This window comes from uncultured Paracoccus sp. (genome assembly GCF_947496875.1).
Classification (GTDB): Bacteria; Pseudomonadota; Alphaproteobacteria; order Rhodobacterales; family Rhodobacteraceae; genus Paracoccus.
Genome location: NZ_CANMEH010000008.1, coordinates 55928 through 112764, shown reverse-complemented (window position 1 = coordinate 112764; position 56837 = coordinate 55928). Strand labels below are relative to the sequence as shown.

General features: G+C 68.8%; 47 protein-coding genes (2 of these 47 running past the window's edge). 24 read left to right on the top strand and 23 right to left on the bottom strand.

Annotated features, from left to right (window positions below):
- Together Q0938_RS11515 and Q0938_RS11510 are read right to left on the bottom strand one after the other, a co-directional pair.
- Positions 1-1258, bottom strand: partial view of an autotransporter assembly complex family protein gene (locus Q0938_RS11515; protein ID WP_299362341.1) — the 5' portion only. 689 nt of this gene lie to the left of the window's left edge; only the first 1258 of its 1947 coding nucleotides appear in the window; it begins with the start codon at positions 1256-1258; the stop codon falls past the left edge of the window.
- A gap of 99 nt (positions 1259-1357) precedes the next feature.
- A complete protein-coding gene (locus Q0938_RS11510; protein ID WP_299362338.1) occupies positions 1358-2257 on the bottom strand; it encodes a glucokinase in 900 nt (299 codons plus the stop codon).
- Between the two features lie 140 nt (positions 2258-2397).
- Between Q0938_RS11510 and Q0938_RS11505 the strand changes: the two genes are divergently transcribed.
- From Q0938_RS11505 to Q0938_RS11495, 3 genes are all read left to right on the top strand, one after another.
- Entirely contained in the window at positions 2398-2826 is a 429-nt protein-coding gene (locus Q0938_RS11505; protein WP_299362335.1) for a hypothetical protein, read from the top strand.
- Between the two features lie 97 nt (positions 2827-2923).
- Entirely contained in the window at positions 2924-4324 is a 1401-nt protein-coding gene (gene ahcY, locus Q0938_RS11500) for an adenosylhomocysteinase (protein WP_299362332.1), read from the top strand.
- A gap of 1 nt (position 4325) precedes the next feature.
- Positions 4326-4715: a YbaN family protein gene (locus tag Q0938_RS11495; RefSeq protein WP_299362330.1), complete on the top strand. Its 390-nt coding sequence runs from the start codon at positions 4326-4328 to the stop codon at positions 4713-4715.
- Positions 4716-4726: 11 nt separating this feature from the next.
- Here the strand turns inward: Q0938_RS11495 and Q0938_RS11490 are convergent, their stop codons facing one another.
- Positions 4727-5350, bottom strand: a complete 624-nt coding sequence (locus Q0938_RS11490) for an enoyl-CoA hydratase/isomerase family protein (RefSeq protein ID WP_299362328.1) — start codon at positions 5348-5350, stop codon at positions 4727-4729.
- A gap of 83 nt (positions 5351-5433) precedes the next feature.
- Between Q0938_RS11490 and Q0938_RS11485 the strand changes: the two genes are divergently transcribed.
- The 4 genes from Q0938_RS11485 (at position 5434) to Q0938_RS11470 (ending at position 10053) form a co-directional block, all read left to right on the top strand.
- Complete coding sequence (locus Q0938_RS11485; protein WP_299362325.1) at positions 5434-7296, top strand: DUF2125 domain-containing protein; 1863 nt, start codon at positions 5434-5436, stop codon at positions 7294-7296.
- Between the two features lie 66 nt (positions 7297-7362).
- Positions 7363-8718 (top strand): TldD/PmbA family protein, encoded by a 1356-nt coding sequence (locus tag Q0938_RS11480; protein ID WP_299362323.1) that lies wholly within the window; start codon positions 7363-7365, stop codon positions 8716-8718.
- Positions 8705-9511 carry a 3'(2'),5'-bisphosphate nucleotidase CysQ gene (locus Q0938_RS11475; protein WP_299362321.1) on the top strand — a complete coding sequence of 269 codons (807 nt, stop codon included), beginning with the start codon at positions 8705-8707 and terminating at the stop codon, positions 9509-9511. Before Q0938_RS11480 ends, Q0938_RS11475 begins: the two co-directional genes overlap by 14 nt.
- Complete coding sequence (locus Q0938_RS11470; RefSeq protein ID WP_299362319.1) at positions 9508-10053, top strand: flavin reductase family protein; 546 nt, start codon at positions 9508-9510, stop codon at positions 10051-10053. The genes Q0938_RS11475 and Q0938_RS11470 overlap by 4 nt, the downstream gene beginning before the upstream one ends.
- Positions 10054-10068: 15 nt before the next feature.
- Here Q0938_RS11470 and Q0938_RS11465 read toward each other — a convergent pair whose 3' ends face one another.
- Genes Q0938_RS11465 through Q0938_RS11450 form a run of 4 tightly spaced genes read right to left on the bottom strand, consistent with a single transcriptional unit; the run spans position 10069 to position 14634 of the window.
- Positions 10069-10818 carry an ABC-type transport auxiliary lipoprotein family protein gene (locus tag Q0938_RS11465; RefSeq protein WP_299362317.1) on the bottom strand — a complete coding sequence of 250 codons (750 nt, stop codon included), beginning with the start codon at positions 10816-10818 and terminating at the stop codon, positions 10069-10071.
- 2 nt (positions 10819-10820) lie between these two features.
- Positions 10821-13205 (bottom strand): MlaD family protein, encoded by a 2385-nt coding sequence (locus tag Q0938_RS11460; RefSeq protein WP_299362314.1) that lies wholly within the window; start codon positions 13203-13205, stop codon positions 10821-10823.
- A complete protein-coding gene (locus tag Q0938_RS11455; RefSeq protein WP_299362311.1) occupies positions 13202-13897 on the bottom strand; it encodes a paraquat-inducible protein A in 696 nt (231 codons plus the stop codon). Before Q0938_RS11455 ends, Q0938_RS11460 begins: the two co-directional genes overlap by 4 nt.
- Positions 13894-14634: a paraquat-inducible protein A gene (locus Q0938_RS11450; protein WP_299362309.1), complete on the bottom strand. Its 741-nt coding sequence runs from the start codon at positions 14632-14634 to the stop codon at positions 13894-13896. Before Q0938_RS11450 ends, Q0938_RS11455 begins: the two co-directional genes overlap by 4 nt.
- Positions 14635-14746: 112 nt before the next feature.
- Here Q0938_RS11450 and Q0938_RS11445 point away from each other — a divergent pair, with 112 nt between their 5' ends.
- Entirely contained in the window at positions 14747-16357 is a 1611-nt protein-coding gene (locus Q0938_RS11445; RefSeq protein ID WP_299362307.1) for a GMC family oxidoreductase N-terminal domain-containing protein, read from the top strand.
- A 172-nt stretch (positions 16358-16529) separates the two neighbouring features.
- Here the strand turns inward: Q0938_RS11445 and Q0938_RS11440 are convergent, their stop codons facing one another.
- Positions 16530-25097 carry a glucoamylase family protein gene (locus Q0938_RS11440; RefSeq protein WP_299362304.1) on the bottom strand — a complete coding sequence of 2856 codons (8568 nt, stop codon included), beginning with the start codon at positions 25095-25097 and terminating at the stop codon, positions 16530-16532.
- A gap of 199 nt (positions 25098-25296) precedes the next feature.
- On the opposite strand from Q0938_RS11440, the gene Q0938_RS11435 reads away from it, so the two are divergent.
- Positions 25297-26934 carry an alpha-D-glucose phosphate-specific phosphoglucomutase gene (locus Q0938_RS11435; RefSeq protein WP_299362301.1) on the top strand — a complete coding sequence of 546 codons (1638 nt, stop codon included), beginning with the start codon at positions 25297-25299 and terminating at the stop codon, positions 26932-26934.
- Positions 26935-26976: 42 nt separating this feature from the next.
- Here Q0938_RS11435 and Q0938_RS11430 read toward each other — a convergent pair whose 3' ends face one another.
- The gene (locus Q0938_RS11430) at positions 26977-27492 is read right to left on the bottom strand and encodes a winged helix DNA-binding protein (RefSeq protein ID WP_299362298.1); all 516 of its coding nucleotides are present in this window, start codon (positions 27490-27492) and stop codon (positions 26977-26979) included.
- Positions 27493-27546: 54 nt separating this feature from the next.
- Positions 27547-27861 (bottom strand): succinate dehydrogenase assembly factor 2, encoded by a 315-nt coding sequence (locus Q0938_RS11425; RefSeq protein ID WP_299362295.1) that lies wholly within the window; start codon positions 27859-27861, stop codon positions 27547-27549.
- 100 nt (positions 27862-27961) lie between these two features.
- On the opposite strand from Q0938_RS11425, the gene Q0938_RS11420 reads away from it, so the two are divergent.
- Both Q0938_RS11420 and Q0938_RS11415 read left to right on the top strand, forming a co-directional pair.
- Entirely contained in the window at positions 27962-29164 is a 1203-nt protein-coding gene (locus tag Q0938_RS11420; RefSeq protein ID WP_299362293.1) for a pyridoxal phosphate-dependent aminotransferase, read from the top strand.
- A 65-nt stretch (positions 29165-29229) separates the two neighbouring features.
- Entirely contained in the window at positions 29230-29616 is a 387-nt protein-coding gene (locus tag Q0938_RS11415) for a host attachment family protein (RefSeq protein ID WP_299362291.1), read from the top strand.
- A 27-nt stretch (positions 29617-29643) separates the two neighbouring features.
- Here the strand turns inward: Q0938_RS11415 and Q0938_RS11410 are convergent, their stop codons facing one another.
- From Q0938_RS11410 to Q0938_RS11380, 7 genes are all read right to left on the bottom strand, one after another.
- Positions 29644-30396 carry a DUF1045 domain-containing protein gene (locus Q0938_RS11410; RefSeq protein ID WP_299362289.1) on the bottom strand — a complete coding sequence of 251 codons (753 nt, stop codon included), beginning with the start codon at positions 30394-30396 and terminating at the stop codon, positions 29644-29646.
- Between the two features lie 123 nt (positions 30397-30519).
- On the bottom strand, positions 30520-31359 hold the full coding sequence (locus Q0938_RS11405) for an NAD(P)-dependent oxidoreductase (protein WP_299362286.1): 840 nt from the start codon (positions 31357-31359) through the stop codon (positions 30520-30522).
- Positions 31356-32186: a glycosyltransferase gene (locus Q0938_RS11400; RefSeq protein ID WP_299362498.1), complete on the bottom strand. Its 831-nt coding sequence runs from the start codon at positions 32184-32186 to the stop codon at positions 31356-31358. Before Q0938_RS11400 ends, Q0938_RS11405 begins: the two co-directional genes overlap by 4 nt.
- Before the next feature lie 5 nt (positions 32187-32191).
- Complete coding sequence (locus tag Q0938_RS11395) at positions 32192-33406, bottom strand: NAD-dependent epimerase/dehydratase family protein (protein WP_299362283.1); 1215 nt, start codon at positions 33404-33406, stop codon at positions 32192-32194.
- Between the two features lie 120 nt (positions 33407-33526).
- The gene (locus tag Q0938_RS11390) at positions 33527-34954 is read right to left on the bottom strand and encodes a UdgX family uracil-DNA binding protein (protein WP_299362280.1); all 1428 of its coding nucleotides are present in this window, start codon (positions 34952-34954) and stop codon (positions 33527-33529) included.
- Positions 34954-36186 (bottom strand): putative DNA modification/repair radical SAM protein, encoded by a 1233-nt coding sequence (locus Q0938_RS11385; RefSeq protein ID WP_299362278.1) that lies wholly within the window; start codon positions 36184-36186, stop codon positions 34954-34956. The genes Q0938_RS11390 and Q0938_RS11385 overlap by 1 nt, the downstream gene beginning before the upstream one ends.
- Positions 36187-36273: 87 nt before the next feature.
- Positions 36274-36702: a VOC family protein gene (locus Q0938_RS11380; RefSeq protein WP_299362275.1), complete on the bottom strand. Its 429-nt coding sequence runs from the start codon at positions 36700-36702 to the stop codon at positions 36274-36276.
- Between the two features lie 254 nt (positions 36703-36956).
- Here Q0938_RS11380 and thyX point away from each other — a divergent pair, with 254 nt between their 5' ends.
- The 4 genes from thyX to Q0938_RS11360 all read left to right on the top strand — a co-directional run bounded on the left by thyX (position 36957) and on the right by Q0938_RS11360 (position 40229).
- On the top strand, positions 36957-37880 hold the full coding sequence (gene thyX, locus Q0938_RS11375) for an FAD-dependent thymidylate synthase (RefSeq protein WP_299362272.1): 924 nt from the start codon (positions 36957-36959) through the stop codon (positions 37878-37880).
- On the top strand, positions 37873-39039 hold the full coding sequence (locus Q0938_RS11370; RefSeq protein ID WP_299362269.1) for a hypothetical protein: 1167 nt from the start codon (positions 37873-37875) through the stop codon (positions 39037-39039). The genes thyX and Q0938_RS11370 overlap by 8 nt, the downstream gene beginning before the upstream one ends.
- Before the next feature lie 202 nt (positions 39040-39241).
- On the top strand, positions 39242-39706 hold the full coding sequence (locus Q0938_RS11365; protein WP_299362267.1) for a nuclear transport factor 2 family protein: 465 nt from the start codon (positions 39242-39244) through the stop codon (positions 39704-39706).
- Positions 39707-39806: 100 nt separating this feature from the next.
- Positions 39807-40229 (top strand): hypothetical protein, encoded by a 423-nt coding sequence (locus Q0938_RS11360; protein WP_299362266.1) that lies wholly within the window; start codon positions 39807-39809, stop codon positions 40227-40229.
- A gap of 39 nt (positions 40230-40268) precedes the next feature.
- Here the strand turns inward: Q0938_RS11360 and Q0938_RS11355 are convergent, their stop codons facing one another.
- The gene (locus Q0938_RS11355) at positions 40269-41099 is read right to left on the bottom strand and encodes a hypothetical protein (RefSeq protein ID WP_299362264.1); all 831 of its coding nucleotides are present in this window, start codon (positions 41097-41099) and stop codon (positions 40269-40271) included.
- A gap of 401 nt (positions 41100-41500) precedes the next feature.
- Here Q0938_RS11355 and Q0938_RS11350 point away from each other — a divergent pair, with 401 nt between their 5' ends.
- The 3 genes from Q0938_RS11350 to Q0938_RS11340 are packed head-to-tail and all read left to right on the top strand — an operon-like array spanning position 41501 to position 45728.
- On the top strand, positions 41501-42805 hold the full coding sequence (locus tag Q0938_RS11350; protein ID WP_299362262.1) for an NCS2 family permease: 1305 nt from the start codon (positions 41501-41503) through the stop codon (positions 42803-42805).
- Between the two features lie 18 nt (positions 42806-42823).
- The gene (locus Q0938_RS11345; protein WP_299362260.1) at positions 42824-44314 is read left to right on the top strand and encodes a nucleobase:cation symporter-2 family protein; all 1491 of its coding nucleotides are present in this window, start codon (positions 42824-42826) and stop codon (positions 44312-44314) included.
- Positions 44304-45728, top strand: a complete 1425-nt coding sequence (locus Q0938_RS11340) for an 8-oxoguanine deaminase (protein ID WP_299362258.1) — start codon at positions 44304-44306, stop codon at positions 45726-45728. Before Q0938_RS11345 ends, Q0938_RS11340 begins: the two co-directional genes overlap by 11 nt.
- 22 nt (positions 45729-45750) lie before the next feature.
- On the opposite strand, the gene Q0938_RS11335 is transcribed toward Q0938_RS11340, so the two are convergent.
- Positions 45751-46242: an ureidoglycolate lyase gene (locus Q0938_RS11335; protein WP_299362256.1), complete on the bottom strand. Its 492-nt coding sequence runs from the start codon at positions 46240-46242 to the stop codon at positions 45751-45753.
- Between the two features lie 64 nt (positions 46243-46306).
- Positions 46307-46546 (bottom strand): DUF3072 domain-containing protein, encoded by a 240-nt coding sequence (locus Q0938_RS11330; RefSeq protein WP_299362253.1) that lies wholly within the window; start codon positions 46544-46546, stop codon positions 46307-46309.
- A gap of 183 nt (positions 46547-46729) precedes the next feature.
- On the opposite strand from Q0938_RS11330, the gene uraH reads away from it, so the two are divergent.
- Both uraH and Q0938_RS11320 read left to right on the top strand, forming a co-directional pair.
- The gene (uraH, locus tag Q0938_RS11325) at positions 46730-47083 is read left to right on the top strand and encodes a hydroxyisourate hydrolase (RefSeq protein ID WP_299362250.1); all 354 of its coding nucleotides are present in this window, start codon (positions 46730-46732) and stop codon (positions 47081-47083) included.
- Positions 47080-48330, top strand: a complete 1251-nt coding sequence (locus Q0938_RS11320; RefSeq protein WP_299362495.1) for a urate hydroxylase PuuD — start codon at positions 47080-47082, stop codon at positions 48328-48330. The genes uraH and Q0938_RS11320 overlap by 4 nt, the downstream gene beginning before the upstream one ends.
- A 39-nt stretch (positions 48331-48369) precedes the next feature.
- On the opposite strand, the gene Q0938_RS11315 is transcribed toward Q0938_RS11320, so the two are convergent.
- Positions 48370-49263 (bottom strand): LysR family transcriptional regulator, encoded by an 894-nt coding sequence (locus Q0938_RS11315; RefSeq protein ID WP_299362247.1) that lies wholly within the window; start codon positions 49261-49263, stop codon positions 48370-48372.
- A gap of 106 nt (positions 49264-49369) precedes the next feature.
- On the opposite strand from Q0938_RS11315, the gene xdhA reads away from it, so the two are divergent.
- From xdhA to guaD, 4 genes are read left to right on the top strand one after another with little or no spacing between them, the layout of a single operon-like run.
- Positions 49370-50812 carry a xanthine dehydrogenase small subunit gene (gene xdhA, locus Q0938_RS11310; RefSeq protein ID WP_299362244.1) on the top strand — a complete coding sequence of 481 codons (1443 nt, stop codon included), beginning with the start codon at positions 49370-49372 and terminating at the stop codon, positions 50810-50812.
- A 1-nt stretch (position 50813) separates the two neighbouring features.
- Positions 50814-53192 carry a xanthine dehydrogenase molybdopterin binding subunit gene (gene xdhB, locus Q0938_RS11305; RefSeq protein WP_299362241.1) on the top strand — a complete coding sequence of 793 codons (2379 nt, stop codon included), beginning with the start codon at positions 50814-50816 and terminating at the stop codon, positions 53190-53192.
- Positions 53189-53950 carry a xanthine dehydrogenase accessory protein XdhC gene (gene xdhC / locus Q0938_RS11300; RefSeq protein ID WP_299362239.1) on the top strand — a complete coding sequence of 254 codons (762 nt, stop codon included), beginning with the start codon at positions 53189-53191 and terminating at the stop codon, positions 53948-53950. Before xdhB ends, xdhC begins: the two co-directional genes overlap by 4 nt.
- 11 nt (positions 53951-53961) lie before the next feature.
- Positions 53962-55257 carry a guanine deaminase gene (gene guaD / locus Q0938_RS11295; RefSeq protein WP_299362236.1) on the top strand — a complete coding sequence of 432 codons (1296 nt, stop codon included), beginning with the start codon at positions 53962-53964 and terminating at the stop codon, positions 55255-55257.
- Here guaD and Q0938_RS11290 read toward each other — a convergent pair.
- Both Q0938_RS11290 and puuE read right to left on the bottom strand, forming a co-directional pair.
- The gene (locus Q0938_RS11290) at positions 55254-56246 is read right to left on the bottom strand and encodes a bifunctional allantoicase/(S)-ureidoglycine aminohydrolase (protein WP_299362233.1); all 993 of its coding nucleotides are present in this window, start codon (positions 56244-56246) and stop codon (positions 55254-55256) included. The two genes, guaD and Q0938_RS11290, sit on opposite strands and share 4 nt — an antisense overlap.
- Positions 56243-56837: the 3' end of an allantoinase PuuE gene (gene puuE / locus Q0938_RS11285; RefSeq protein WP_299362230.1), read on the bottom strand. It continues 812 nt past the right edge of the window; the window shows 595 of its 1407 coding nt (coding positions 813-1407); the start codon falls outside the window, past its right edge; the stop codon is at positions 56243-56245. Before puuE ends, Q0938_RS11290 begins: the two co-directional genes overlap by 4 nt.

Below are 56837 nucleotides of genomic sequence, written 5' to 3'. Positions count from 1 at the left end.
CGCTGGGCTGGTATCGGAAGCCCAGACCCAGAACACCCAGGTCCTGGTCGTAGTCTTCTTCTCGCAGGCGCTCGGCGCCCGCCTCGACATAGGCGGTGGTGTCCGCATTGGGCGTCGCCGGCCGCTCGACCCTCACCCACACGCGGCTGTCGCGGCCCGACAGGCCGGAGCCGATGTCGCCCACCTCGGCATCGACCCGCAGCCGCTCGCCCCCGCCCAGCAGGTTGCGATGCATCCAGTAGCCCGAGACGCGGGCGCCATCGACGGAGCTGATCTCGAACCCCGCGCCGACTCGGCGGGGCTTCTGCTCGACCACCGTCAGGTTGACGTCCAGCGTGTCGTCGGGGCCGAGGAAATCGGCCTCTTCCAGGGTGATGGCGGAAAAGACGCCGGCACGGCGCAGGCGCCGGCGCACGGTTTCCAGCTCGTCGGGGTCGAAGACCTCGCCGGACGGGAATCCGGCGATCTTGCGAAGCCGGCGCGGGTCCATGCGCTGGTTGCCCGCAATCGTCAGCGTGCCGAACCGGACGGCCGGGCCGGGCGTCAGGGCGATGCGGCTGTCCACCGTCGCGGTCGGGTGGTCGGCGGTGATCGCCGTCGCCGCAACCTCGGCCTTGGCATGGCCCTGCTGCCGCCATCCCTCGACCCCGGCGCGGGCGGCCCGCCGCATGGTGGAGGTTTCCGCGACCTCGCCCGCGGCATAGTCCGTGGGCAGATCGGTTTGTGGCGCCACGGGTGCGATCTGCGCCCGGCTGTAGCGGAAGGCCGGGCCGGGATCGACATTCACCACGACCTGACGCACCACCGCGGGCGCATCCAGCGGCGCGATGGTTGCGGCCTCGACCCCGTCCAGGCGGATGTCGATCACCACGCTGTAATGGCCGTTGTCGTATAACGTGCCCAGGATCCGCGCATAATCGGCCCGGGCGGCAGCCAGGATGTCCTGGCCGGTCACCCGACCCTCCTGCAGCGCGCCGGTCAGCAGGGAGGTGTTGCGGATGGCCCGTTCCAGCCCCCCGTCGTCCCCTGCCACGCGAAACTGCAGATCGACCGGCGAGTTGGTGCCCGGTCTGCCCCCGAACAGGCTCGAAAACGGCGACGAGATCGGCGCCAGGGATCCGGCGGACTGGGCTGGTGCCATCAGGGGTGCCGCGATCAATGCGGCCACAAGCCCCGTGCCCCACAGGACGGCGGCCGAATTGTCGGACTGCCCCTGTCGGCCGGCGCGACGCCGCCCGTGCCCCCGGTTGATGTGCATCGCTGCCTGCCCGCTCGCTTCGGTCTTGTTGTTGCAACCAGTGTTGCAGCACAGCGGACCGAAATCCAGACGCGCGAGGGGGCGGGGATCACATTTCGGTCAGCTTGGCCAGTCTGCCAGCATCGCCATGCAGCCGCGCAAGGGCGCCAGATCGTCGACGATCTCGATCACCGGCATGCACCCCAGATGTTCCCTGAGACTGTCCGGCAGGGCAGGGTGGCCCAGCACCTCATCGAAGCCTGCAAGAAACGGCGTTCGATCCGACACCATCGCCCGTGCCGCGCTGCCGGTCAGCCACAGCCCCCGGTCCGGCCAGTGCCGCAGCGCCAGATCGGCACAGACCATCCCGAACAGCCGCGCGGCGAGGCGTCGGGCGATGTCTTCATCCTGCCCGCGGCTGCCCAGTTCGCGGATCAGGCGGGCGAGCCCCGGACCGGAAATCAGGTGCTCGATGACCAGAACGGCGTCGGCCGAACGCCCGAGTTCCGCCTTCAGTATCGTCGCGATGCCCGCCGGCAGCGCTGCGTAGCCGGTCTCAGATTCCAGCACGATCGACCGCCCATCGACCTGCCGGACGGCACACACGTTAAACCCGGTTCCGACATTCACCACCAGCGCCTGACCGTTCCCCGGCGCGACGGGCCGGCCCGGGCGGATCATGCCGATGCCATCGCCGGACAGCGCAGGCAGCGCCCGCCCGGTTGCCGCGAGGTCGTTGATCAGCCGGACCTCGGTACCGAGGTCGCGTGACAACTCGACCTCGCTCAGGGTCAGGGCGCGGTTGGTCAGGTGGGCAACGCCGCCGATGACCGGCCCCGCGACGGACAACACCGCCCGCTGTGGCGGTTCGCCGGCTTGGGCGGCAAAGCTCCGGATGATGTCGACCAGCTTGGCTTGATCAAGACTGCCGCGGACGCTTTCGGTGTCGACAAGACGCGACTCCCTGACCAGCCCCAGTCGCAGGTTGGTACCGCCCAGATCGGCAACAAGGTCAGTCACGTGGGTTCACCAAGACCACGGGGCATCACGAAAGCCTTACCCGGCTTCAGACCGGTTCGGACATGCGGCCGGAACCTGGTCACCCCCGGCGAGTTTATCCTTGACAAGACCAACAAGATTTTTTGCCGAGGTTTACCGTTATGTGTTTTGCCCGCCAAGTCGCAGCGTTCCTGACCGCCACCGCCGTTCTGTTTCCAGTAACTGCCGCGCAGTCCGCTGTCGAGCCGCCCGTAAACCAGCCGCTCGTCAAGGCCTGGTCGGCCGTCAGCGGGATGAGCGCGCAGCAGGTGGTGGACCTCGCAACGACGCTGCCAGCCGGGGTCGACGATGCCGGAACGCCGTGGTGCGACGCGACCGCCGAGGTCACCGGCACCTTGCAGGGCGAGTTCGGCGAGACGCTGGTGGCACACAACAATGACGGACTCCATCTCTGGGGTTCGGAGCAGATGGGGACCTGGACGATGGTGCTGGCCCGTCCGGACCGGACCAGCTGCGTCGTGGCCTCTGGCATCGGCTATACGGGCGATGCCAGCCCTGTCGCGATCTTCAGTACCGCAGGGTTGATCTGAATCCCGCACCGTCTCGCCCCTCCGATCGGGTCCGGTGATTGCGTCCGGACGCCGGCTGTGACATGCGGACGCGGGTTATCTACAGGCACAGGGTTCCATGCAGACCGAAACCGCTTCGATCATCCGTGACATCAGCCTGGCCGAATTCGGCCGCAAGGAAATCGACATCGCGGAGACCGAGATGCCGGGCCTGATGGCCCTGCGCGAGGAATTCGGCGCCGAGCGCCCGCTGGCAGGCGCCAGGATCGCCGGGTCGCTGCACATGACGATCCAGACAGCGGTGCTGATCGAGACGCTGGTGGCCCTGGGCGCGGACGTGCGCTGGGCGTCGTGCAACATCTATTCCACCCAGGACCACGCCGCCGCGGCCATTGCAGCCACGGGCGTGCCGGTCTTTGCCATCAAGGGCGAGACGCTGGCGGATTACTGGGCCTATACCGACCGGATCTTCCAGTTCGGGGACGGCACTGCCAACATGATCCTGGACGACGGCGGCGATGCGACGCTGTACGTCCTGCTGGGCGCCCGGGTCGAGGCCGGCGAGAACGAGCTGATCGCCGCGCCCCAGTCCGACGAGGAACAGGCGCTGTTCGCGCAGATTCGCAAGCGGATCACCGAGACGCCCGGCTGGTTCGCCCGTCAGCGCGACGCGCTGCGCGGGGTCAGCGAGGAAACCACCACCGGCGTCCACCGCCTGTACGACCTGCACAGGCAGGGTCTGCTGCCGTTCCCGGCGATCAACGTGAACGACAGCGTCACCAAATCCAAGTTCGACAACAAGTACGGCTGCAAGGAATCGCTGGTCGACGGCATTCGCCGCGCGACCGACACGATGATGGCCGGCAAGGTCGCCGTGGTCTGCGGCTATGGCGACGTCGGCAAGGGATCGGCCGCGTCGCTGCGCGGGGCCGGCGCGCGGGTCAAGGTGACCGAGGTCGATCCGATCTGCGCGCTGCAGGCCGCGATGGACGGGTTCGAGGTCGTTCGCCTGGAAGACGTGACCGCCAGCGCCGACATCTTCGTCACCACCACCGGAAACCGGGACGTCATCTGCGTCGAGCACATGCGCGAGATGAAGGACATGGCGATCGTCGGCAATATCGGCCATTTCGACAACGAGATTCAGGTGGCTGCGCTGCGCAACCACAAATGGACGAACATCAAGGATCAGGTCGACATGATCGAGATGCCGTCCGGCAACCGCATCATCCTGCTGTCCCAGGGCCGTCTGCTGAACCTCGGCAACGCCACCGGTCACCCCAGCTTTGTCATGTCGGCCAGCTTCACCAACCAGGTTCTGGCGCAGATCGAGTTGTGGACCAAGGGCGACGACTATCCGCCGGGGGTCTACATCCTGCCCAAGCATCTGGACGAAAAGGTGGCGCGCCTGCATCTGGACCGGATCGGCGTCCGCCTGACGGAGCTGCGTCCCGAGCAGGCCGACTATATCGGCGTGCCGGTGAACGGGCCCTTCAAGTCGGAACATTATCGCTACTGAGATGCGGGTATTCTGGGGAAGCGTCGGGATCCTGGCCGTTGTGCTGGCGTTGACGGGGGCGGTACTGCCGATCCTGCCCACCGTGCCGTTCCTGCTGCTGGCGGCCTTTGCCTTCGACCGGTCCTCGCCCCGGTTCCATGGCCTGCTCATGGCGCATCCGGTCTTCGGACGTCAGATCCGCGAATGGCGGGAGCACGGCGCCATCGCATCGCGGGTCAAGGTCCTTGCCATCGGGGGCATGGCCGTGGGGCTGGGGGTCAGCGCCTTCGTCCTGCCCGTTCCGCTCTGGCTCGCACAGGTCACCGTCCTGACGCTGGTCGCGCTGTTCATCGCGACCAGGCCCGTGCCGCCGCCCTCCGGCCTGAGGGCCGAACCGCGTATGCGCGGCTGATCGGGTGCAGTTCAGCGCCGGCCGATCATCTCCTTGATGCGCTGGACATGGTCGCGACCGGCTCCCAGCACGTCACGGCACAGGTCGCGCGCGATATCCAGCAGCGCGGCGGGCTCGGCGATCCGGTCGATCAGACCCCAGGCCAGCGCCTCGTCCGCGTCGATCCGCTGCCCGGCCATCAGGATCATCGCCGCCCGCGCCGGGCCGACCAGTGCCACCAGCCGTTCCGGGTCGGACGGCTGCGGCAGGAATCCCAGCTTCATCACGGGATAGAAGAACCGGGCCGTGGGCACGGCGACCCGCAGATCACAGGCCAGCACCATGCCGAAGGCCCCGCCGACGACCGTGCCGTTCAGTGCCGCGATGGTCAGCACCGGCAGTTCCGCGATGGTGCCGGACAGCCGTTCCCATTCGTCCGACGTGGCCAGTCCCGCCCGCGCCGCGTCCAGATCGGCGCCCGCGGAAAACACCGGACCGCGTCCGGTCAGGATCAACGCGCGCGCATCCGACCGGCCGACCGTGGCCGCTGCGGTGGTCAACGAATCCAGCATCTCGGCGGTCAGGGCGTTGGCCTTGTCCGCGCGGTCGAGCGTGAGCGTCACCACCCCGCTGCCCTGATCGTCAACCTGAATCATTCATCTGTCCTTGGAGCCACCGGCCCCCTGTGCGACAAGGGCGCAAACGCCGCGCTGCGATGCCATATCTGAAAGGAAAAGGCATGTCCTTCCGTACGAAGAGTTCCCTGCTTGCCCTGCTGGCCACCACCGCGCCGGCCGTTGCTGACGTGACCCCTGTCGAAGTGTGGCAGAACTGGCTGTCCTATTACAAGGCGAACGGCTACGCGGTCACCGAAGGCGCGCGGGAAGAGGCGGGCGACACGCTGACCATCCGCGACGCCGTGTTCGCCAACACGATGCACGACGGCGATGTGACCATCACCATCCCCCAGGTGACATTGCAGGCCACCGGCGACGGTCAGGTCCGCACCACATTCTCAGACAGCGCGAGCGGAACCTTCACCGGACCCTATCACGACTCGGACGACGATGAGGCGGATGACGACGGGTCCGAGGCCGACGACACGGGTGCTGACGCCGAGACCGCCGACAGGGTCGCACCTGAAACCGGCGACACCGTCGAGGCCGAAGCCGGCGCGGACCAGACCGGCGACACGGCGGCCGCGGACGCGACCGCGGCCGACCAGCCGGGCGATGCCGGCCAGACGGTCGAGGTCAAGTTCACTGCAGAGATGCCGGGCGCCGAGGTCCTGTCATCCGGCAGTGCGGGCGACATCACTCACGACAGCCGCGTCCCCGCGCTGACCCTGAAGATCGATCAGGTCGTCTCGCCCGAGCAGACCATGGATGATCTGCTGACCATCACCGTGGCCGATCTTGCCTATCGCCAACACGTGGCCGAGGGCGATCTGACCAGCATGGACTTCGACATGACCGCAGGTCGTGCCGAGGCGATCCTGAAGGCGGCCGGCAAGGATGATGACGGCGAGGATTTCAGCGCCGACGGCACGCTGTCGGTCGCCTCGCTGACCGCCGCCGGGCGCGCCGCCCTGCCGGCGGACCCGAACGGCGATGCCGACATGCCCGCAGCGTTGCGCGCTGGTCTGGATGTCCAGGCGGACATTGCACTGGGTCCGCTGACGCTGGATTTCACGGCAACCGATGCGGGCGAGGATGGTGCGCCCGTTCCGGTGTCGATGGACGCCGAGGTGGAGGGAATCTCGGTCAAGGTCGGGCTGTCGTCGGGCGGGCTGAACTATCAGCTGGACAGCGACGGGTCCCGTGTCCGCGCGACCTCTCCCGAAATGCAGGTTCCGTTCAGCTATGCCACCGACAGTTCCGGCATGGTGGTGCAACTGCCGGTTTCCCCGGCGGATCAGCCGCAGCCGTTCAAGCTCGCCTATTCGGTCGCCGGTCTGACCGTCGGCGACGAGATCTGGGCGATGTTCGACCCTGACGGCAAGCTGCCCCGCGATCCGGGCAACCTCGACATCGACCTGACCGGGATGGCGCGGGTCACCGCCGACCTGCTGGGGGACATGGACGCCCGGCACGGCGCGGCGGATGAGGCCGCCACCGGCGCGGCTGCGGACGCGGCCGGCGCCGGCCAGCCCTCAGCAGCGGACGCCGCGAATGCGCAGGCTACGGCGGATGGTGCGGATGGTGCCGGGTCGGCGAGCACCGGGACGGCGTCCGACGATGCTGCGCCCGACAGCCCCGATGACGACGAGGACATGCCGTTCGAGCCGGTGCAGATCACCCTCAACCAGTTCGCCCTGGACGCGCTGGGGGCCCGGATCACCGCCGACGGCAGCATGGCCGCGCCCGAGGGCGGCAGCCTCGAAACCCCGGTCGGCACGATCAACGTCCGGTACGAAGGCGTGAACGGCCTGATCGACACGCTGACCGAGATGGGCTTCGTCAAGCAGGAGGACGTCACCGGACTGCGCCTGATGCTGGCCATGTTCGCCAAGCCTGCGCCCGAGGGCGGCGACGTGTTGACCACCGAACTGGAGGGCAGGGAAGACGGAACGGTCTTTGCCAACGGCCAGCAGGTGAAGTGAGCCCCGGCGCAGCATGCAAACGGGGATCGGGCAGCAGCCCGGCCCCGCTTTCCCCAAGAGGTGCCGATGATCCCCGATGACGTCGATTTCCCGGCGCTGACCGCAGCCCTGCTGGATGCGGCCCGGTCCGCCGGCGCGCAAGACGCCGATGCCGTTGCGGTCAGCGCCTCGTCGCTGTCGGTCGAGGTGCGGGACGGGGCGCTGGAACATGCCGATCGTGCCGACGGCACCGAGCTGGGCCTGCGGGTGCTGGTGGGCGGCCGGCAGGCCTGCGTTGCGGCCAGCGATCTGTCGCCTGACACGATACGCGACATGGCCGAGCGCGCCGTCGCCATGGCCCGGGAGGCGCCGGTCGACGATGCGCTCGCGCTTGCGCCCGCGGATGCGCTGGCGCGGCCGGGTGCGGATGACCCGCTGCAGCTGGTGGATACCGATGCCGCTCCGTTGCCGGCCGCGCTGCAGGACATCGCGCTGCGCGCCGAGGCTGCTGCCGCGGGTGTCGCGGGCGTCCGGGTGGTCGACAGCGCCAACGCCTCGTATTCCGCCCGCAGGCTCTATCTGGCGACCTCCAACGGCTTTTCCGCTGGCTATGGTCGAACCTCGCATTCCGTGTCGGTCGTGGCCATCACCGGCGAGGGCACGGGGATGGAGCGCGACTGGGCCGCCGAGGCCCGCGTCTGGGCCGAGGACATGCCCACGGCCGAGGAACTCGGGCGGCTGGCCGGCGAACGCACCGTCGCCCGCCGGGGCGCGCGCAAGCCGCCCACCGGGGCGTTTCCGGTCCTCTACGACGAACGCATCAGTGCGGGCCTGATCGGCCATCTGCTGTCCGCCGCCAACGGCAGTGCGGTGGCGCGGGGCGCGAGCTGGCTCCGCGAGTGCCTGGGCGAGGCGGTTCTGCCGGCCGGTCTGGACCTGACCGAGGATCCGCACCGCCCCCGGCAGAATGCCAGCCGCCCTTTCGACGCCGAGGGCCTGCCGACCCGTCCGCGCGCGATCGTCCAGGCGGGCGTGTTGCAGGGCTGGACGCTGGACATCGCCACCGCCAACAAGCTGGGCATGGAGTCGACCGCAAGCGCGGTGCGCGGCACGTCCAGCCCGCCATCCCCCGGCGTGTCGAACGTTGCGCTGACCCCGGGCACCGCCAGCCGCGACAACCTGATCCGCGACATGGGCCGCGGACTCGTCGTGACCTCGCTGATGGGCGCGTCGATCAACCCCACCACCGGCGACTATTCGCGCGGCGCCTCCGGCTTCTGGGTGGAAAACGGGCAGATGGCCTATCCCGTGAATGAATGCACCATCGCCGGCAACCTGCGCGACATGCTGATACGGATCACCCCGGCGGATGACCTGCCGGTCTGGCGGACGCATCGGGTGCCCAGCCTGCTTGTCGAAGGTCTGACGATTGCCGGCAGCTGACCTGTCCCTGCTGATCGACGCGGCGCGCGACGCCGGCCGTATCGCGCTGCGGTACTGGCGGCGCAGTCCGCGCAGTTGGGACAAGGGCGGCGGACAGGGCCCGGTGACCGAGGCCGACCTAGCCGTCAACACGCATCTGGAAACGGTGCTGCGCGGCGCGCGCCCGGACTACGGATGGCTGAGCGAGGAAAGCGCCGACGACCCGTCGCGGCTGTCGGCGGAGCGATGCTTCATCGTCGATCCCATCGACGGCACCCGCGCCTTCATCGATGGGCAGGAGGGGTTTTCCCACGCGCTTGCCGTGGCGCATCGGGGCCGCGTCGTCGCGGCCGTCGTCCATCTGCCCGCCCGCGACACGCTGTATGCGGCCAGTTCGGACGCGTCGGCAACCTGTAACGGACGGGCGATCTCGCCCTCGGACGCGGGGCTGCAGAATGCACGGGTGCTGACGAACCGCGCCTCGCTCGATCCCGCGCTGTGGCGGGGCGGCAACAAGCCGGCGTTCCGGCGCGAGTTCCGGCCTTCGCTGGCGTGGCGTCTCTGCCTCGCGGCCGAGGGACGGTTCCACGCGGCGCTGTCGCTGCGTCCCGCCTGGGAATGGGACATCGCTGCGGCCAGCCTGATTGCCGAGCAGGCGGGTTGCGTCGTCACCGACCGGACCGGAGGGGAGATGCGGTTCAACACGCCCCGCGGGCTGGTCGACGGGGTGATCGTGGCCGGACCGCGGCTGCATGGCCTGATCCTGCAGGAACTGGCGCCGATCGACGCGCTGGTCGGGCAGGCTGGGCGATGACGCGGCTGCCACCTGAATCGCTGGACCGGATCGCGGATGCGATCAGCTTTCATCCAGAGACGGCCGAGGCGCGCACGCTGCGCGAGGCGCTGGGGCGGTACGCCACCGGTGTCACCGTGATCACCGCCATGGGGCCGAACGGGCCGATGGGCATGACGGCGAACAGCTTCACCAGCGTCTCGCTGGACCCGCCGCTGGTGCTGTGGTGCCCGGCGCGCAGTTCGTCGCGCCACACGGCCTTTGTCACCGCACCCGCCTTTGCCGTGCATGTGCTTGGCGCCGAGCAGCTGGATCTGTGCCTGCGCTTTACCCGAGGGGGTGAAGGATTCGCGGGGTTGGAGGATGGGCAGAACGCCGACGGGGTACCGGTCATCCCGGGCGTTGCTGCCCGGTTCGACTGTCTGCGCCATGCCATCCACCCGGGCGGCGACCATACCGTGGTGATCGGTCTTGTCGCGCGGGTCACGGTCGGCGGTCCCGATGATCACCCGCTGGTGTTCGCCGCGGGCCGGTTCGGCGCTTTCCAGCCCGATCTGGGGTAGGCCGGCGGGCCCCCTTTAGCTGCCGACCTCGATCTGCTCGTCCACCGGTTCCAGCGGCGGCAGTGGCTCCAGCGGCAGAAGGGGCGCGGTGTCGAAGAAGCTGTCCGGGCTGGGGGCACTGGTGGTGATCGTGTCGCCGGGACCGCCCAGCACCGCAATCTGCTGGGCTAATTGCGCAATCGCCTGGTTCTGCGCCGCTGCGATTGCGATAGGCGGAGCGCCAGCTTTGGCGGCTCTGCCGAACAGTCCGCCGGGTCCGCTGCCTGCAGCTTCCTGCGGGACGGGCAGTGCAACCTGGATGTCGAACCGACGGGCGTGGTTGGCGCCGCCTGCGCTCTCGTCCGCGACGTAATAGGCGCCCTGCAGACGATAGATGCCGTTGAGCTGGGCGAGCGCCTTTTCGACCCGCACCTCGATGCGGCGGCGGGGCGGTTCGGCCAAAGGCCATGGCTCGGCGATCACCGTGGCGCCGGACATCTCGGAAATCGACCGCGCCAGGGTCAGCGTGAAGGCCCGTTCCGGCTCATCGGCCCACAGGCGCTTGCTGTTCGACCGCACCGCGCCGTCTTGCGTCTGCCACGACACCTCGCCGGCCTCGGCGTATTCCGGCAGCGACACGTCGCGCAACTCGGCGGTCCCCAGATTGTTGCCGACCCGTTGTTGCAGGTCGGGCGGGTCGATCAGGTAGCGTTCGGTGCTTTCCGGGTTCGAGCACCCTGCCAGCGCCAGTCCGGCCAGAAGCATCACGGGAAGGGCAAGGCGCATAGTCAACGTCCCAGGATAAAGGCGCGGGGGTTGCGTTCGATCGTCGCCGACAGGCTGCCGAACGATTCCGCCGCGCGGCGCAGGCTGCGCAGCGTGTTGATCAGTTCCGTCTGGAACGCGCCGCGGTCGCCATAGGCCGCGATCACGCCCTCGCCGCGCGCGGCAAGTTGCTGGAACCGCTGCGAGAGCGCGGGCAACGTGTTCGCCGCGCTGGCGATCTGGTCCATCGCGCGACGAGCGGAATCGAGCGCCGCGTTCAGGCTGCCGGCGGCGTTTCCGTCGCGCAGGTCGTTCAGCAGACCGGATGCCGCTTCCAGCGTGTCGGACAGGTTGCGCGGCAGCTGTTCCGCATCCTCGGTGCCCAGCATGGCGCGCAGGTCCGCGACCAGGCCTTTGGTTTCGGCACTGACGCCGGCAAAGTCGAATTCGTCGATCGACACCGCTGCTTCATCGACCCGGTCCACCATCTCGGGCACGTCCACGGCAGCCTCCTCGACCGCCTGGAATGCGGCCGAGGCTTCGTCCAGCGCCTGGGTCAGCTTGGCCGAGGCGCCGCCCTGCCTCAACTCACCAGCCAGCGCGCCGATGTCGGCTGACGCCGACCCCAGGCTGTCGACGGCTGCCGCAAGGCGCCCCGGCAGCGCTTTCGCGGCCTCGGTCCCGATGACGCCACGCAGGTCGGTCAGCGCCGCCTGCGCGTCGGCGGCAAGCGCCGCGAAATCGACCTGGGCCGCGGATGCGGTCGCGGTGTCGAGCGAGTCGACGATGGACGGGATCTGGTCGGCTGCGGTGTTCAGCTTGCCGGCGAGCGCGCTGGCCGCCTCGGCCGCGGCGGCGATGTTGCCGACCGCCCCGGACTGTCGCAGTTCCTCTGCGGTGCTGCGCAGGTCGGTCATCGTGACGCGCGCCTCGTCGATCGTGCGGCGCAACGCCTCGGGGATCGCGCGCGTGTCCTGCGATCGTGCCAGCGCGGTGACGCTGTCCATCATGTCCGTCGCGGAGGTCAGCAACTCCTCCAGTTCCAGGTTGCCGAGCCGGTTCAGCAGCCCCTGGGCAGACGTCGAGATGTCCGACATGTCAGCCGGCGCCACCGGCATGATCGGATGCGGTTCGGCATCGGTCACGATCTGGGCGGCCGGCGCCTCGGGAACCTCGACCAGTTCGATCATCAGCGATGTTCCCAGCAGGCCTGCACCCGCGACACGCGCCCGCAATCCTTCGGCGACCCGGCCCGCCAGAAAGCTGAGCGCATCGGCGGCTGTCGCCTCGTCCCGCAGCCCCAGCCGCTGCGGAGAAATGGCGATCGTGATGTCCTGCAGGACCTGGCGCGACTGGCCCGCCCCGGCCGGGACCAGCCGCACCGCCAGGTTCGTGACCCGTCCGACGTTCAGCCCCTGAAACTGCACCGGCGCGCCTTCGGTCAGACCCTTGATCGCCTCGGGCAGCAGCAGGCTGAGCCGCAATTCGCTCTGCGGCGCGCCCGAGAACAGGCTGTTCTGCGCGGCCTCCTGATCGGGTTGCAGCTGATAGACGTGGCCCGAGCGGATCGGCTGACCGCCGGAAATCAGCGTCGCGAACTCGACCCCGCCCTGCAGGAGCGAGGTGACCGCAGTGACGTTCAACTCCACACCCTGCGGACCCAGGCCGACGCTGAAGCCGGAAATGTCCCAGAATACCGTGGCCGTGGTCAGCCGCTGGTCATGGGGGCTGGACACGAACACGTCGGCGAGCACGGTCTCGTCACGCTCGGACAGGCGCAGGTTCTGCATGCGCCCCACCGTCAGACCGCGGAAGAAGACCGGCGCCCCTTCGCTCAGTCCCTTTGCGCTGTCGCTGGCAAGCGTCACCCAGGTGCCCTGTTCGTTGCTGCGGGTCAGCGGCGGCTTGTCCAGGCCGACATGGATCTCTTCGCCCGTCGGACCGGGTTCGTCGTCCCAAGACCCCTCGATGAAGGCCCCGGTCAGGACGGTGTCCAAGCGGGAAATCCCCTGGGTGGAGACCTGGGGCCGGACGATCCAGAACTCCGCAGCGTCATCGATGAACTGCGCCACGTCCTCGGCCACCCGGATGTCCACCAGCACGCTCCGCAGATCGCCGGTGAACCGCACCGCCTCAACCTGACCAACCGCGATTTCGCGGAACCGCAGCTGCGTCTCGCCGGGGGTGATGCCGGCCGCGTCGGTAAATGCGACCGAGATCAGCGTGCCCCGACCCGAATAGGCGTTCCACGCCAGCCCCAGGGTGACCAGCAGGGCGATGACCGGCACCAGCCAGATCAGCGACACCCCGGCCCGCGCCGCCCGCGCCGCGGTGCGCCGGACGGGGCTTGCCGGCCGCAGGGGCGCGGCCCCCTCGGAAGACGGCTGCGAAGGGGGCGTGTCGGTCATCCGGTGGTCGTGTCCCTGCGGCTTCGCAGCGGCAAACCGCGCCAGATCAGCCGCGGATCGAAGCTTTGCGCGGAAAGCATCGTGAATGCAACCGAGAGGGCAAACGACACCGCCGCAGGTCCCGGATGGATTGAAGCCACGAAACCCAGCTGCACCAGCGCCGACAGGATCGCGACCACGAACACGTCGATCATCGACCAGCGGCCGATGAACTCGACCACCTCGAACACCTTCAGCCGGGTGTGGGCGGCCTCGATGGTGGCGGGCCGGCCAGCCACGACGGCGAGCCAGGAGATCGCGAGGAACTTGGCCAGCGGCACGATAACCGATGCAGCGAACACAATCGCGGCGACGCCCCAGTTGCCATAGCGGATCAGCTCGATGACGCCGCCGACGATGGTCGCCTCGCCTGATCCCTGCAGCCCGGCGAAGGTTTCGGTGCGCAACATCGGCAGGAGGTTGGCCGGGATGTAGAAGACAATGCCGGCCGCCAGCCACGCCCAGACCGCCTGCAGCCCGCGCCGGTCCGGCGGGTGCAGCGTCGCGCCGCAGCGCCGGCAGGTGGTTTCGTCCTGCGGCCACACCCGGCCACAGGCATGACAGCCGATCAGCCCCGCCCGATGCGCCGTCAGCACCGGTCCGTCATCCTGCTGGCCAGGCCGGGGATGCCCGGCGGCGGGTTGCCCGTTCATCCGCGGATCTCTTCGGCACCCTTCTGGGCGAAGGCGGCTTCGGGCACCACCTCACGGCCGTCCGTGCGGGCGCCCTGATCCTCGAGCGCGTCCCAGATCGTGGTCGAGCATGTGAAGACGTTGCTGGCCGCGCCGACGAGGATCAGCGCGCAGAAGGCCCAGAACGCCGGACCGATGCTGATCGTGGCAAGCCCCGCCACCTTGACCAGCGCGACGGACGTTCCGATCACAAAGATCTCGGCCATCGACCAGGGGCGCAGCAACTCGGACGCGCGAAAGGCCGCACCGGCGTGGGTCGCGGGCCGCCGGCCGGCGGCCATCGGCAGCAGCGTGTAGATCAGCAGCAGCGCACGAAGCACCGGCAGCCCGACGATGAACGCGAACACTGCCGCCGTCAGCGGCATCAGCCAGCCCTCTGAAAAGGCCAGCGCCACGCCGAAAAGCGAGGTCGCATTGCCGATCCCCATGCGCGAGATTTCCAGAAACGGAAAGAACACGGCGGCGACCATCAGCACGACCGAGGTGAAGGACAGCGCGACGATCTGGGTGAACGCCCCTTCCCGCGGACGGGCGAGAACCGTGTTGCAGCGCACGCAGCGCGCGGTTTCCCCGAGCGCCAGTTCTTCCTCGACATGCAGCGCGTCGCAGCGCGGGCAGGCGATCAGCCCCGCGCCGGTCGACAGGTCGTACTGGCCCTCATGCAGCATTGCGCAAAGATAAAGGGCGCGGGGCGCCACGCAACCCTGTGCAGCGCTGCGCCGCAGATCGTGTGGCGGGACGGCCGCTGTGGGTCTTGTGCCCCCAAGGGGCATCGCTAGCATCGGGCAGGCGACAGGGGCGGGGGCGTAGATGGCGGATGTTGCGGGACAGCAGTTCGACGTGGTCATCGCGGGGGCGGGAAGCGCCGGATGCACGCTGGCCGCGCGCCTGTCCGAGGATCCGCGATGCCGCGTGCTGCTGGTCGAGGCCGGGGGCCGCGACAGCTATCCTTGGATCCACGTGCCGATCGGCTATCTCTACTGCATCGGCAATCCCCGCACCGACTGGATGTACAAGACCGTGGCCGAGCCGAACCTTGGCGGCCGCCAGTTGCTGTATCCCCGCGGACGGGTGCTGGGCGGCAGCAGCGCGATCAACGGGATGCTGTATGTCCGTGGCCAGGCTGCGGACTATGACGGGTGGCGGCAGATGGGGTGCACCGGCTGGGGCTGGGACGACGTGGAGCCGCTGTTCAAGAAGTCGGAGGATTACTTCGACGGCCCGTCCGAACATCACGGCGCGGGGGGTCCGTGGCGGATCGAGCGACAGCGTCTGCGCTGGGACATCCTGGACGACTGGGCGCGGGCGGCCGAGGCCGTGGGCATCCCCTGCGTGGACGATTTCAACACCGGCAACAACGAAGGCGTGGGCTATTTCAAGGTCAGCCAGAAGAACGGCTTCCGGGTGTCCGCCGCCCGGGCGTTCCTGAGACCCGCGCGCAAGCGGCCGAACCTGACCGTGCTGACCGACAGGCATGTGCGCCGCGTGGTGTTCGAGGGCAAGCGCGCGGTCGGGCTGGAACTGTTCTCGGACGGTCGGAGCGAGGTCGTGCGCGGCGGGCAGGTCGTCCTGTCGGCCGGGTCGATCGGCACGCCGCAGATCCTGCAGCTGTCCGGCATCGGGCCCGGCGCCCTGCTGCAGGACATGGGGATCCCCGTCCTGCGCGATGCGCCGGTCGGCGAGAACCTGCAGGATCATCTTCAGATCCGCTGCGCCTGGAAGGTGTCCGGCGGCCGGACGCTGAACCAGCTGGCCCGGCGATGGTGGGGGCGCGGCCTGATCGGCGCCGAATACGTGCTGCGCCGCACCGGGCCGATGAGCATGGCCCCCAGCCAGCTGGGCGCCTTTGCCCGGTCCTCGCCGGATGTGGAGACCCCGGATCTGGAATGGCACGTGCAACCGCTCAGCCTCGAGGCGTTCGGCCAGCCGCTGCATGATTTCCCGGCGATTACCGCCAGCGTCTGCCATCTGCGCCCGCAAAGCAGGGGGTCGGTCCGGATCACCTCGCCCGACCCGATGCAGGCGCCCGAGATCGCGCCGAACTACCTGTCCGATCCCGGCGACCGGCTGACGGCGGCGCGCGCCATCCGGCTGACCCGCAGGATCATGGCGCAGGAGCCGCTGGCACGCTATCGACCGGAAGAGTTCAAGCCCGGGCCCGGCCCCGACACGGACGAGGCGCTGGCCGAGGCGGCGGGGCGCATCGGCTCCACCATCTTCCATCCGGTCGGCACCGCCCGGATGGGCGCCGATCCCGCGTCGGTGGTCGATCCCGCCCTGAAGGTCCGCGGCCTCGACGGCTTGCGCGTGGTCGATGCCTCGATCATGCCCACCATCACCTCGGGCAACACCAATGCCCCGGCGATCATGATCGCCGAAAAGGCCGCCACCCTGATCGCGGCCGAAATGCGGGGTGTCTGACTGTCGCCTGCGATGCCGGGCAGGGCTCCAGCCCGGTCCGCCGGTCCTCACATCCGGCGCGAACCTTCTGTCCATCCGGTCCGACCGCTACGGTGTCCCCTACGCACAGCACGGGCGGCGTTCCTTGCGAGGTGACTGCCTCCGGCTCTGGAAGTTCCGTTTGCTGCCGGTGCTACGCCGGTCCGTTGACGGGCATGTCCGATGGCTCGGTGTGCGGCATGGCTACGGTGGGTAGCTGCTCGCGAACGGGACCCAGACGCACCAGTTCACCGGCAGCCACCTCCGCCCCATCGACCTCAATCGTCAGCACGTCCCCCGCACCGCGGTCGACTTGGATCTGCGTTGTGCGACCGTCCAGCCGGATCGTGGCGCGATAACCGGGCCAGTCCGGCGGCAACGCCGGATTTACGACAAAGCCACCGGGGCGGCGCTCAATGCCCAAGATGCCCTCGACCGCAGCCCGGTACAGCCACCCGGCCGAGCCGGTGTACCAAGTCCAGCCGCCGCGGCCGGTCTTGTCACGACCCGCATAGATGTCGGCCGCCGCCACATAAGGTTCCACGCGGTAGGTATCGGCAGACCGCTGGTCGGCGGAGTGCGAGATCGGGTTGATAGCGTCGAACAGCCGATGCGCGCGGGTTCCGTCGCCACTGCGCCCCAGGGCATACACCATCCACGCGGCGGCATGGGTGTACTGGCCGCCATTCTCGCGGACGCCCGGGGGATAGGCTTTGATGTAGCCGGGCTGCACGGCCGAGCGCGCGAAAGGCGGGGTGAACAGGCGCATCAGCCCTGCGTCCCGGTCGAACAACTGGTCCAGTGCCGCATCGACGGCCATCCGCGCGCGGTCGGGCCGGCCCGCACCGGACAGCAAGGCCCAGCTCTGCGCGATCGAATCGATCCGGCATTCCTCGCTTTCGGATGATCCGAGCGGGGTGCCATCGTCGAAATAGCCGCGCCGGTACCAGGTGCCGTCCCAGCCGGATTCGTCCAGGGCCGCGGCCACCGCGGCGCGATGCGCCTCCCACGCTTCGGCGCGCGCGATGTCGCCGCGGGCCCGCGCCAGCGGCGCGAACTGATCGATCGTGGCGCAGATGAACCAGCCCATCCAGATGCTCTCGCCGCGCCCCTGTTCGCCCACCCGGTTCATCCCGTCGTTCCAGTCGCCGCCCAGGATCAGCGGCAGGCCGCGTTCCCCGGTGCGCGCCATCGCGAGGTCCAGCGCCCGCGCACAATGTTCGTAGAAGGGCGCGATCTCGCCCGAGGGCTGCGGGGTCATGAACTGGTCGTGCTGACCGGGCGCGAGCTGCGGGCCGGCGATGAATTCGACCGGTTCGTCCAGCAGCCCGGTGTCCCCCGTCGCCTTGACATACTGGGCCGCAACGTGGCCCAGCCAGACCACGTCGTCCGAGATCATGGTCCGCACGCCCGCGCCACTGCGCGGCAGCCACCAGTGCTGCACGTCCCCCTCGACGAACTGGCGGGACGCGGCATTCAGCAGTTGCTGACGGCACAGCGTCGGGTTCTGCAGCAGCAGCGCCGCCGTGTCCTGCAGCTGATCGCGGAACCCGAACGCGCCGGACGCCTGGTAGAAGCCCGTCCGCGCGCGGATCCGGCAACCGAGCGCCTGATAGGGCAGCCAGGCATTGACCAGCAGATCCAGCTTGGGATCGGGGGTCTCGACCTGCAGGCTGTCCAGCAGCTCGGACCATTGGGCCCGGCTCGCCGACAGCGCAACGTCGGCCGCATCGTCGGTCCGGACCGCGGCCAGAACCTCGCGGAGCCTTTCGGGCGGGGACTCGGCAAGGATGATCGTGGTTTCGACGGTCTCGTCCGGTTCGACGTCCATGCGCCAGCGGATCGCGGCAGCGGGATCCCCGTCGGTGGCCAGTTCCGCGCCATTGCGGTGCCCGGGCCATTCGTCCAGAGCCGCCGGACGGGTCATCGAGCCGCCCCGGCCCAGGAAGGCGAGGCGCGAGGCGCCGTAGGCGTCGAGCGGCCGGTCGCAGGACAGCGCCACCGCCCGGTCGGCATAGTCCGGTGAGAACGGATTGCGCGCGATCACGGCATTCGCATCGCCGTCGAATCTGGCCCGGATCATCGGCGCCGTGCGGGTCCTGTCCTGTCCCAGAACCAGCTCCAGGAACGCCGCACCGGCGAGCTGCAGCCGCCGCTGGGTCCGGTTGTGCACCTTCAGCCGGGTAAGGCGCGCCGGCTGGTCGGCGGCGAGCGTCATCACGGCTTCGACGGTGACCCAGCCGTGATCGGCCGAGAACCGCGAATAGCCCAGCCCGTGCGCGGTTTCGAACACCGCCCGATCGTCGCGAGCCAAACGCAGGAACGGGGTCGCGACCCGGCCCGTCTCGGTATCGACGATCCACAGCCCGTCGCCGGGGCGGTTGACCACCGGATCGTTGGACCAGGGCGTGATCTGGAAATCGCGCGAGTTCACGGCCCAGCTGTAGGCGGCGCCCTCGGCCGAGACATGGAACCCGAAATCGTCCCGGGCGATCACGTTGATCCAGGGGTGCGGGGTCGGGCGGCCAAGTGTCGTCCGCACCACGTATTCGCGGCCGTCCGGCGCGAAACCACCATAGCCGTTCCAGTGATCCAGTCGCGACTGCGACGCGAGCGCAGGCTTCGGTCCCATCAGCAGCTTGCCCGGCGCGGCGACCGCATCCGCGGCGATCTCGGCCGGCGGCTCCCCCGTATCCGGCTGTTCCAGCCGCTCGATCTGTTCGGCCAGCCGCCCGTTGCGGGTGTGCAGCACCACCCGGGCCGCGGCCAGCAGCGTGTCGAAGGACTCGTCCGAGATCAGGTCACGGCGGACCGCGTGCAGCCGGTGCGTGGCGTCCATCTGGGGTTCGGCCGCGTCGATCATCGACTGCAGCGCGTGCTGCAGGTCCTGGATGTAGCTGCTGGCGCGTTCGTTCAGCAGCACGACATCGTGGGAGACCCCGCGGGCGCGCAGGAACTGATGCATCCGTAGCACCTGCCGCACAATCGGCAGGTCGTCGGTCCCGTCGATGCGGATCAGGATGATCGGATCGTCGCCCGAGATCCCCATCGGCCACAGGGCCGACTGGGGTCCGAGGCGTTGCGCAGCCCCGTTGTCCAGCGCCAGGCGCAGGTCGGGCCAGATCAGCAGCGCGGCAAAGCGGCGGAACAGACGCGCATCCTGCAGGGTGACGCCAAGGTGGCGCAGTTGCACCTGGGAATAGGTCCAGGACAGGCGCAATTCGTTCTCGAACACGGCAGATCTGACGTAGTGCGACGCCAGCCGGTCACGATCTTCCGCCGTGTCGGCGACGAGGGTCCAGAAGACCAGCGACACCGACTTGCCTGCCGGCACCCGCACCCGTCGCCGGATCGCGAAGCACGGATCCATGGTGTGCCCCTGACCCCCGGTCAGTTCGGCCCCCGGATCGAAGGCCGCCGGGTTGGCCAGGCTGCGGCCCCGCCCGATGAACGCCCGCCGGTCGGTTTCCGCCTCGGTGGCGGGGGTGCCGGCGCTGTCCGGTCCGGCGATCAGATGCGCGAAATAGCGGGTCTTGCCCTCCGGGTCGCGGGGCTGGCGCTGCGCCACGATCAGGGCCCCGCCGTCGCGGATCTCGGTTTCCACGAACATCTTGGAAAACGCGGGATGCGCGCGGTCGGCGGCTGGTGCGTCAAGCACGATCTCGCCGTAGGAGGTGATCTCGATCGTGCGGTCCGCGCCCGATCGGTTGCGCAGCGTCAGCCGGCGGCCATCGGCACTGGCCTCGGACGCGGCGATGACCTCGAGCTTGCTCTCGATGGCGTTCGCGGTCTTGAAGAACTCGGCCTTGTGATCCGAGAAGACGGCCCAGTTCCGTTCGTTGGGACCGGTCCTGGGCGCAGCGGTTGCCGACCACCATTCGTTGGTCTGGGCGTCCCGCATCAGCAGGAAGATGCCGCCGTCGTCGATCGCGGGGTCGGGGGACCAGCGGTTCACCGCGATGTCGCCGACCATCGAACGGCCTGCACCGGTCGACGAGACCAGCGTCGCGAACCGGCCTGCCGACATTAGCGCCACCTCGCGGTCGGCGCGCTCCGGGTCGGTGACCACGGTCAGCGTGTCGCCGGAGGGAACGCCGCTGCCCAACCCCACATGCGACCGCGACGGCGCGCGGGTGACCGGGACGATGTCGCGCGGGGATTTTTCCTGCAGCATCAGTTCGGACGCGCGGACGACCGGATCGGCATGGAAGCGGTCGCGATGCACGCCGTCCAGAACCGCGTTGGCGACCGCGAGGATCGACATGCCGTGGTGATGGGCCATGACGTTGCGGACCACGGCATAGCGCCTGCCATCGCGCAGGCGCGTCCGCGTGAAATCGACCGCGTCGTAGAATCCGTACCGCCCCTCGGCGCCGATCCGGCGCAGTGCGGCCAGGTTGCGGATCGCGGCCTGCGGACGCAGCTGGGCGCCAAGGATCGAGGCATAGGGCGCAACGACAAGATCGTTGCCGGCCCGCTTCAGCGCCAGCGCCGGCACGCCGAACGCGTAGTACTGGTAGTTCATGTCGCGGTCGCGCGCGTTGAACGCGCTTTCGGACACGCCCCACGGCAGGCCGCGCGCCCGGCCCCAGGCGATCTGGACGTCCACCGCCATCTGGTTCGAGTGGTTCAGGATCCCGCCCTGGCGTTCCTTCAGCAGCAGGGGCGGCATCAGGTATTCGAACATGCAGCCGGACCATGACAGCAGCGCGCCGTCATTGCCGATGTCCGCAAACGGCCGCCCCAGCCGCCGCCAGTGTTCCTGGCGCAGGTCGCCCTTGGCCACGGCGAGGAACGACGTCAGCCGCGCCTCGGACGCCAGCAGGTCATAGCAGGATTCGTCCAGCTGCTCGGCATCGGGGCGGTATCCGACCGACAGCAGCATCTTTTCCGGATCGACCAGCATGGTGAAGTCCATCTGGAACGCCAGCATCCGCGCCCGTTCCGCCATCACGTCGGCCCGCAGGGTAAAGGCATGCAGGGCGTCGCGCCCCTCGGGCAGGGGCTGCAGCACGTCGTTGCAGTGCCGAACCAGCGCATGGGCCCAGTAGACGATCTCGTCGCCTTCGCCGGCGGGCAGGCTGCCTTCCAGATCCGCGACGAGCCGCTCGATTTCTGCGGCAAGGGTGCGCAGCTGGATCTGCACGACGGACGCGGTGCCGGGGCTGGTGTCGATCTGGGCCAGCGTCGCGGCAAACCCCGCGACGGCCGTGTCGAGCGTCTGCCGCAGGTCGCGCAGGGCGCGGCGGGATTCCGGCAGTGCCGCCAAGCGGGCGCGTAGCACCCCCAGGGTGTCGGCGATGCCGTGGGCGCGTGGCTGGCGGACCGCGGCCGCCTCGCGTCCCCAGCTTCGCAAGCCGGATGCGAGCGCGATCAGCAGTCCCGCAAGGTTGCCGCTGTCGACCGACGAGACATAGGGCTGGGGCAGGACGGTCAGGTCGCGCGTGTCGTACCAGTTGAAGAAATGCCCGCGAAACCGCGGCATCCGCTCCATCGTGCTCAGGGTCGCGTCGATCCGCGTCAGGGCCGTCTGGATGCCGATCCAGCCCAGGTCGTGGGCCGACATCACCGACATCAGGTACAATCCGATATTCGTCGGCGAGGTGCGCTCGGCCAGTTTCGGGGCCGGTGTTTCCTGGAAATTGTCGGGTGGCAGGTGGTTGGTGTCGGGGCCAACGAATTCCTCGAAGTAGCGCCAGGTCAGGCGGGCGACCCGCCGCAGCTCGGCCTCGTCCTCGGGGCTGAGGGTCAGGCGATCCTCGGTCACCAGCGGCCGCGACGCGCGGTGCATGATCCACGGGGCCGCGATCCACAGCCCGCCGAGGGCCAGCGCCGGCGGCAGCGCGACGGGGTTGAACATCGCCGCCGCCACCACGCCGGCCCCACCGATGACCACCGACCCCGCCATGTCGCGATACGCGTTGGCGAGGGTCGCCGGGCCGCGCCCGACCTGACTGGCGGGGGTCCATTCCAGCAAGTGGCGGCGGCTGACCAGCAGCCGCCACAGCGTCCGCGAAATGGCATCCACGGATCGCGCCGCGCGGTGCGCGATGGTGGTAAGGTTCAGGCCCAGCTCGGTCAGGTAGTTCAGCAGGTCGCGCAGCATGTGGCGCAGGTGATAGCTGATCGAGATGCCGTGCTGGCCGGTCAGGATCTTCAGATCGACCTGCAGGATCGCCACCAGAGCCAGCAGCAGGATCAGCGACGCCTGCCAGATCAGCGGCCACGCCGCGGGCAGGACCAGCCATCCCGTGACGGACGCCGCGACGAAGGCGGGCGCCAGCAGGCTGCGCCGCAGGTTGTCGATCATCTTCAGCCGGGCCAGCCCGTCCAGCCCGTTGCCGGGGGTCAGGATGAAGGACAGCAGCTGCCAGTCGCCACGTATCCAGCGATGCTGCCGGCTCGACTCGGTCGCGTAGCGCAGCGGGAAATCCTCGACCACCTCGATGTCGGTGACCAGTGCGGCCCGGGCCAGGCTGCCCTCGAGCAGGTCGTGGCTGAGTACCGCGTTCTCGGGCATCCGGCCGTGCGTCGCGCGTTCGAATGCATCGATGTCGTAGATGCCCTTGCCGGTGAAGCTGCCGGCGCCGAACAGGTCCTGGTAGATGTCCGATACCGTGAAGACATAGGGGTCCAGCCCGCGGTTGACGGAAAACACCCGCTGGAACACCGAGGCTTCGGGCCCGGTGGTCAGGGACGGGGTGACGCGGGGCTGCATGATGCCGTGGCCCCGCACCACGATCCCGTCTTCGCGATGGACCGGGCGGTTAACGGGATGCGCCATCTTGCCGGCCAGGGACGACACCGCGTCGCGGGGCAGGCGGGTATCGCTGTCCAGCGTCAGGACATAGCGGATGCCCTCGGACGGGGTCGGCCCGGCGGGTACGAAACTGGTGGTCGGCGCCCCGCGCAGCAGGGCGTTCAGTTCTGCCAGCTTGCCACGCTTGCGTTCCCACCCCATCCAGACGCCCTCGGCCGGGTTCCAGTGGCGCCGCCGGTGCAGCAGGAAGAAGCGCCGAACCCCGCCATGGGCATATTGCTCGGCCAGGGCGTCGATGCGGTCCCGGGCATGGTTCAGCAGCCGTTCGTCGTCCGGCATCTGTTCTGCCGGGGCATCGCGCCAGTCGGTCAGCAGGGCGAAGCTGACGGCGCCCTGGGGGTTGGCGAGGTAATGCGACTCGAGCATGTCGGCGAGTTCGTCGACCGCATCGATGCTGGCCAGCATGCCGGGGATGACCACCAGCGTCCTTGCCTCTTCCGGGACGCCGGCGCGGAAATCGAAGGCCGGCAGCCGCTGCGGGGGCACCAGCCGCGACGTGGCAAAGGCGACCAGGCGCATCGCCGTCTCGGATGCGACCAGCGCCGCCGCCGCCACCAGCCCGAGTTGGGTCCAGAGACCCATCCGATCCTCGGGCAAGATTCGGAACAGCAGCCAGACCAGCAGCGCGGTGATCGCCAGCAGGACGACGATCAGCCCCGCGACCCCGCTGGTTCCGATCGCATGCCCCAGCCTTTCGGAAATGGTCGGGCGATAGCCGCAGCTGGCCGCAAAGCTGCGACGCTCGTCCCCGACCAGAAGATGGCCGATCTCGGCCGTGCATTCGATGCCGTCGGTGCGTTGACGCGCGACCTGCAGCGCCCGGTCCGCCACCTGCAGCTCGGTCATGTCCGAGCGGCGGGCGATGCGTTCGATGGCGTTGCGGTAGTCGGTGCGGGTAGCCTGATCCAGCTGCGGAAACTCGCAATCCGCCGCCAGCATCCGGTCGATCAGGCTGACGCCCTCGAACCAGACCATCCAGTCGATGTCGCCCATCCGGCGCAGGCTGCGCATGATGTTCCCGACGGTGACGTTGCCCCCCGACTGGCGGGCGTACTCCGCCTCGACCGCCCGTTCGGCGGCGCCGGGCTTCGCCAGCAGTCGATCGATCGCCTGCAACGCCACCTGGCCGTTCGCGCCCGCGTCGCGCAGGCGATACAGCAGCTGCGCCGCGACCGTGTCGTCGGCCAGCAGCACCGCATCCCGTTTCAGGGCGCCCCTTATCTCGTCCGGGTTGTCCAGCCGGGCCAGTTCATCGGCCAATGTGTTGGCGGACACGCGGCGGTCCCGCGCCACGCTGACCCGGTCCGACAGACGGCGCAGGTTCTCGACCAGGACAAAGCGCAGAAAGGTCGGAACCGCCCACAGTTCGGCGATTTCCAGAGGGACGCGGGATTGGTAGCCGCGCAGGAAATCGGTCAGAGACCCGGGCGAGATCTCCGAGTTGGTCAGCGCCACGTAGTACCACGCAATCACCATGCTGCGCGGGATGCGTCCGCCCTGGGCCAGCGGTTCCAGCGGCAGCCGGTGCAGGAAGTTCCGGTTGAAGCCGTCGCGCAGCTGCCGCAGGTTCTCCTCGACCATGTGGTGGTTGTCGATCAGCCATTCGGCCGCCGGGGTCACGTCCTCGCCGGCCTCGGCCGCCGCGACGGTGACCAGGTAGTTGCGCTGGATCGCGGCCTGGTTTTCTTTGAGCCGGCTGACCAGGCGGGTGGGGGCGTCGGTCAGGGGGGGGAAATCGATCTTGGCCAGTTCCACCCCGGCCTCGTAGAGCGAGCGGCCGGCCCAGACGTCAAAGCGGATCGGCTGGGGCAGCTGGCTGGCGGCGACGGCAGCCGAGGTGCGCCGATCGTTGGTGCCGCGCCGTCCCTGCAGCCCGATGCCCGCATTTCCGATCATGTGCATGCCTCGCCCGTTTATTCTTTGCATCGACCGTAAGGACTGGGGCAAACCCCGGCAAGCGGCGCCGCCGCGCCAGGCCTAACGACTTTCCGCGGCGATGCGGGTGCTGCCCGGGTCCGGCGCGCCGATCCGCGGTCGACGCGCAGCGGCCGGAACCCGGCTGCGGGTTGGCCGTTCCGTGAGCGTGCTGCAGGAGTTGCCGATGACCGACCGTATCCACACCGTCCCGACCGAGCCGTTCGACGGGCAGAAGCCCGGAACCTCGGGCCTGCGCAAGAAGACGCGGGTCTTCATGCAGCCGCGCTATGTCGAGGCGTTCACGCAGTCGATCTTTGACGCGATCGGGGGTGTGGCCGGCAAGACGCTCGTGCTGGGGGGCGACGGGCGGTACTTCAACGATCGGGCGGCGCAGGTGATCCTGCGGATGGCGGCCGCGAACGGGGCCGCGCGGATGATCGTGGGACAGGGCGCCCTGCTGTCCACGCCGGCGGCATCGAACCTGATCCGGCGCCGCGGCGCCGATGGCGGCATCATCCTGTCGGCCAGCCACAACCCGGGTGGCGAGGACGAGGATTTCGGGATGAAGTTCAACGGCCCGAATGGCGGTCCTGCGTCGGAGACGGTGACCGACGCCATCTTCGAACGCACCCGGACGATCCGCGAATACCGGATCATGGATGCCCAGGATGTCGACCTGTCGCGGCTCGGCGAGGTCCGGTTGGGCGACACGGTGGTCGAGGTCGTGGACCCGGTGGCGGACTATGCCGACCTGATGGCACAACTGTTCGACTTTGCCGCGATCCGGTCCATGTTCGCGCGCGGGTTCGCGATGCGGTTCGATGCCATGCACGCGGTGACGGGCCCCTACGCCCGCGAGCTCCTGGAAAACCGTCTTGGCGCAGCCCCGGGCACCGTCGTCAACGCGACGCCACTGCCGGATTTCGGCGGCGGCCATCCCGATCCCAACCCGGTATGGGCCAGCGACCTCGTCGATCTGATGATGGGGCCGAACGCGCCGGATTTCGCCGCGGCCTCGGACGGGGACGGCGACCGCAACATGATCCTGGGTCGGGGGATCTATGTCACCCCGTCCGACAGCCTGGCGGTGCTGGCGGCCAATGCCACCCACGCGCCGGGCTATGCGAGGGGGCTGGCCGGCGTCGCCCGGTCGATGCCGACCAGCCGTGCGGCCGACCGGGTCGCCGCGGCGCTGGGGATCGAGGCCTACGAGACGCCGACCGGCTGGAAGTTCTTCGGCAACCTGCTGGACGCCGGCCGCGTAACCCTGTGTGGCGAGGAAAGCGCCGGCACCGGTTCGGACCATGTTCGGGAAAAGGACGGGCTGTGGGCGGTGCTGCTGTGGCTGAACATCCTGGCGGCACGCGATCAGCCGGTCGACGCGATCATGACCGACCACTGGGCGCGGTTCGGGCGGGATTTTTACAGCCGCCACGATTACGAGGCAGTCCCGACCGAGCGGGCGAACGCCCTGATCGACCGGTTGCGCGGGATGCTGGAGTTTCTGCCGGGCCAGAAATTCGGCGAGCTGACCGTCGCGCAGGCCGATGATTTTTCCTATGTCGATCCGGTCGACGGCTCGGTGTCACAGCGCCAGGGCATCCGGGTTCTGTTCACCGATGACAGCCGGGTCGTGTTCCGCCTGTCGGGTACGGGCACCGAGGGCGCGACCTTGCGGGTCTATCTGGAACGCCATGCCGGTCCCCATGCCGACCACGCGCAGGATCCGGATCAGGCACTGGGCCCCGTCATCGCGGCCGCCGAAGCGGTGGCGCAGATCCGGGAGCATACCGGGCGCGACCGGCCGGACGTGACCACCTGACGCCCCTCTGGCGGACAGAGGTCACAGCCGGGTGCTTCATCGTCAGTAGATGTAGCGGATCTGTTCGGACCAGAATCGTTCGATGCGTCGGAACTGCCGGTTGACCTGGTCGAGCGGGGGGTCGTCCAGCACGCCCGACGCCTCCAGCCCGTGGGCGTGGCGGGTGAACAGCGCGCCGACAATGTCACGCACGGCGCAGCCCTCGTCGGTCAGGCGCACCCGGACGGACCGGCGGTCCTGTTCGCTGCGCTGGTGGTGGACATAGCCCATCTGCACCAGCTTCTTCAGATTGTAGCTGACGTTCGACCCCTGATACATGCCGCGGGACCGCAGTTCGCCCGCGGAAACCTCGGCCGATCCCAGGTTGTAGAGCAGCAGCGCCTGAACGGGGGTCAGGTCGGATCGGCCCAGCCGCTCGAACTCGTCCTTGATCAGGTCCAGCATCAGACGGTGCAGCCGGTCCAGGATCTGCAGCGTGTCCAGATAGCAGTCCGCGACGGATTCGACGGCGGGCGCGCCCGAGGGGGTGTCGCGCGGGATCAGGGCAAACCGGTTCATGGCAGGGTCCAATCTGTTGCCCTGACACGATGATGGGAAATGACCAATATTCCGTTAAAGGTCTCGGCTTTTTTTCATCCGGTTGGCGGCGTGCCCGGCGATCAGGTCCAGCAGAGGGTGCAGATGCGCCGGCCCGGCGGCCGCTTGCACCCCTGATCCGGCCTGCGCCGGGCGCGTTCGCGCCGTGACCCACTGGTAGAGATCATGGTCATTCTCGTCCAGCAGCCGCTCGTACACGTCCAGGGTCGCGTCGGATTGGGCGCTCAGCGCCTCATCGGCGAACGGCCCAAGGATCAGGTCCATCTCCTTGATGCCCCGGCGCCAGCTCCGCAGGCGCGCCCGCTTCAGCCGTATCTCACGATCGTCCATCCGTGTTCGCGCCCCGCACAAAATGGCCTGCACGCCATCATGCTTGTCGGCTGATGGCGGTCCGCCTATGACCCCAGAAAGCACCTGAAAGGCAGCATCAATGGGCTTTCTGTCCGAGACGCTCGGCCGCGTCAAACCCTCGGCCACCATCGCCATGACCAACCGCGCCCGCGAACTGGCGGCCGAGGGGCGCGACATCATCAGCCTGTCGGCAGGCGAGCCGGATTTCGACACCCCGGCCCATGTCCGCGAGGCAGCCAAGGCTGCGATTGACGCCGGCCACACGCGATACACCGCCGCGGACGGGATTCCCGCCCTGAAGCAGGCGGTCCGCGACAAGTTCGCGCGCGAGAACGGGCTGGACTACGACCCGTCGCAGGTGACGGTGGGCACGGGCGGAAAGCAGGTGCTGTTCAACGCGTTGATTGCCACGCTGAACCCCGCGGACGAGGTGGTAATGTCGGCGCCCTACTGGGTCAGCTATCCCGACATCGTGCGGCTGGGCGGCGGAACCCCGATCGTCGTCGAGACCCGCGCCGAAGCCGGGTTCCGGATGACGGCCGACCAGCTGGAGGCGGCGATCACCCCGCGCACCAAATGGGTGATCCTGAACTCTCCGTCGAACCCGAGCGGGGCGGCCTATGGCGAGGCCGAGCTGCGGCCGCTGACCGACGTGCTGATGCGCCACCCGCATGTCTGGGTGCTGGCCGACGACATCTATGAACACATCGTCTTCGACGATTTTCGCTTTGTCACCCCGGCCCAGATCGAACCGGGGCTGAAGGAGCGCACCCTGACCCTGAACGGGGTCAGCAAGGCCTATGCGATGACCGGCTGGCGGATCGGATACGGGGCCGGGCCGGTGCAGCTGATCCGGGCGATGGGCACGATCCAGTCGCAATCGACATCGAACCCCTGTTCGATCAGCCAGTACGCGGCCTTGGCCGCACTGACCGGACCGCAGGACCATATTCGTGACAGCCGGGCGGCGTTCCAGCGCCGGCGGGATCTGGTCGTGGCGGGGTTGAACGGCTGTGAGGGCATCGACTGCCCCACGCCGCAGGGCGCGTTCTATGTCTATCCCTCGATCGCAGGCCTGATCGGGCGGCGGACCCCGCAGGGCGCCGTGATCGCCACGGACGAGGATTTCGCCACCGCCCTTCTGGACGCCACCGGGGTCGCGGTGGTCTTTGGTGCGGCCTTTGGGCTCTCGCCGCATTTCCGGATCAGCTACGCGACCGGGGACGAACTGCTGGGTGAGGCCGTACGACGCATCGCGGGTTTCTGCGCCAGCCTGAGCTGACCCGCCCCACGGAACCGGGTCAGGCACGCCGCGTTGGCCCGCGAAGTCACGCGAAAGGATCGAACATGTTGTCTCTCAACGCGCTGGTCGTGGTCGCAGACGGCCACCAGGCCGTGCTGTTCCGCAACGTCGCCAAGCACGGGATCGAGCTGCAGGAACAGGGCCGGATGAGCCCGACCAACCTGCAGGACGAAAGCCAGGGCAAGCAGCCCGAGGAAACGACCCCCCGGGACGAGGATGAGGCAACCTTTGCCAAGCAGCTGGCCGAACGGCTGAACCAGATGGTGCTGCAGAACAAGGTCGACGAGCTGGCGATCATTGCCGACCCGTCCACCTTGGGCAACATGCGCAAGCACTACCACAAGATGCTGGAGCAGAAGCTGGTCAAGGAACTGCCGAAGACGCTGACCAGCGCGACGGGCGAGGAAATTGCCCAGGCGCTGCGCGGCTAGGACCCGAGGGCCCTGCTGCCGTCCGGGTCAGTGCTGCTGGCCGAGCCGGCAGCGCCCGCGGACCTGAAAGAACCCGTCCGCATCTTCTTCGACCAGACACAGCTCCTCGATCAGCCAGGGGTTCGACAGCCTGCCGGCGAAATGCTCCGCGGCGGCCATGCCGACCGGCGGGAATTCCTCGGGGGCAAGCTGGTCGGTCAGGGTCAGGTGGAACCGGAACTCATCCAGGACATAGGGCGTGCCGTAACGCGCCAGCATCAGTTGCTGGGGAATGCTGAGAGCGCCCGGGTTGCGCCGCGTGATCTCTCGCTGGCTGAGCGGCCGGCGCAGCCTGTCGAGGTCTTTCACGACCGTGGCGGCCAAAGCGTTCAGGGCGGCGGATTGTCGGCTCGTGCGAAAGGCGATGAACGACTCTGCCGCGCTGAGCGTGAGGGGCGGCAGCTCGATCGGTGCGGCGCGGGTGCAGAGGGCCTGCAGTGCCGACAGCAGCTCGGCACAGGTCGCGCCGGCGACCAGATGCATGGGCGGCCTGATCGTGGCGTGGAACCCGTAGCGCCGGGGACGCTGGGTCAACTGGGCCAGCGGACGCGGCAGACCCGGGGGATCCGGCTGGTCGATCTTTCGTCCACCGTGCAGGTCCCACCCCAGCCACTGCGCCCCCGCCTCGCCGAACGCGCCATCAGGGGCGGCGAAGACCGCGTAACGGGTTGCAGCAAGCCTGTCGGACCCCTGGCGAGATCCGTTGTTCCGGGTCTTGGTCTCGATACCGGTCTCGTTCATCCCGCAGCACCCCGACGATCGCGCCCTTGTTAGGTTTCGCAAGATTCAGCTAGGCATATCGAAACGCGTTCAGCAACTTGATGTTGATGAAGTCGCCAGTCGCCTCGCCTTTTATGTGGGCCGTTATGTCTGCAGGAATCCGAAATCCCGCAGCATCCGCGGCAGGTCCGCGCGCAGACGGTCCATCCCACCGGGCCGCCAGCCGAGCTTCTCGAGCCGCCCGCAGCCCATCACCGACAGCCCCGCCCGGTCGGCGCGGTCCGGGAGCCTGTGAGGGCAGCCAGTCAGCTGCGCAACTTCGGCCAGCAGGTCATGTCGGTCCAGCACGAGGTCCGAGGCGTTGAGGAGGCCCTGCACGCCCTCTCTCAGGATCAGCAGGATCGCGGCCGCCAGATCGTCGCCGTGGAGTTCGGTGCCGACCCGCGAAAGGATCGGTCGGCCCGCCAGAAAGTCGGCGAACAGGGCGGTCCATTTGTGTCCGGGTCCCGGACCGTAGATCCCGGTGGCGCGCAGGCTGGTCGTGGCAAAGTCCGGCCCCGCCATGCTGGCCAGCGCCGTTTCCGCCTGCAGCTTCACCTGCCCATACAGGCTGTGGGGCCGGGGCGGCGTGCCGTCCGGCAGGAACGTTCCCGGTGGCAGCCCGTCATAAACTGCCCGCGAGGACAGGAAGACGACTTGCCGAACACCGGTGCGCCGGGCATCCCGGAACAGCCGCAGCGTACCATCCAGGTTTGCTGAAATGAATCCTGCCGGATCGTCCCCTTCGCCGCCGCGATAGCGTCCGGGCAGATGCGCGAAGGCCGCGTGGATCAGCGCGTCGCACCCGTCCAGCGGTGCCGGATCGCCCAGCCGCCAGCCGGGCAACGGATCGATGCGATGCCCCGCCGCCTGCAATCCCGCGACGATGAACCGGCCGACCAGACCCGTCGCACCGGTGACGGCGACTGTCGAATCGGCGGTCACGCCGGATCTTGCAGGGTCCGGCTGTCCGGCACCCGGCCGTCGCCGGCATGGGCCTGCCACAACTCGATCAACGGCCGCAGACGGTCAGCCTTGGCGTGATCCTGCCACGGCTTCTCGTACTGGAAATGCAGGATGCGGATGTCCTGCCAGCGCCACAGCTCGGGCATGGCGAACCAGACATACTGCAGCATGTTCATGAACACCGGCAGCCCGTGCCAGTCGGGGAAGTAGTGTTGCAGGAACGTCTGGTCGGTGCGGCGCCAGAACGCCCCCGGCACGTCCAGCTGCGCCAGCATGTCCGCGAAGGTCGCCCGGTCCGGACGAGCCGTGAACACCCCCGAGTTCATGCGGTGAAAGTCGGCCAGGCTCTCGTAGACATTCGGGGCGGCGCAGAATTGCGGATAGTCGAACAGCTTGTCCACGTTCTGCAGGACCAGCGCATCGGCATCGATGAACACGACGCGGGCGTAGTCCAGCTGCCACAGCCGCAGCTTGGCGAAATTGTCCAGCGGCGTGTGAAAGGGCGGCTTTTCGCCCTTGGTGAAGGCGGCCCTGCCGTGCAGCGCGTCACGGGCATGGCTGGCGTTGAACGCGGCCGTCGTGGGCAGCAGGTCACAGCGCACGCATCGTGCCCCCAGGGCGCGCAGGGGGATCAGATCGCGGTCCGCCACGTCGGTGTGCAGCACGCAGATGTCCGCGGACGTGCCTGACAGCACGATCGAGCGGACCAGCGCCCGCGCCCCCCGCGCGTAATCGGCATTGGTCACCAGCGTGACATAGGCACGGTCCGACCGGGCGGGCCGGTCCGCAGCAAGGCCGTCGGGCAGCAAGGTCAGACCGCCTTGAGCTTCTTGCCCTCGGGGTCGTGATCGACGCGCTTGGCGATGTCCCTGGTCCAGGCGCTGACCGCCGGCACGCGCGAGCGGTCGATCCGATGCGCGTATTTCCGGGCGACGTCCACAACCTCGGCCAGCAGGCCTTCCTGCAGGGTGGTCGGGTTCAGGCCCAGCGACAGGAACTGGTCGTTCTTGACGATCAGGTCGTTCTCGTCGGCCTCTTTCCGGGGGTTGGGCAGGAACTTGACCTCTGCCCCGGTCATCCGGGCGACCAGATGGGCCAGGTCGCGGACCCGGTGCGTTTCGGTCATCTGGTTGAAGATCCGCACCCGCTCACCCGTCGCGGGCGCGTCGGACAGGGCCAACTCGATGCAGCGGACGCAGTCCTGCAGGTGGATGAAGGCGCGGGTCTGGCCGCCGGTGCCGTGAACGGTCAAGGGATAGCCGATCGCCGCCTGGATCAGGAAGCGGTTCAGCACCGTGCCATAGTCGCCGTCATAATCAAAGCGGTTGATCAGCTGTTCATGCCGGCGGGTCTGGTCGGTGTGGGTGCCCCAGACGATGCCCTGATGCAGGTCGGTGATCCGCAGCCCGTCATTCTGCGCATAGAACTGGAACAGGATCTGATCGAGACTCTTGGTCATGTGATAGACCGAGCCGGGCCGGGTCGGGTACAGGATCTCCATCCCCTTCTTGCCGGACGGGGTGTCGATCTCGACGTCCAGATACCCCTCGGGGATCGGCGCGCCGACGCTGGAATAGCCATAGACACCCATCGTTCCCAGATGGACGAGATGCGCGTCGATGCCGGTTTCGACCAGCGCCGCCAGCAGATTGTGGGTGGCGTTGACGTTGTTGTCGACGGTGTAGACCTTGTGGCGGTCGGTCTTCATCGAATAGGGCGCCGCGCGCTGTTCGGCGAAATGGATCACCGCGTCAGGGCGGGTGTCGGCCAGCCACTGCTTCAGCCGCTCATATTCGCGGGCCAGGTTCAGCAGATGAAAGTGGATCGTCTCGCCGGTTTCCTGTTTCCAGATCCGGCAGCGTTCCTGGATGCTATCCATCGGCGTCAGCGACTGCACGCCGAGCTCGGTGTCGATCCAGCGGCGCGACAGGTTGTCGACGATATGGACCTCGTGGCCCAGACTGGACAGATGCAGGGAGGTGGGCCAGCCCACGAAGCCGTCGCCGCCAAGAACCGCGATCCGCATGTCAGACTCCTTCGTCTTTGCGCGTCTGCCGGGCCTTAGCGTCAGACGGGGGCGCTGTCGAATGAAGATATGACGACAGCCTGATGGTTTTGTGACGGCCCGCCCATATCCGCCGGCCGGTCAGGCGACAAGCTCTGCCGCGAGCGTCAGGTCCTCGACAAGCTGCGCGCGTGCCCGGTCCGCCGCGGCCCGGTCGGGCACGCGCAGGATGTACGAGGGGTGCCAGCTGAGCAGGACCGGCCCGGCCGCGGTGTCCTCGACCTTGCCGCGCCGACGGGTAATCCCTTCCTTGCGGCCGGTCAGGGCATAGGCAGCCGTGCCCCCCAGGCCCAGTGTCAGCTTTGGCTGGATGAAGCGCTGTTCCAGGTCCAGCCACCACTTGCAGATGTCGATTTCCTGCCGGTCTGGGTTCTGGTGCAGGCGCCGCTTGCCGCCGCGCGCCGTCATCTGCGGCTTGAACTTGAAGTGCTTGACGGCGTTCGTCAGCCACACCGCGTCGCGATCAAGGCCGGCCTTGCCCATCGCCTCGGCCAGGACGTCCCCGGCCGGCCCGACAAAGGGGCGGCCCTGCAGATCCTCCTGATCGCCGGGCTGTTCCCCCACGATCATCAGCCGGGCATCCGGCGCGCCTTCGCCCCAGACGGTCTGGGTGGCGTGGCAGTAAAGGTCGCAGCGCGTGCAGGTCCGCGCGGCTGCCGCGGCAGCGTCCAGCGTGTCGATCTTTTCGGGCGGCTTCGGCATGGCGGCACGATACCTTTCGCTGATCTGCGCGGCGCGGCCGGGCGCCACGGTTGCAGCAGCCGAACGCATCTGCGCCACTCTTCGTTCGGAATCGGCCAGCATGGCGGGAATCTGGCGCGTTTCCGGCAAGTTCCTCCAGTACTTCACCGGCATCTCGGACCGCATCGCCCCCAGCTTGACGCGGGCCGGGTTGAAGATGTTGGTGAAATAGGTGGCCCACAGCGCCTCCGACGCGTCGTCGGGCAGGTCCGGTCGCGGGACGCCGGCGCCAAGGCTCAGCTCGCCCCCGATGAAGTCGGCGCGCTCGTCCGGGGTCAGGATGGTCCAGTCCATGTCGGCGAACCGACGGGCAAAGAAGGGGGCGTTCCGCGCGACGATCAGGTGGTCGGGTTCGAACCACGCCGCAAAGCGCCGCCGGGCGCCAGCCGCCGGAAGTTCGCGAAACCGGACGAAGGCGCGCATCTTGTGGCTGTCGCGGCGGACCGCCTTGGCCAGCCCGTGCAGCCGTGCCACCAGCGGATCGGCGGGGTTGTCCAGAACGCGGCGGTCCTGCCGAAGCCGGCAAAGCAGTTGATAGAGCAGGGCGAAGCGTTCCGGATCGCGGTGGCACAGCACCGCGTCCGCCAGGTCGACAAAGGCCCGCGGCGCGGATAGCGGGCGTTCGGGGGGCAGGGGGGCCGCGGCAAACAGGCCCGGCGCGGTTGTCCAGGTCACCTGCTCGGGTGGGATCCCCGCGGCAGCCAGCCGGCGCGCTGCATCGCGCCACGCCTCGCGCCACCCGTGGTCCGGCAGGACGACGACCTGCATCAGATCAGCTGCAGCTGTTCCGCCGGGGGCGCGAAACGGGCGCGCAGATCGGCGCTGTCGGTCAGCGCCCGCGGGCTCCACCCCGGCAGGCTGACGAACGCCCGCGCCTTTTTCATGCCCGCGCCCATCCGCAGCAGATCGTCATAGCGCAGCACCCCGTGTCGCCGCGCCGTCATGATGCGGTTCACCGTTTTGGTGCCGAACCCCGGAACGCGCAGCAGCAATTCCCGCGGCGCGCGATTGACGTCCAGGGGAAAGTCGTCGCGGTGCGCCAGCGCCCAGGCCAGCTTGGGATCGACCTCCAGATCCAGGTTGCCCGAGGGGGCGGCGCCGGCGATCTCGTCCACGTCGAAGCCGTAGAAGCGCATCAGCCAATCGGCCTGGTATAGTCGGTGTTCCCGCATCAAGGGCGGACGAACGAGGGGCAGCGCGCGGCTGGCATCCGGGATCGGGGAAAAGGCCGAATAATAGACGCGCTTGAGCCCGTAGCCCGTATAGAGGCGGGCGGCGGTGGACAGGATCGCGGTGTCGTTCGCCTGATCGGCGCCCACGATCATCTGGGTCGACTGGCCGGCGGGCGCGAATGTTGCCGGCCGCTTGCCGCGGTGGCTGCGGTCGCGGCTGGCCTCGCGCGTGAGATGGACGCGGCCCATCGCCGCCCGGATCGTCTCGGGGCGCTTTTCCGGGGCGAGTTCGCGGATCGACGCGTCCTGCGGCAGTTCGATGTTGATCGACAGCCGGTCGGCGTAGAGCCCGGCCTCGTCCAGCAGTTCCGGGCTGGCGTCTGGGATGGTCTTGAGGTGGATGTAGCCCTTGAAGCCGTGGTCGGTGCGCAGCGTCCTGGCGATGCGCACCATGTCGGCCATCGTCGCGTCGGGCGAGCGGATGATGCCGGAGGACAGGAACAGCCCCTCGATATAGTTGCGGCGATAGAATTCCAGCGTCAGCGTCACGACCTCGTCCACGGTGAAGCGGGCGCGTTCGACGTTGGAGCTGACGCGGTTCACGCAGTAGGCGCAGTCGAAGATGCAGAAATTCGTCATCAGGATCTTCAGCAGGCTGATGCAGCGGCCGTCGGGCGTGTAGGCGTGGCAGATGCCCGAGCCTTCGGTCGAGCCCAGCCCGCCCGTTCGCGCGTCGCGGCGTTCGGTCCCGCTGGAGGCGCAGGAGGCGTCGTATTTGGCGGCGTCCGACAGAATCGCGAGCTTGCGGTCGAGGCTGAGGGTTCCCATGCCGCGACGCTATATGTTCCTGATATGTTCTGCAATCGGGAACGCGGCGTCAGCCGCCGCATTCCCCGCGGGGGTTCCGCTAACCCCTTACCAGTGACCGGTATTTTCCATGCTGGCCCAGGGTTCCTTGGGCGGCAGGGGGGCGCCGGCCTGGAGCAGTTCGACGGAGATGTTGTCGGGGCTGCGGATGAAGGCCATGTGGCCGTCGCGGGGCGGGCGGTTGATCGTCACGCCGGCGTTCTGCAGCTTTTCGCACATCGCGTAGATGTCGTCGACGCTGTAGGCGAGATGGCCGAAATGGCGGCTGTCCGAGGGCAGGGCGTCGTCGCCGTCCCAGTTGTACGTCAGTTCGACGGGCGTTTCCTCCTGCCCTTCCGGCGCCATGAAAACCAGTGAAAACCGGCCCTTGTCGTTGTCGACGCGGCGGGTTTCGCGCAGGCCCAGCAGGCCGAAGAAGCGCATCGTGGCGTCCAGATCCTTGACCCGGACCATGGTGTGCAGATAGCGGATCGTCATGCGGTCATCCCTGTTTGCGGTGGTTCCGGGGCAGGGTGGCAGAGCCGTCCGGCGGGGTCCAGAGGGGCACGGGCCAGCCACCCGGCTGCTGCGCCGGACCGGGCGATGTTCATGCAGCGTTCATGCATGGTTCATGCAGTTTTCCTGCCCCACCCCGATCCGCCGCCCACAACAGATGGCCGGTACCACCACAACTTGTGTTGAAACACCGGCACCCCCACAATGCCCGGGACAGATGCCGAAGGAATCGCCCCATGACCCTGACCCCTGACCAGCAGCAAGAGATCGAGGCCGCCCGCGCCGAGCGGCACCAGACGCTGCGCGCCACCGCCCCGGGGATCGAGGCGCATCTGCATGTCGCGCATCCGGTGCTGGACCACGGCATGGTGCGGGTCGTCGACTACATGGGCGACGACGCGGCGATCGTGCAGGCGGCGCGGGTCAGCTATGGCCGCGGAACGAAGGCGGTGCAGAATGACGAGGGGCTGATCCGCTATCTGATGCGGCACTGGCACTCGACCCCGTTCGAGATGTGCGAGGTCAAGTTCCACGTCAAGCTGCCGGTGTTCGTGGCGCGGCAGTGGATCCGCCACCGCACCGCCAACGTGAACGAGTACTCGGCGCGCTATTCGATCCTGGACCGCGAGTTCTACGTGCCGGCGCCGGAGCAGCTGGCGGCGCAGTCCACGATCAACAACCAGGGCCGCGGCGCGGCGCTGGACGGGGACGAGGCGCAGCGGGTGCTGGAGTTCCTGAAGGGCGACGCGTCCCGGGCCTATGACCATTACGAGGCGATGCTGGGCGACACCGCCCCGGACGGGTCGCCGCAGCAGGGGCTGGCCCGGGAACTGGCGCGGATGAACCTGCCGGCCAGCATCTACACGCAGTGGTACTGGAAGACCGACCTGCACAACCTGTTCCATTTCCTGCGGCTGCGGGCCGACCCGCACGCCCAGTACGAGATCCGGGTCTATGCCGAGGCGATCGCCCGGATCACCGCCGACTGGGTGCCGCTGGCCTACAAGGCCTTCGCAGATTACCGGCTGGGCGGCGCGTCGCTGTCGGCCACCGGGGTCGCGGTGCTGAAGCGGCGGCTGGCCGGCGAGGCGGTGACCCAGGAAAACTCCGGGATGAGCAAGGGCGAGTGGCGGGAGTTTTTGGAGGTTTGGGGTGAATAAGTCGTATACGTCAGAGGCGACAAATACCGGTTATCTCGTTCGTCAAAAGGACCATGCCTTTGTCCTCGACTTCGACGCGATGCGCAAAGCGATTTTCTTTAATCCCGTAATTGCGGGACGAGTCGCGCGAGATTATGGCGCCCCACCGGGAACCGTTGGCGACGAACTCAAGGACGCCGTAGCGTCGAAGTTTCAACCTCTCCTTCCATCCATGGGTGCTGGTGCTGCGTCCCCCGATGATGAAGTATTTACGGCCGCTGCTCTGGCGCTTGCAAGCAACAGCCGTAATTGGAGCAAAGTGATCGCGAAGTTAGAAGATCTCAAATCCGCACTTTTAAAGTTTGATCCTGTTGCCGTCGCATCGGTCGCGGACGCACCAACGGAGAGAGAAGCGCTTCTCGCCCGGCTGACTGCGATCTTAGGGGGGCAGACGGCACGGCAGGATTCGAAGTCTATTATCCGCTTTGCTCAATTTCTTCGATCAACACCTGAGTACGGCCATTTGCTGAATGAGGCGCGCGAGGAGTTGCGAGAACGGGATTCGCGACTTAGCGACACGAAGTTGACGGCGGCAGTCAGCCTGCTGCTCGCCAAAGGGGACAAAGCTCTACGATCCAGCCCCGACGTTAGCGCGACAAAGATATTCGGTATGGGTCCGGCGCTCGCGTCCGAGTTTCTGCGGAACCTCGGCTGGCAATCGTTCAAGCCTGACCGTCACGTGATCAGACTGCTCCGCGCCTGGATGCCGCAGGATGCGCGGGACGCGGTGACGAATGGGTATCCACCGGACGTTCTGTTCAAGGGTCTCTCGAAGGAAGAACGTGACTTCTGGAAATACGCGATAATAGGTGAAGCCGTCACGCCGAAAGGGGAGAGCGTCAACGATGCGGATCAGCTGCTTTGGATGATGGGCGCTTATGTCATCCGTCCGAAACGAAAGCAGCGTGCCGGCGTGAAAAAACCACTTCCATCAGAAGCACAACTCGTCGGCTTGATGGCGCAATTTTATTCCGCAGGTCTAGATCAGGCAATAACAGAGACCGCCAAGATCCTTGCAGCTAATTGGGGCTATCATGAAGATGCGGCACACTACGAAGCGAGGACAGTGGCGGACTCGATCAGCGCTCGATGGACGGTTTTGATACCAAGCCCGCGCTAAATGACTTGGAAGTGCGCCGCGCGACATTGGTGCGATGGGCGTCGGGCAACCGAAGCGCGCTGCGGAGATCCCTCGCGAGGGGCGCCAGCCCAAAATTCGGGCCGGCTGGCGCACGCCTGCGGACCGCTGGTAAGTTGATGATGCATCTTGATTAACGGAAAAAATTCTGTTATTCGAGAAAGTTATGGAAGGGAGGGCTGTCATGAACAGGACCTCGCGGACTGCCATTTTCGTCCTTCTGCTTTCCACGATCGGAATGATCGGAAGCGCCCAGGCTGAACCCCGGGACGACGTCAGGGAGCGGTTCGACGCGTTCGTGGCGGCGCAGAACGCCCACGACATCGAGGCGGCCGGCACGTTGCTGCAGGACTCGCCCGCGTTCCTGTGGATCACGCGCGGTGCGCCGATCTGGGGCAGGGACGCGGCGCTCGAACGGTTCGGGACGCTCTACCAGGGCACATGGTCGCTCGACCCCATGCTCGACGACCTGAAGATCGTCGAGCTGGGTCCCGACGTGGTGCAGCTTTACGTGCCCGTCACGTTCATGATCGCCCCGGCCGGTCAGGACGCGCAGCCCGCGCGCTTTCTGCTCAACCAGATCTGGGTCAGGGAGGGCGACGCGTGGAAGATCGCCAGCATCCTGCCGATTCCGGTCCCGCCGTCCTAGGTGGGCGCCAGACAGAGAGCGGCTGACCGCCCGCCGCCCGCACCACGCCCATTTCGTCGAATCGTTGCCATTTCCCTGATCGTGACAGGAGCAGAACGAGATGATCGGAAAACGTGCGTCCACCCTGCTGCTTGGTCTGCTGGCCCTCCCTGCGACGGCCACGGCGCAGGGGGCCTATGATGCGCTGCCCCGCGCCGACTCGCTGCCCGAGGGTGTCGTGCAGCTGTCGCCCACGGTGCCCGGGATGGGCGCGCATTGGGGGGCGCCGGCAACCATGCCGCTCGGGCCCATCTACTGCGTGCACCAGGGCAGGATCGTCTGCCTGGAGTTCATGATCGCCCAGGACGAGTTCGCGGCAGGGAAGTCCTGGCCGGCCCTGTCGGGGATGGCGGGGCTGCCCGCCGTCGATCACGTGAACATCGGCTTTGAGCCGGAGGGGCACGCGGGATTCGAGGTGCCGCATTATGACATGCACCTCTACTTCCTCAGCCCCGAGGAGATGGCCAGGGTCCGGCCCGAGTAGCGCCGCCCTGACGGACCGAACCGGACCGGTCGCCGCGGGTCAGGGCAGCCAGATCTCGACCGTGCCGATCCGCGGCGACGGGCGGAAGGTGGTGAAGTCGGAGACGGTCGCGGGGCCGCCGCCGCCGACGAGGTCGGCGATGACGTAGGAGACCGCGCGGTCGGCGGGGTGGTAGTAGCGGATGCTCTGCCGGTCGACCGGGTAGCGGACGGCGCGGGTCTGGATCTCGCCGGCGCCGGCGGCGAGCAGGGTGGCGACCAGCCGCTGGGACCGCGGCCGGCCGTCAAGTTCGGGATAGTGGATCACGACCCGGGCCTGGGCCAAGGTGCGGAACGGCGCGGGGGCGGTGGACGCGGGCGCGGTCCGTTGGGTCGTGGCGGCGGGCGCGCTGCGCGGGGTGGCCGCGGCGGGTGCGCTGGGCGGGGCTGCGGGTGCCGTCGGTTCAGGGACGGGTGCGGGTTCGGGGGTTGGCGCTGGTTCGGGCGTGGGTGCGGGTTCGGGCGTGGGCGCAGGTGCCGGTTCAGGCGCGGGTGCCGGAGCGGGCGCGGGTGCCGAGTCAGGCGCCGGTTCGGGCGGCGCCGTGGGCGCCGGCTCGGGGGCGGGCGTGGGTTCCGGTGTGGGCGTGAGGGTCGGCGCCGGTTCCGGCGCGGGCGCGGGTTCCGGTTCGGGCGTGGGGGCAGGCGCGGGCGCCGGTTCGGGCGCCGGAGCGGGTTCGGGCTCTGGGGTCGATTCGGCGGGGGGCGACAGGTGCCGCCAGATCTCGCTGGGGGTCGGCAGGTCGCCGCTGGTCTGGGCGCCCGCTTGTGTCGCGAACAGGCAGGCGATCAGGGCCAGCGTCCGGGGACGGGTCGGAGGGTGGCGGTGCGTCATGGCGCGGGCCTTTCGCTGTCGCTGCGCGGCCTGCCGGTCCGGCCGGGCCGCTGCTGTTAACCACGAAGTTTCCCGATCCATAAACGACCGGGCGCGCGTGTCACCTCACGTCGTGGTCAGGCGCGCCGGACGGCGGAACCTTGCCCAAACCGGCCGACCGGACCCGCACCGGCCCGGTCAGGCCCGCCATTCTGCGCGAAAGCTTGAAACAGTCGCGCGAACTCCGACAAGGACCCGCCCGGCCACTCGCCCATAGGCTGCCCGGATCGGCCGTGCTGCCCCGGGTGGATGCTGGACGGCTGGCAGGGCCGGTGACAGGATCGCGGGCAGGATTGAAGCAGACCGGCCCCGGATGCCGGCGAAAAGGGCCGCGGCAAGCGGCCGCGAGGGAGAGGGGCAGGATGATCGCGGACTACTTCAGGCTGGAGGCGCACGGGACCACGGTTCGGACCGAGCTGGTTGCGGGGGTCACCACCTTCCTGACCATGGCCTATATCATCTTTGTCAACCCGGACATCCTGTCGACCACCGGGATGGACCGGGACGCGGTGTTCGTCGCCACCTGCCTGGCCGCCGCGATCGGCTCCGCGATCATGGGGTTGTGGGCGAACTGGCCGATCGGCATGGCGCCGGGCATGGGGCTGAACGCGTTCTTCGCCTTCACCGTCGTGGGCGCGCTGGGCTATACGTGGCAGCAGGCGCTGGGCGCGGTGTTCATTTCCGGGGTGATCTTCCTGATCCTGTCGGTGACCGGGATCCGGCGCTGGCTGATCGCCGGCATCCCGCATTCGATGCGCAGCGCCATCGCCGCCGGGATCGGGCTGTTCCTAGCGATCATCGCCCTGACCTCGTCGGGGCTGGTGGTGGCCAGCCCCGCGACCTTCGTCACGCTGGGCGACGTCACCTCGGCCCCGGTGCTGCTGACGGTGACCGGGTTCCTGGTGATCGCGGCACTGGACGCGCTGAAGGTGCCGGGCGCGATCCTGATCGGCATCCTGGCAGTGACGCTGCTGTCGATCGCGGTGGGCAACAGCGAATTCGGCGGGATCCTGTCGGCGCCGCCCTCGGTCGCGCCGACCTTCATGCAGCTGGACGTGATGGGGGCGCTGGGGCTGGGGCTGGTCAACGTCGTGCTGGTGCTGGTGCTGGTCGAGGTGTTCGACGCGACGGGCACCCTGATCGGGGTCGCCAAGCGCGCCGGGCTGCTGGTCGAGGGGCCGCAGCACAGCAACAAGGGTCTCAGCCGGGCGCTGATGGCGGATTCGACGGCGATCGTCGCCGGCTCGATGCTGGGGACGTCATCGACCACCGCCTATGTGGAAAGCGCCGCCGGGGTGCAGGCCGGCGGCCGCACCGGGCTGACCGCGCTGGTCGTGGCGGTGCTGTTCCTGGGCGCGATGTTCCTGGCGCCGCTGGCCGGGTCGGTGCCGGTGCAGGCGACCGCGCCGGCGCTGCTGTATGTCGCGACGCTGATGCTGCGCGAACTGGTCGAGATCGACTGGGACGACGTGACCGAGGCGGCGCCGTCGGTGCTGGCGGCGCTGGCGATGCCGTTCACCTATTCGATCGCGAACGGGCTGGCCTTCGGCTTCATCAGCTATGCGGGGCTGAAGCTGCTGACCGGCCGGTCGCGCGAGGTGCATGTGGCGACCTGGGTGGTGGCGGCGCTGTTCGTGATCCGTTTCGTGCTGGCGCCGCACGAATGATTTCGAGAGGGAGGGACGATGGACGCGACGATGGATGAGGCCGGCCGCGCCGGGGTGCACCCGGTGGACGAGATGCTGCCGGCGCCCAAGCTGCTGACGCTGGGGTTCCAGCATGTGCTGGTGATGTATGCGGGCGCCATCGCGGTGCCGCTGATCGTGGGCCGGGCGCTGCAGCTGTCGCCCGAGGAGGTGGCTTTCCTGATTTCCGCCGACCTGTTCGTCTGCGGCATCGTGTCGATCATCCAGAGCCTGGGGGCGACCCAGTATTTCGGGGTGCGGCTGCCGGTGATGATGGGCGTGACCTTCGCCGCGGTCGGGCCGATGGTCGCCATCGCCCAGACCACGCCGGGGCACGAGGGGGCGCGGGCGCTGTTCGGGGCGATCATCGCGGCCGGGATCATCGGAATCCTGATCGCGCCGCTGGTCAGCCGGATGCTGCGGTTCTTTCCGCCGGTGGTCACCGGCACGCTGATCCTGACCATCGGCATCACCCTGATGCCGATCGGGATCAACTGGATCTTCGGCCTGCAGGTCGGTCCGACCGCGCCGCAGATCGTGGACCCGGCCGCCGCCGCCTGGCTGGAATCGGCCCGGGCCGCGGGCGAGGTGCCGGCCAGCGTGCAGCTGGCGCCCACCGTGGCGAACCCCGCCTACGCGTCGGGGCAGAACATCGTGATCGCGGCGCTGGTGCTGGGCACCATCCTGCTGGTGTCGCGCTATGCCACCGGGTTCCTGGCCAACATCGCGGTGCTGATCGGGATCATGGTCGGCGGGGTGATCGCCGCGCTGCTGGGGATGATGCATTTCGACAAGGTGGCCGAGGCCGGCTGGTTCGCCTTCATCCGGCCGCTGCAGTTCGGGACGCCGACCTTCGACCCGATCATGATCGCGACGATGGTGCTGGTGATGCTGGTCACGCTGATCGAATCGACCGGCATGTTCCTGGCGCTGAGCGACATCTGCAAGAAGCCGCTGACCCAGAAATCGCTGGCCGCCGGGCTGCGCGCCGACGGGCTGGGCACCACCATCGGGGGGCTGTTCAACACCTTTCCCTATACCTCGTTTTCCCAGAATGTCGGGCTGGTCGGGGTCACCGGCATCCGGTCGCGGTTTGTCTGCGTGGCCGGCGGCGCGATCATGATCCTGCTGGGGCTGATCCCCAAGATGGGGGCGCTGGTCGAAAGCCTGCCCACGACGGTGCTGGGCGGGGCCGGGCTGGTGATGTTCGGGATGGTCGCGGCGACCGGGGTGCGGATCCTGTCGCGGGTCGATTTCGCCGGCAACCGCCACAATTTGTTCATCGTGGCGATCTCGGTGGGCGTCGGGATGATCCCGCTGATCGCGCCCAAGTTCAACCAGTGGATGCCGCACGCGATCCACCCGCTGATCCATTCCGGCATCCTGCTGGCGGCGATCTCGGCGGTGCTGCTGAACTGGTTCTACAACGGCGCCCCGCATGTCGACGAGGATGCGGTCCGCGAGGCCGGCCATGCCTCGGATGCCCACTGATCCGGGGGCGGGGCCGGCCGCGCAGGCGTCCGGCGGGCGCCCTGCCGCCGGTGCCCCGCGGTCGCGGCTGCTGATCCGCGGCGCCCGCGTCGTCGTCACCATGGACGACGCGCTGCGCGAGATCGCGGACGGCAGCGTGCTGGTCGAGGACGGGGTGATCGTCGCGACCGGCGCGGCGCTGCGGCGCGACGATCCACGGGCCGCCGGGGCCGAGATCGTCGATGCCGCCGGCTGCGTGGTCACGCCGGGGCTGGTCAACACCCATCACCACCTGTTCCAGACCCTGACCCGGGCGGTGCCGGCGGCGCAGGACGCGGCGCTGTTCGGCTGGCTGCGGGCGCTGTACCCGATCTGGGCGCGGCTGACGCCCGACGACATCGCCCTGTCGGCGCGGCTGGGGCTGGCCGAACTGGCGCTGTCGGGCTGCACCTGTTCGTCCGATCACCTGTACCTGTTTCCGAACGGCGCCCGGCTGGACGACAGCATCGCGGCCGCCGCCGATATCGGCATCCGCTTCACCGCCACCCGCGGCGCGATGTCGATCGGGGAAAGCCAGGGCGGGCTGCCCCCCGACGCGCTGGTCGAGGACGAGGCGGCGATCCTGCGCGACTGCGACCGGGTGGTGTCGGCGTTCCACGATCCCACGCCGGGCGCGATGCTGCAGGTGGCGCTGGCCCCCTGCTCGCCGTTCTCGGTCAGCCGCGAGCTGATGCGCGACGCGGCGGTGCTGGCCCGCGAACGGGGGGTGCGGCTGCACACCCACCTGGCCGAGAATGACGAGGACGTGGCCTATTCGCGCGAACGCTTCGGCATGACGCCGGGCGATTATGCGGAAAGCGTCGGCTGGACCGGCGACGACGTGTGGCACGCGCATTGCGTCCGGCTGTCGGACCCGGAAATCGCGCTGTTCGCGCGGACCGGGACCGGGGTCGCGCATTGCCCCTGTTCCAACGCGCGGCTGGCCAGCGGCATCGCCCCGGTGCGGGCGATGCGCGACGCCGGGGTCCCGGTCGGGCTGGGGGTCGACGGCTCGGCGTCGAACGACAGCAGCCATCTGGGGCTGGAGGCGCGGCAGGCGATGCTGGTGGCGCGCCTGCGCGACGGCCCCGGCGCGATGGGCGCCCGCGAGGTGCTGGAGATCGCGACGCGGGGCGGGGCCCGGGTGCTGGGCCGGTCCGACATTGGCCAGCTGGCGCCGGGGATGCGCGCCGACCTGGTGCTGTGGGACGTGGCCGAGATCACCGCGGCGGGGCAGTGGGACCCGGTCGCGGCGCTGGTGTTCGGCGCGCCGGTCCGGCCCCGCGCCGTGTATGTGGAGGGCCGCGCGGTGGTGCAGGAGCACCGGCTGACCACCGCCGACCCGGCCCGGATCGCCGCCGACGCGGGGCGCGCGGTGCAGCGGCTGATGGGCTGACGGGCTGCGTGTTGGCTGGCCGTCAGCCGGGCAGCACGGTCCACGGGGCGGGATAGACATGTTCCTGCAGGTTGGGACCGTCGGCGCAGCGGTCCGCCACCGCGAACAGGCCGGGATCGGCCAGCGGGGTCAGCACCCCGTGCCAGACGTTGCGGCCGATATTCACCCCTTGGCCGGGCGCGGTCAGGAACGCCAGCGGATCGCCCGGACGGTCGCCCAGATCGGGGGCGACGATGACCAGGAACGGATGTTCGGTCATCGGCAGGAAAGCCTGGCTGCCCAGCGGGTGACGTTCGACCAGATCGAAGCGATAGGGCAGCGTCACCGATTCGGACCGGAACACCGAGATCCCCGCCCGGTCGGCGATGTCGAGCCGGGCGAGGTCGTGGTGGCGCCCGCAGCGCCCGGCGTTGATCAGCCGGTCGGGCGGGCCCACGGCCTCGATCACCTGGCCGAAGGGGGCGAAGGCCGTGGCCTGGAGGGGTCTGGTGTGCAGGACGCGGGTATCGGTCATCGGGTGATCCCTCTCGATGGGACGTGCGGTTCAGCCCGGATGGGGCGGCCTGACGGATGGCCTGTCACAGCTTGAGCTTGTCCTTCAGCGCATCAATGCGCTTGGACGCCTCGGCCTTGGACAGGTCCTCGGCAAAGGCGTCGGGATCATGGGCCTGTTCCGACAGCGTCTTGAGATAGGATGTCTGCGCGCCGGTCATCGGTTCGTCGCCCGAGACCCAGTCGTCGGGGTCCTTTTCGGTGTTCGACTGAGGGTCGGGGTCGGCCTTGGGGTTGTGGTCGGTCTTGTCGTGATCGTCGGTCATGGTGATCGCCTTGTGCAGAGTATGTTCTTCTAACGTTCCGGTCCGGGTTGCGTTCCCGTCCGGCAGGTTTGGCCCGTCCTTTCGCAAATCTGTAAACTGCATGTGGATTCGCGCACTGTTCGCCGGGGCGGGCGCCGGGCTAAGCAGGTCGCGGCGGCGACATGCGCAGGGAAAGGCGGTTCGATGGACGGATATCTCACCACCCATGTTCTGGACACGGCGCGGGGACGTCCCGCAGCCGGGATGGAGATCGTGCTGCACCGGATCGAGGGCGCGGCGCGAACCGAGCTGGCGCGGGTCGTGACCAATGCCGACGGCCGCACCGACGCGCCGATCCTGCCCAGAACCGATTTCGCGCCCGGCGTCTACGAGCTGGTGTTCCGGGTGGGCGCCTGGCTGGACGCGGGCGACATGCCCGGCCCGCAGCCGCGCTTCCTTGACGAGGTCCCGATCCGGTTCGGGATGGCCGAGGCCGCGCATTACCACGTGCCGCTGCTGGTGTCGCCGTTCGGCTATTCGACCTACAGGGGCAGCTGATGGACTGGGTGATCCTGCACGACTGGGCGTCCTTCGCGATCCGCTGGCTGCACGTGGTCACGGCGATCGCGTGGATCGGCTCGTCGTTCTATTTCATCATGCTGGACCTGGCCCTGCAGAAGGCGCCGGGCCTGCCGCCGGGCGCGCATGGCGAGGAATGGCAGGTGCATGGCGGCGGGTTCTACCATGTCACCAAGTTCCTGGTCGCGCCCGAGCGGATGCCCGAGCACCTGACCTGGTTCAAGTGGGAAAGCTATTCCACATGGTTGAGCGGCGCGGCGCTGCTGATGGTCGTCTACTGGGCGCAGTCCGAGCTGTTCCTGATCGATCCGGCCAAGCTGGACCTGGCGGCCTGGCAGGCGATCCTGCTGTCGGCGGGGTCGCTGACGATCGGCTGGCTGGTCTATGACCGCCTGTGCAAGTCGGGGATGGCCGAGCGGCCGACGGCGCTGATGCTGGTGCTGTTCGTGCTGCTGGTGGCGATGGCCTGGGGCTATGACCAGGTGTTCACGGGGCGCGCCGCGCTGCTGCATCTGGGCGCCTTCACCGCCACGATCATGACCGCGAACGTGTTCTTCATCATCATGCCGAACCAGCGGATCGTCGTCGCCGACCTCAAGGCCGGGCGCAAGCCGGATGCGAAATACGGCAAGATCGCCAAGCTGCGCAGCACCCACAACAACTATCTGACGCTGCCCGTCGTGTTCCTGATGCTGTCGATCCATTACCCGCTGGCCTTTGCAAGCAGCTGGAACTGGCTGATCGCGGCGCTGGTGTTCCTGATGGGGGTGTCGATCCGGCATTTCTTCAACACCATGCACGCCCGCAAGCCCTGGCCTTGGTGGACCTGGGGGGTGACGGCGCTGCTGTTCGCGGGCATCGTCTGGCTGTCGATGCTGGGCGTGCAGCGCGATCCAGCCGAGGTGGGCGACGAGACCGCGATGACCGACACCCAGCAGCGGCTGGCAGACAGCGCCCATTTCGCGGACGTGCAGTCGATCGTGCTGGGCCGCTGTTCGATGTGCCACGCGGCCGCGCCGTCTTGGGACGGGATCGCCGCGCCGCCGCGGGGGATCGCGCTGGAAACCGACCGCGACATCGCCCGCGCGGCGCGCGAGATCTATCTGCAGGCGGGGCTGACGGACGCCATGCCGCCCGCCAATGTCACCTTCATGGAACCTGCCGAACGGGCCACGATCCGCGCGTGGTTCCGGTCGGCCGACGGCACCGCGATCGCCGCGAACTGACGGCCCTGCGCTGAGGGATTGACGCCGACGGGCCGGGGATCAGACCGCGCCCCTGAGTTCGCGGGTGGCGAAGTCGACGAACAGCCGCACCTTGGGATCCTGCAACTGGCGGTGCGGCATCAGGCAGCCGAACTGCGCCGCGACCGGGGGCGTGTCGGGCAGCACCTTGACCAGCCGGCCGGCCTCCAGATCGGCCGCGACCTCGTAGCGGGGGCGGTTGGCGATGCCGGCGCCGTCGCGCGCCCATTCGGCCAGCACCTCGCCGTCATCGGCATCGAAGCGGCCCGACACCATCAGCTTGCGCCGTTCGCCGTTCACCTGCAGCTGCCAGAAATATTCCGGCGAGCGGGGAAAGCGCAGCAGCAGGCAGTTGTGGTTCTTCAGATCCTCGGGGGTCTGCGGCGTGCCGCGGCGCGCCAGATAGGCGGGCGCGGCGACCAGCACCCGGCGGCAATCGGCGATCTTGCGCCAGCTGAGGGTCGAATCCTCGGGCTGGCCCAGGAAGAAGGCCACGTCGATGCCGTCCTGCACGATGTTCACCTGCCGGTCCGACAGGCGCAGCCGGACATCGACCTCGGGCGCGTCCTCGCAGAACCGGGGGATCAGCGGCGCGACCAGCCGCCGGCCCAGCCCCAGCGGCGCCACCACCCGCAGCACGCCGTGCGGGGTCCCCGAGAAGCTGGACACGATCGCCTCGGCCTCGTCCAGCGCGGCGATGACCTTGCGGGCGTTTTCATACAGCACCTGGCCGACCTCGGTCGGGGTCAGGGTGCGGGTGGTGCGGTTCAGCAGCCGCACGCCGAAGCGGGTTTCCAGATCCTTGATCCGGTTCGACGCGCCGGCCGGCGACAGCCGCAGATCCCGGCCGCCGGCGGTGATCGAACCCAGCTCGACTACGCGGACGAACACGCGCAGGCTGTCCAGATACGACATCCGAGTCTCCGTCTTTCAGGAAATCGTGTAAACTGTTCCCATGCTAGCGCGCTTTATCCCGCGGTAAAGTTTCCCGATGTTGGTGCGACACACGGGTGGGGCACACATGACCGGCGACGTCCAATTTCTGTTGAACCACACCGATGTCCGGCTGGACGCGGCGGGGCCCGCCGACACGCTGCTGGATTTCCTGCGCCTGGGCCGGCGGCTGACCGGCACCAAGGAAGGCTGCGCCGAGGGCGATTGCGGCGCCTGCACGGTGCTGGTGGGACGGCTGCACGAGGGCGTGCTGCGCTACGAGCCGGTGAACGCCTGCATCCGCTTCCTGGCGTCCTGCCACGGCTGCCACGTGGTGACGATCGAGCACCTGAAGGGTGCCGATGGCGGGCTGCACCCGGTCCAGCAGGCGATGGTCGACCACCACGGCAGCCAGTGCGGGTTCTGCACGCCGGGCTTCGTCATGGCGCTGTACGCGCTGTGGATGGAGCATCCCGACCCGACCGTCGTGCAGATCGAGACCGCGCTGCAGGGCAATCTGTGCCGCTGCACCGGGTATGAGCCCATCATCAAGGCGGCGCTGGCGGCGGCCAGGGCGGGCGGGCAGGCGATGGACGCGCTGGCCCGCGAACGCGACGAGGTGACCGCGCGGCTGGCCGCCATCCCGCCGGGCGCCGACGTGCGGCGCGGCGACGAGCGGGCCATCGTGCCGGCCGACACCGACGCGCTGGCCGCGCATCTGCTGGATCACCCCGAGGCGACGATCGTGGCGGGCGCCACCGATGTCGGCCTGTGGGTGACCAAGATGCTGCGCCCGATCAGCCCGGCGCTGTTCATCGGCCACCTGATGAAGGACGTGACCGTCACCGACGACGAGATCCGGCTGGGCGCCGGGGTGACCTATACCGAGGCGCTGCCGGTGATCGAGGCGCACCATCCGGAGGTTGCCGATTACGTGCTGCGGATCGGCGGCTGGCAGATCCGCAATGCCGGCACCATCGGCGGCAACATCGCGAACGGCTCGCCGATCGGGGAAACCCCGCCGCTGCTGATCGCGCTGGACACCCGCATCATCCTGCGCCGCGGCGACGCCCGGCGCGAGCTGCCGCTTGAGGAGTTCTTCGTCGCCTACGGCAAGCAGGACCGCCGGCCCGACGAGTTCGTGGAAACCGTGATCATCCCGCGCGCGGCGGGCGCCCGGGTCGCCGCCTACAAGGTGTCCAAGCGCGCCAATGCCGACATCTCGGCGGTCGCGGCGGGATTCCGCATCCGGGAGGAGGGCGGAATCATCACCGATGCCCGCGTCGCCTTCGGCGGCATGGCCGGCACCCCGAAGCGCGCCCGCGCGGCCGAGGCGGCGCTGCAGGGACAGCCCTTTGCGCAGGAGAGTTTCGAGGCGGCGGCCCGTGCCGTCGCGGATGACTTCACCCCGATGTCGGACTGGCGGGCCAGCGCCGCATATCGCAGCGCCGTGGCCGCCAACTTCTTTCGCCGGTTCTGGCTGGAACAGGCGGGCGAGCCGGTGCGGCTGAACCGCGCCGTGGGAGATTGAGATGAAGCAGGACCGGATCACCCCCGACCTCGCCCCGGATCGCGCCGTCGATCCCGCGCCGGCCACGATCGGCGGCGGGAGCCACGCGCCGACGCCGCACGATTCGGCCCGGCTGCACGTCACCGGGCAGGCGGACTATACCGACGATCTGGTGGAACCGATTGGCACGCTGCACGCGGCGCTGGGGCTGTCCACCGTGGCGCATGGGCGGATCACCCGCCTGGATCTGGCCCCCGTCCGGACGATGCCGGGCGTCATCGACGTGCTGACCGCCGACGACATCCCGGGCCGCAACGATGTCAGCCCCACCGGCCGTGACGACGATCCGATCCTGGCCCGCGACATCGTGGAGTTCTGGGGCCAACCGATCTTTGCGGTGATCGCCGAGACGCGCGATCAGGCCCGTCGTGCCGCCGCCGCGGCGGAGGTCGAGTATGAAGAGATACCGCATCATCTGGATCCGGTCGTCGCGCGCGATGCCGGCATGGGCTACGTCACCGAACCGCTGACCCTGCGCCGCGGTGACGTGGCGGCCGGGCTGGCCGCGGCCCCGCGCCGGCTGGCGGGACGGTTCGTGATCGGCGGGCAGGACCACTTCTACCTGGAAGGGCAGATCGCGCTGGCCGTCCCCGGCGAGGATGACGAGGTCACGATCCACGTCTCGACCCAGCACCCGACCGAGGTCCAGCACATGGTCGCCCATGCGCTGGATGTGCCGGCGCATGCGGTGGTGGTGAACGTGCGGCGGATGGGCGGCGGCTTCGGCGGCAAGGAAACCCAGATGAGCCTGTTCGCCTGCGTCGCCGCGGTGGCCGCCAAGAAATGGCGTCGCGCCGTCAAGCTGCGCCCCGACCGGGACGAGGACATGACCGCGACCGGCAAGCGGCATGATTTCGTCGTCGACTACGAGGCCGGCTTCGACGACAGCGGGCGGATCCGGGCGGTGTCGGGCGACTGGTATGCGCGCTGCGGGTTTTCGGCCGACCTGTCGGGGCCGGTGACCGACCGGGCGCTGTTCCATGCCGACAACGCCTATCACTATCCCGATGTCGAGCTGCGGTCGCACCCGATGAAGACCAACAGCGTGTCCAACACGGCGTTCCGCGGCTTCGGCGGCCCGCAGGGGGTGATCGTCGCCGAGCGGATCATCGAGGACATCGCCTATGCCACGGGGCAGGACACGCTGGCGGTGCGCCGGCGCAACCTGTACCAGAATGGGCAGCTGACCCCCTACCACCAGACGGTCGAGGACCAGATCCTGCCGCGAATCCTCGATCAGCTGGAAACGTCCTGCGACTATGCGGCGCGGCGGCAGGCGGTGCTGGACTGGAACGCGCAAGGCGGGATCATCCGGCGCGGGATCGCCCTGACCCCCGTCAAGTTCGGGATCAGCTTTACCGCGACGCATTACAACCAGGCCGGGGCGCTGGTGCATGTCTATACCGATGGCTCGATCATGCTGACCCATGGCGGGACCGAGATGGGGCAGGGGCTGCACACCAAGGTCGCGCAGGTGGTGGCCGAGGCGTTCCAGGTCGATCTGGCCCGGATCAAGATCACCCGGACCAGCACCGAAAAGGTGCCCAACACCTCGGCCACCGCGGCGTCGTCGGGCACCGACCTGAACGGGATGGCGGCGCTGGACGCCTGCACCCAGATCAAGGACCGGCTGGTGGCGTTCCTGTGCGAGGCGCGCGACGCCACCCCGGACGAGATCAGCTTCGTGCCCGACCATGTCGTCGTGCGCGGCGAGGCGCTGCCGTTTTCCGAGGTGATCGAGGCCGCGTATCTGGCCCGCGTGCAGCTGTGGGCGGCGGGGTTCTATGCGACGCCCAAGATCCACTGGAACCGCAAGACCGGGCAGGGGCGGCCGTTCTACTACTTCGCCTATGGGGCTGCCTGTTCCGAGGTGTCGGTCGACACGCTGACCGGCGAATACGTGATCGAGCGCAGCGACGTGCTGCATGATGTCGGCCGGTCGCTGAACCCGGCCATCGACAAGGGCCAGGTCGAGGGCGCCTTCGTCCAGGGCGTCGGCTGGCTGACCAGCGAGGAACTGTGGTGGGACGATGCCGGGCGGCTGCGCACCCATGCCCCCTCGACCTACAAGATCCCGTTGGCATCCGACCGGCCGAAGGTCTTCAACGTGGAACTCGCCGACTGGTCGGTGAACGCGGAGCGCACGATCAAGCGGTCCAAGGCTGTGGGCGAGCCGCCCTTCATGCTGGGCATCTCGGTGTTCGAGGCGATCGGGCACGCGGTCGCGTCGGTCGCCGATTACCGCGAGGCGCCGCGGCTGGACGCCCCGGCGACCCCCGAACGGGTGCTGCTAGCGGTGGAACGGCTGCGCGCCGGGCAGCGGGACAGGGCCGGGGCATGATAAGGGTCCGCATTGATCGCGCCCGCGGGTCGGCGCCGCGCGAGGTCGGGGCCGAGATGGTCGTCGGCCCGGACAGCGTCACCGGGACGATCGGCGGCGGGGCGCTGGAATATCTGGCGATCGATCGGGCCCGGCAGATGCTGGCGCGCGGCGAGGCGACGGCAATGATGGACGTGCCACTTGGACCCGAGATCGGGCAGTGCTGCGGCGGCCGGGTCGAGCTGGTGCTGGACCGGACCGCCGCGACGCCGCCCCAGGCCGGGCCGTCGGTGCTGGTGCTGGGCGCCGGGCATGTCGGCCGGGCGCTGGCCACGGCGCTGTTGCCCCTGCCGGTCACGCTGCGGCTGATCGATACAAGGCCCGCCGAACTGGCGCTGGCCGCGCCTGGCGTCAAGACGACCCTGACGCCGCTGCCCGAGGCCGAGATCAGGGCGGCGCCGCCGGGCGCCGCCTATGTCGTGCTGACCCATGATCACGCGCTGGATTTCCTGCTGGTGACCGAGGCGCTGGCGCGCGGCGACGCGGCCTATGTCGGCATGATCGGCAGCCGCAGCAAGCGGGCGAGCTATGCGCGCTTTGCCGCGCAGCAGGGGCTGTCGGTGGACGGGCTGACCTGTCCGCTTGCGGCCGACGCCCCCCGCGACAAGCGCCCCGCCGTGATCGCGGCCTTTGCCGCGGCCGAGATCATGGCGCGGTTGCTTTCCCCGGCGGCGGATGCCGTGATCCCGCGGCGCCGCACGGTCGGCGCGGACGGCTGAAGGACCCCGACATGCAGACCCTGATCCGCGGCCGCGTGCTCGGCTTTCATGCCGACCCGGCGGAGACCACGACGAGTTATGCCTGGCACGAGGACGGGGCGATCCTGATCGAGGATGGCCGCATCGTCGCGGTGGGCGATCACGCGGACCTGGCCCGCGCCGGTGTCGCCGAGATCGATCACCGCCCTTGTCTGGTGATGCCCGGCTTCATCGACCCGCACATCCATTTCCCGCAGGTCCAGGTGATTGCCAGCTGGGGCGCGCAGCTGCTGGACTGGCTGACCACCTACACCTTCCCCGAGGAAGCGCGCTTTGCCGATCCCGATCATGCCGCGCGCATGGCCGAGGCGTTCCTTGACCAGCTGATCGCGCATGGCACGACCACGGCCTGCGCGTTCGGATCGGTCCATCCGGGCAGCGTGGACGCGCTGTTCGCCGCCGCCGCGGCCCGGGACATGGCACTGATCGCCGGCAAGGTGATGATGGACCGCAACGCGATCCCCGCCGTGCAGGACAGCGCCCGGCAATCCTATGACGACAGCAAGGCCCTGATCGGGCGCTGGCAGGGAAGCGGGCGGCTGCGCTATGCGATCACCCCCCGTTTCGCGATCACCTCGACCCCGGAGCAGCTGGCCGCGGCCGGGGCGCTGGCGGCCGAGCATCCCGACCTGCACATCCAGACGCATCTGAGCGAGAATCGCGACGAGATCGACTATACGCTGCGGCTCTATCCGCAGGCCCGCGACTATCTGGACATCTATGACGCTCATGGCCTGCTGGGACCGAACAGCCTGATGGGCCATGCCATCCACCTGTCCCCGCGCGAGATCGCGCGCATGGCCGAGACCGGGACACGGGCGATCCACTGCCCGACCTCGAACCTGTTCCTGGGGTCGGGGCTGTTCGACGAGGCCGGGCTGCGGGCCGCCGGGGTGGTGTCGGGGGTGGCGACGGATGTCGGCGGCGGCACCAGCTATTCCATGCTGCAGACGCTCAACGAAAGCTACAAGGTGTTGCAGCTGCGGGGCCAGAACCTGCATCCGCTGGCGGCGTTCCACTGGGCCACCCGCGGCAACGCCATCGCGCTGGGGATGCAGGACCGGATCGGCACGCTGGCCCCTGGCAGCGACGCCGATCTGGTCGTGCTGGACTGTCGCGCCACCCCGGCCATGGCGCTGCGGGCCGAACGGATCGGGACGCTGGCCGAGGAGCTGTTCCTGTTGCAGATCATGGGCGACGACCGCGCCGTGGTGCAGACCTATGTGGCCGGACGCCCGGCCAAGGCCAGCCCCGCGGCCGCGGGCTAGGCCCGGCCGCGGCCGTCGGGTCCGCCCCACAGCGGCGCGTGGCGGTTCACGTCCTTGTACAGCAGATAGCGGAACACGCCGGGCCCGCCCGCATAGCAGGCTTGCGGGCAGAACGCGCGCAGCCACATGAAATCGCCCGGCCCGACCTCGACCCAGTCGCGGTTCAGCCGGTAGACGGCCTTGCCCTCCAGCACGAAGAGCCCGTGTTCCATCACATGGGTCTCGGCGAAGGGTATCGAGCCGCCGGGGGTGAAGGTCACGATCGTGACGTGCATGTCGTGGCGCAGGTCGGCGGGATCCACAAACCGGGTCGTGGACCAGGCGCCCTCGGTTTCCGGCATCGGCGAGGGCGGCACCTCGCGTTCCTGGGCGATGACCGGGTCGGGGCGGTCCAGCCCGGCGACCGGCTGCCAGCGCTTGCGGATCCAGTGAAAGCCGCAATTCCCGTCACCCGGGTTGCTGACCGTCCAGTCGGTGCCCGGGGGGACATAGGCGAAGCCGCCCGGGGTCAGGCGATGCGACGTGCCGGCGATGGTGATCCGCAGCTCGCCCCCGGTCACGAAGATGGCGTGCTGGATCTCGGGGTCGTCGTCGGGGCGATCGCTGCCGCCGTCCGGGGTCAGTTCCACCACGTACTGGCTGAAGGTCTCGGCGAAACCGCTGAGCGGCCGGGCCAGCACCCACATCCGCATCCCGGTCCAGCCGGGCAGGTACGAGGTCACGATGTCGCGCATCACGGTGCGCGGGATCACCGCATAGGCCTGGGTGAAGACGGCGGTGTCGGTGGTCAGGCCGGTCTGCGGGGGCAGCCCGGCGACCGGACCTGCGTAGCCGGGCTCGCGCAGGTCGGCCGGGCGTTTCGATCCGGGCAGCCGCGCCGGATCGCCGGTCGGCGCGTCGGCGGGGCCGGGCGGGAACGGCGCCTGTGCCGGCTGCGCGGCGGGATCGCTTGTGTCGCCCGCGGCGTGCGGGGGTGGGGCGTCGGTCATGTCAGCGCCTCCTTCAGACGCAGTTCGGCGATCCGCGTCACCTGGCGCTCTGCCTCGGCGCGCTCGGTCGCGGTGTCGTTGTCCACGCGCCGCTGCATGGCCCGCAGGATGCCCGCCTTGTCATGGTCGCGCACGGCGATGATGAACGGAAAGCCGTGCCGGTCCACATAGGCCGCGTTCAGCCGCTGGAACGTGGCGCGCTCGTCGTCGGTGAGCGCGTCGAGCCCGGCCGAGGCCTGTTCCGCGGTGCTGTCCGCGGTCAGCCGCCGCGCCGCGGCCAGCTTGCCGGCCAGGTCCGGGTGGGCGCGCAGCACGCCCAGACGCTCGTCATCCGACGCCGCGCGAAAGATCTGCGCCATGCGGGCGGCAAACCCCGCCGCGCTGTCGTGGGCGGGTCCCATCTCGCCATCCCAGGCCCGCTCGGCAACGAATGGGGAGTGTTCGTAGATGCCGCCGAACCGCGCCACGAAGCTGTCGCGGTCCATCTGCGAGGGGCGGTCGCGCGGCACGAACGGGTGGGTGGCCTGCCAGTGACGGGCGATGTCCAGCCGGGTGGCGAACCAGACGCCCTGATGACCGCGCGCGTAGTCC

What these genes read in the sequence shown, in the direction of transcription:
- Q0938_RS11460 (WP_299362314.1), bottom strand. Translation starts at nt 13,205, where the DNA reads ATGACCGACACGCCCCCTTCGCAGCCGTCTTCCGAGGGGGCCGCGCCC.
- ahcY (WP_299362332.1), top strand. Translation starts at nt 2,924, where the DNA reads ATGCAGACCGAAACCGCTTCGATCATCCGTGACATCAGCCTGGCCGAA.
- xdhC (WP_299362239.1), top strand. Translation starts at nt 53,189, where the DNA reads ATGATAAGGGTCCGCATTGATCGCGCCCGCGGGTCGGCGCCGCGCGAG.
- Q0938_RS11430 (WP_299362298.1), bottom strand. Translation starts at nt 27,492, where the DNA reads ATGAACCGGTTTGCCCTGATCCCGCGCGACACCCCCTCGGGCGCGCCC.
- Q0938_RS11415 (WP_299362291.1), top strand. Translation starts at nt 29,230, where the DNA reads ATGTTGTCTCTCAACGCGCTGGTCGTGGTCGCAGACGGCCACCAGGCC.
- xdhB (WP_299362241.1), top strand. Translation starts at nt 50,814, where the DNA reads ATGAAGCAGGACCGGATCACCCCCGACCTCGCCCCGGATCGCGCCGTC.
- Q0938_RS11490 (WP_299362328.1), bottom strand. Translation starts at nt 5,350, where the DNA reads ATGATTCAGGTTGACGATCAGGGCAGCGGGGTGGTGACGCTCACGCTC.
- Q0938_RS11485 (WP_299362325.1), top strand. Translation starts at nt 5,434, where the DNA reads ATGTCCTTCCGTACGAAGAGTTCCCTGCTTGCCCTGCTGGCCACCACC.
- Q0938_RS11445 (WP_299362307.1), top strand. Translation starts at nt 14,747, where the DNA reads ATGGCGGATGTTGCGGGACAGCAGTTCGACGTGGTCATCGCGGGGGCG.
- Q0938_RS11455 (WP_299362311.1), bottom strand. Translation starts at nt 13,897, where the DNA reads ATGAACGGGCAACCCGCCGCCGGGCATCCCCGGCCTGGCCAGCAGGAT.
- xdhA (WP_299362244.1), top strand. Translation starts at nt 49,370, where the DNA reads ATGACCGGCGACGTCCAATTTCTGTTGAACCACACCGATGTCCGGCTG.
- Q0938_RS11495 (WP_299362330.1), top strand. Translation starts at nt 4,326, where the DNA reads ATGCGGGTATTCTGGGGAAGCGTCGGGATCCTGGCCGTTGTGCTGGCG.
- Q0938_RS11315 (WP_299362247.1), bottom strand. Translation starts at nt 49,263, where the DNA reads ATGTCGTATCTGGACAGCCTGCGCGTGTTCGTCCGCGTAGTCGAGCTG.
- Q0938_RS11465 (WP_299362317.1), bottom strand. Translation starts at nt 10,818, where the DNA reads ATGCGCCTTGCCCTTCCCGTGATGCTTCTGGCCGGACTGGCGCTGGCA.
- Q0938_RS11365 (WP_299362267.1), top strand. Translation starts at nt 39,242, where the DNA reads ATGAACAGGACCTCGCGGACTGCCATTTTCGTCCTTCTGCTTTCCACG.
- uraH (WP_299362250.1), top strand. Translation starts at nt 46,730, where the DNA reads ATGGACGGATATCTCACCACCCATGTTCTGGACACGGCGCGGGGACGT.
- Q0938_RS11395 (WP_299362283.1), bottom strand. Translation starts at nt 33,406, where the DNA reads ATGCGGATCGCGGTTCTTGGCGGCGACGGCTTCGTGGGCTGGCCCACC.
- Q0938_RS11385 (WP_299362278.1), bottom strand. Translation starts at nt 36,186, where the DNA reads ATGGGAACCCTCAGCCTCGACCGCAAGCTCGCGATTCTGTCGGACGCC.
- Q0938_RS11470 (WP_299362319.1), top strand. Translation starts at nt 9,508, where the DNA reads ATGACGCGGCTGCCACCTGAATCGCTGGACCGGATCGCGGATGCGATC.
- Q0938_RS11420 (WP_299362293.1), top strand. Translation starts at nt 27,962, where the DNA reads ATGGGCTTTCTGTCCGAGACGCTCGGCCGCGTCAAACCCTCGGCCACC.
- Q0938_RS11345 (WP_299362260.1), top strand. Translation starts at nt 42,824, where the DNA reads ATGGACGCGACGATGGATGAGGCCGGCCGCGCCGGGGTGCACCCGGTG.
- Q0938_RS11290 (WP_299362233.1), bottom strand. Translation starts at nt 56,246, where the DNA reads ATGACCGACGCCCCACCCCCGCACGCCGCGGGCGACACAAGCGATCCC.
- Q0938_RS11435 (WP_299362301.1), top strand. Translation starts at nt 25,297, where the DNA reads ATGACCGACCGTATCCACACCGTCCCGACCGAGCCGTTCGACGGGCAG.
- Q0938_RS11425 (WP_299362295.1), bottom strand. Translation starts at nt 27,861, where the DNA reads ATGGACGATCGTGAGATACGGCTGAAGCGGGCGCGCCTGCGGAGCTGG.
- guaD (WP_299362236.1), top strand. Translation starts at nt 53,962, where the DNA reads ATGCAGACCCTGATCCGCGGCCGCGTGCTCGGCTTTCATGCCGACCCG.
- Q0938_RS11360 (WP_299362266.1), top strand. Translation starts at nt 39,807, where the DNA reads ATGATCGGAAAACGTGCGTCCACCCTGCTGCTTGGTCTGCTGGCCCTC.
- Q0938_RS11440 (WP_299362304.1), bottom strand. Translation starts at nt 25,097, where the DNA reads ATGCACATGATCGGAAATGCGGGCATCGGGCTGCAGGGACGGCGCGGC.
- Q0938_RS11330 (WP_299362253.1), bottom strand. Translation starts at nt 46,546, where the DNA reads ATGACCGACGATCACGACAAGACCGACCACAACCCCAAGGCCGACCCC.
- Q0938_RS11390 (WP_299362280.1), bottom strand. Translation starts at nt 34,954, where the DNA reads ATGCAGGTCGTCGTCCTGCCGGACCACGGGTGGCGCGAGGCGTGGCGC.
- Q0938_RS11355 (WP_299362264.1), bottom strand. Translation starts at nt 41,099, where the DNA reads ATGACGCACCGCCACCCTCCGACCCGTCCCCGGACGCTGGCCCTGATC.
- Q0938_RS11480 (WP_299362323.1), top strand. Translation starts at nt 7,363, where the DNA reads ATGATCCCCGATGACGTCGATTTCCCGGCGCTGACCGCAGCCCTGCTG.
- Q0938_RS11335 (WP_299362256.1), bottom strand. Translation starts at nt 46,242, where the DNA reads ATGACCGATACCCGCGTCCTGCACACCAGACCCCTCCAGGCCACGGCC.
- Q0938_RS11350 (WP_299362262.1), top strand. Translation starts at nt 41,501, where the DNA reads ATGATCGCGGACTACTTCAGGCTGGAGGCGCACGGGACCACGGTTCGG.
- Q0938_RS11340 (WP_299362258.1), top strand. Translation starts at nt 44,304, where the DNA reads ATGCCCACTGATCCGGGGGCGGGGCCGGCCGCGCAGGCGTCCGGCGGG.
- Q0938_RS11410 (WP_299362289.1), bottom strand. Translation starts at nt 30,396, where the DNA reads ATGAACGAGACCGGTATCGAGACCAAGACCCGGAACAACGGATCTCGC.
- thyX (WP_299362272.1), top strand. Translation starts at nt 36,957, where the DNA reads ATGACCCTGACCCCTGACCAGCAGCAAGAGATCGAGGCCGCCCGCGCC.
- Q0938_RS11380 (WP_299362275.1), bottom strand. Translation starts at nt 36,702, where the DNA reads ATGACGATCCGCTATCTGCACACCATGGTCCGGGTCAAGGATCTGGAC.
- Q0938_RS11505 (WP_299362335.1), top strand. Translation starts at nt 2,398, where the DNA reads ATGTGTTTTGCCCGCCAAGTCGCAGCGTTCCTGACCGCCACCGCCGTT.